Source organism: Legionella lansingensis, assembly GCF_900187355.1.
Classification (GTDB): Bacteria; Pseudomonadota; Gammaproteobacteria; order Legionellales; family Legionellaceae; genus Tatlockia; species Tatlockia lansingensis.
The window spans coordinates 57,672-115,342 of the sequence record NZ_LT906451.1 but is presented as its reverse complement, the minus strand read 5'-3'; the positions used below and the strand labels follow the sequence as shown (position 1 = coordinate 115,342).

The following is a 57,671-nucleotide window of genomic DNA, read 5'->3' as shown; positions in this document are numbered from 1 at the left end:
TCAGCTTTATGATCCTTCCCCCTATCCAACACAAATCGCCGGCGAAATTAAAAACCTTTCTATGGCTCATTTGCCAGAATTTGCCAACTCAAAACGCTATCCTCGAGTCGCTCAATACGCGCTTTTCTGTGCTCATCATGCGATTGAACGATCCGGTTTAACGCCTGCGGAATTGAATAAGGCCGGCACGTACATTGGTACGAGTTTGGGTGGAACACCCGAGTTGGAAGGAGCTTATCAACTCTTTTTTACTCAAAGTTGGAAAAAAGTTCCTCCATTAAGTGTCATTCGCGGCATGCCAAACTCGGTGGCAAATCACATTGCTATCGCTTTTGGCCTTGGAGGACCCAATTCAACCATTTCTAATGCTTGTGTATCTTCGGCAGAAGCCATAGGCTATGCCTATCAACAAATTGCCCATGGTCAATTGCCTATCGCTTTGTGTGGGGGAACAGAATCCCTACTTTGGGAAACAATCATGGCTGCTTGGTGTAGGTTACGCGTCATGTCCACACAAAACGAAAATCCTCGCCTAGCTTGCCGCCCTTTTGATAAAAACCGCGACGGCTTGGTGATGGCAGATGGTGCTGGTATTTTAATTCTGGAAGAATTGCAGCATGCAAAAGCACGGGGGGCTAAAATTTACGCGGAGATTATCGGGTTTGGCGCCAGCTGCGACGCTTATCATGTCACCGCGCCTAACATGAAAGGTCAAGTCCGCGCTATTCATCATGCATTAGACGACGCCAAGCTTACTATTGGCGATGTTCAATACATTAATGCTCACGGTACAGGCACTCAATTAAATGACGTTACAGAAACGGAAACCATCAAAGCAGTCTTTGGTAAACGTGCTTATGAAATCCCTATTACGGCACAAAAAGCAATGACAGGCCATGCCATTGGTGCAGCAGGGGCAATGGAAATTATTGCCACTGCATTAAGTTTACAACACGATACATTGTTACCCACCATCAATTTACACGAACCTGATCCCGCTTGCGATTTGGATTATGTAGCCAATCATGCTCGCAAACAACCGATTAATATCGCTTTATCGAATCATTTTGCTTTTGGCGGTGCAAACGCCGCGATACTGTTACGAAGGATATAAAAAGCGTTGAAAAGTGCGACTTATTATAAAAATTCCGTTCGGGCTGAGGAGGCGTTTACGCCGTCTCGAAGCCTATCCTGAGGTCCTCGAAGGGCCTTTAGATGATGCAAAAGCCTTCTAGACGCCACTATCATGGCTCCTCAGGCCGAAAAACCGCCGTTTTAATCGCACCCAGTAAAAGATAAAGATTCGCAACTAAAGCAGCATCGAGTTATAATCGCGATATTTTGCACGATTATAAGGTACTTTAATGAATGTTTCGTTGTATGAGATAGCCGCTTTAGTTAATGGTACGGTGATTGGTGATGAAAAAATTAATATTTCTTCCTTAGCCCCGATTGATAATATTGTTGCTGGTTCCTTGGTTTTTGTGGATGGAGATGAGAATTTGCAATTAGCAGAGCATTCAGATGCCACAGCGATCCTAGTTAGCAGTACCATCACCAGCGAAATAAAACCTGTGATTCAAGTTGCTCATCCCTTTAAAGCCTTTATTCAATTATTGAATCATTTTTATCCATCCCCCAAACCCCGTCCCCATATCCACTCCACAGCCATCATCGCTGAAGATGCCATTTTGGGTAACAATGTAAATATCGGCGCTTATGTTGTCATTGGGTCAGGGGTAACCATTGGTGACGATTGCATCATTAAAAGTCACGTCCACATCGGTGAAAATGTGGTTATCGGTTCCGGCACCACTATTCATCCTCACGTAACCATTTACGATCAATGTCAAATCGGTTCTCGTGTTTCTATTCATGCATCAACAGTGATTGGATCGGATGGATTTGGCTATACTTTTGTAGATAATCACCATTTAAAGGTCCCTCATGTAGGACATGTAGTGATTGAAGATGATGTGGAAATAGGTGCCAACACGGTGATTGATAGAGCCACCTTGGGTGCCACAGTCATTAGTACAGGTACCAAAATTGATAATTTAGTGCAAGTTGCTCATGGAGTAAAACTCGGAAAACATAATATTCTCTGTGCGTTTACTGGCATTGCAGGGAGTACCACCAGTGGTGACAATGTCATTTTTGCCGCCAATGTTGGCGTAAGTGATCACGTACATATTGACGATGGCGTAATCTTAGGCGCTCGCGCCGGTGTTCCACCAAGAAAACATCTAAAACAAGGAAATGTGTATCTGGGTAATCCTGCTCGCCCCAAAGATAAAGCAATCGAACAGGAATTATCTCTCTCACGCATCCCTTTGATGCGTAAAAATTTAAAGAATTTAAGCGAAAAAGTTGACCAGCTTAGTCAGCGTTTAGCACAACAAGAGACAGATTGAATGACGGCACCTTTGATTCTTATTGACGGATCTTCTTATTTTTTTCGTGCCTTTCATGCACTACCTCCGCTGACCACCTCCAAAGGCCAGCCTACAGGAGCGATCTATGGTGTCGCTAATATGGTCAAGCGCCTATTAAAGGATTACAAACCAGAGAAAATCGCTGTCATATTTGATGCAAAAGGAAAAACATTCAGAGATGATTGGTATCCGGAATACAAGGCTCACCGTGCACCAATGCCTGATGATTTAAGCTGTCAATTTCAACCCTTGCTAACACTGCTGGATGCCATGGGCTTACCTATTTTAATGATTGAGGGTGTAGAAGCTGATGATGTTATTGGTACCATAGCCCATTGGGCCACAGCACAAGGTCAATCAGTCTTGATCTCTACTAGTGATAAGGATATGACCCAGCTGGTTAATGAGCATGTGACTTTAGTTAATACGATGACAAATCAGGTCTTAAACGTTGACAATGTCAAAACCAAGTTTGGGGTTAGTCCTGAACAAATCATTGATTATCTCACCTTAATTGGTGATAGCGTCGATAATATTCCCGGCGTGCCTAAATGCGGTCCAAAGACAGCCGCCAAGTGGCTGCAAGAATACCAATCTCTAGATCATTTAGTAGCTAACGCCGATAAAATCAGTGGCAAGATTGGTGAATATTTACGCGCAAGTTTAGAGTACTTACCATTATCAAAAAGACTGGTTACTATTAAGACTGACGTGGATTTACCGCTTATTTTAGCGGATTTAACGATCAAAAAAGCCAATCGCGAACGTCTTATCTCCTTAACTCGTGAGATGGAGTTTAAAGGTTGGCTAAAAGAATTATTAGATGAAGAAGAAGTGGAAGCTGCAAGTAATGGACTAGTCCCACCATTGCAAATCAGCGTTTCAGTAATCAATACGGAAAACCAATTTGCAGAACTTATTAGCAAATTGAACGCCTCTAGTGAATTTTTCATAAACACGCAAACCAACAATATCAATGCTCTAGATGCTGAAATCGTTGGCATTGGCTTGGCTGCTAAAGACCTGCAACCGGTCTATATCCCTCTGGCGCATAAAGACGGCAGCCTGCAATTGTCGCGAGAAATGGTATTAAATACCCTGAAATCCATTTTAGAGGCTCCCGCCATAAGAAAAATCGGGCAAAATCTGAAATATGACTACAATGTTCTGAAGAAATATGGCATTACACTTAAGGGAATTACCTTTGATGTCATGCTTGAATCCTATGTATTGAATAGCAGTGCCAGTAAACATGATCGTGATTCTTTGGCTCTAAAATATCTAGGACAAAAAACCATCAGTTATGAAGATGTTGTCGGTAAAGGAGTAAAACAGTTAGCGTTTGACACCATTCCTGTGGAGCAAGCAGCTCCCTATGCAGCAGGTGCAGCAGAGGTCAGCTTAAGATTGCACCACAAGCTTTATCCAATGTTGGATGCACCATTAGAAACCGTACTCAAAGAAATCGAAATACCATTGCTAACTGTACTTGCTGACATGGAGTTTAGAGGGGTTTTAATTGATGAGAAAACATTAACAAAACATGGTGAACGCTTAAAATTACGCATGCTTGCTCTTGAACAAGAAGCCATTGAGTTGGCTGGAAAACCATTTAACTTAAATTCACCAAAACAACTGCAAGAAATTCTTTTCGATAAACTTAAGTTGCCTGTTGTTGAAAAAACACCTACGGGACAACCTTCGACTGCCGAATCGGTGCTGCAGGAACTTGCTTTTGATTATCGTCTACCAGCTGTGATCCTTGAATATCGCAGCTTAAGTAAATTAGTAAGTACCTATATCGATGCTCTACCTAAATGCATTAATCCCATCACGCATCGTGTCCATACCTGCTATAACCAAGCTATTGCTGCCACAGGACGATTATCTTCTAGTGAGCCTAATTTGCAGAATATCCCCATTCGTAATGAAGAGGGACGCTTGATTCGTAAAGCATTTATCGCCCCACCGGATCATGTCTTGCTTGCGGCAGATTATTCGCAAATTGAATTGCGTATTATGGCTCATCTCTCTCAAGATGAAAATTTAATTAAGGCCTTTACCATGGGTTGGGATATTCACGCAGCGACCGCTAGTGAAATTTTTCAAATTCCATTAGATAAAGTCAGTCATGAGCAACGCCGACGCTCAAAAGCCATCAATTTTGGCTTAATCTATGGTATGTCAGCTTTTGGGTTGTCTAAGCAACTAGGGATCGAACGTCAGGATGCCCAAAACTATATGGACTCCTATTTTAAACGCTATCCTGGGGTGCTTAAATATATGGAACGTACCCGACAGTTGGCGCATGAACAAGGCTATGTTGAGACACTGTTTGGTCGTCGTCTGCACTTGCCTGAAATTAATACGCGTAACATGGTACGCCAAAAAGCGGCTGAACGTATGGCCATTAACGCACCAATGCAGGGCACAGCCGCTGACATTATTAAGAAAGCCATGATAGCCATTGCTAAATGGCAAAGCACACAGGCAAATCCTCATTCTTGCATGATCATGCAAGTTCATGATGAACTCATCTTCGAAGTACATAAAGACCATGTCGAATCAACCACGCAAACAATTCGGGAATTAATGGAGCACGCTGCACAGCTGTTTGTTCCTTTACAGGTAGCAATTGGTATAGGTCACGATTGGGATGAAGCACATTAGAGTCCCTGGTTAAATTTTAAGTCAAGCAGGAGCTATGATGTCACTAAAAGAGGGTTTGATTTCTCACAGATCAGTCGCAACAAATCTGCAAGACACCATTTCTGCAATCAGCGAAAGAATCAAAGAATGCGGTGATAAAGAACATGTCACTGTGGCAGAGCAACTTAACATTCTTCATGAATTAAGCGAATTTGAATTCGGCCAATTTTTATTACAAAACCAGGGAGTTAATGGCTACTGGACACACTATATGCTTACGCATCCGTGGTTTGGGCGCAAAACAGGAAAAAATAATCGTGGTATGCCTTTTACCGTTTTAGAGCGATTCATTTTGGATCGGGGTCCGATTATGTTAGCCACCCAGCAGCGTTTTGCCATCTTTCTTAGAGAAAATCAAAAAGCAGTTCATAATGGCGCTAAGCTTGCATCTATTCCTTGTGGTTTAATGGGCGAGCTGTTGTATTTGAATTTTAAAAATATAGACCAGATTGAGTTAGTTGGGTTGGATTACGATCCACAAACACTAGAAGATGCACAAGACTTGGCTAAAAAACAACGTGTGTCGCAATTTGCAACATTCATACAGAAAGATGCCTGGCATATTAACCTACACAATGAATTTGATTTAATCTCAAGTAATGGTTTGAATATCTACGAACCTGACAAGGACAGGGTGGTTAATTTATATCGCCAATTCCATACAGCATTAAAACCAGGTGGCAAGCTCGTAACAAGCTTTTTGAGTTACCCACCTCATGCTCACCACAATAGCGAATGGTTACTCGAAAAAATTAACCCGAAGGATCTGTTACTAGAACGGATTATTTTTGCTGATATCATCCATGCTAAATTCCAATGCTTTAGCTCCACTCAAGAAACAGAAGAGCAATTGCAATTGGCGGGGTTTAAGAGGATCAGATTTTATTTTGATGAATGTCATATTTTTCCGACAGTAGTGGCAGAGAAATAAAATTCATTTGTTGTTCCTATTGCTTATGGATCCCCCGCTGGGCTTCACAGCCCAGCCTACGCTTGCTTCATGATCCTCCTTTAGAGACGGAGATGAGAGCTTGAGAGAACCTCTCATTTTTTTTTACGCTTTCGGAGCCTCCTGTTTGGGATTGGATTTCAAGACGTTGCGCGGAAATCGCCACCCCAAAAAACGAAAAAAAATAAAACATATACGCAAAGAATCAAGCAAAGGATTGAAATGGGAGCCTTTGTTATTATCAATATAAATCGTTTCAATGGGCGTCTGTTTAATTTGAAAATGATGCTTTCTAGCAATAAACAACATTTCAAGCTCGAATTCATAACGATTGGTAGAACGTTCAACTAAATGTCTAACTAAACCAAGAGGGATACATCGCAAACCTGTTTGCGTGTCGCGAATTCGACTGTTAGTTATCAAATTAAAAAGAAATTTTGTTAATGCATTACCAATTTTACTGCGTAAAGGCACATCTCCTTGAGTGATTTGGCGGACACCAAGGTGCAACTTTTCGGGTTCTTGTTGGAATTGTTTACTTAAAGTAACGATGTCTTTAATACCATGCTGGCCATCAGCATCTGCAGTAATCATTCCAGGACTGAGAATAGAAAAAACCTTAAGGTAGTATTTCATGGCTGTTTTAAGTGCAGCCCCTTTCCCCATATTTTGTGGATGATGTAAAACAATATAGCTCGCTCGCTCTAATTCTGTAAAAATCGGCATCGACTTTTTATTAGAGCCATCATTTACAATGATACATTCCTGTTCCCAACCTAATTGTTTATGCTCTTGTAATAATTCGATGAGCCTTTGATCGGGGTTATAGGCAGGGATAACCAAGACAGGATAAGTTTTAGACAGCATAATGGGTATTTCCTGATTTGTAGCGTACAACTAAATAGACACCCAAATTAAATTAGGATTTGTTGACAATTCATATATTTAATTTTACGAAAATCCCTACGTACCGCGGCTTGTCCGCGGTACCCACAAGCTCTCTGGATGACGCGGACAAGCCGCGTCACGTAGGCCTTGTGGAACAATTGTCAACAAACCCTAATTATCTTAATGAAAATTTAAGCTCGTAAGCTAACAAATTACATGCAATAGTTCAATTACAGTTGATGAGAGGATTTCTCAGTACGATGCATAGTCCCTGTTAAAGAAAAACAATGGAAAAATAGAACAAAATCGTTCAAAATCGAGTATCGGTTTGGTTCTTGATTTTATAACATTTAGGTTCACTTATTATGCAGACAACTCAACTCCTTTATCATCGATTTCGTGACTCACTATCGCTAAATACATGCATAATTGTTTTGTTAGTTGCCTTGTTTTTTTTCATCCCAGTGAGCCTATCTCTCAGAGCGATTTGTTTCACTGGATTGCTCGTGCCACTGTTCATGAATTCCTCGGCACAGAATACATTTCGCGCGATATGGTCTGAACCCTGGTGTAAAGCACTTATCCTATTTCTTTTGTTTATCTTAATCAGCTGTCTTTGGAGCCCAGCTTCAAGCAAAGAACAATACGTTATACTGAGGAAAAATCTAAAATACTTATCCTTGCCTGTATTAGTTGCCGCATTTCATCTTACCAGGGCTCAATATCCAGCACTATTTGCGCTATTATCAGGGCTGCTTCTCGTTTGTCTACTCTCTATTGCACAATATTTCGGGTTTTATTCAAATGCCCTTCATGACCCTGGCGCTGTGTTTTTTAATCATATTTTCACTGGCTTCATGATGGTTTACGGGGCGTATCTCTGCGCCTGGTTGTTCCTTGAGAAAAAAAATGGTCATCGTTTACTTTGGGCCTTATTTCTTTCTCTCTTTCTGTTCCAAATCGTATATGCTAATACCAGCAGAACGGCTTATGTTCTGATGCCTCTATTAATGTTGTTCTTGGCTCTTCAGTATTGTAATCGCAAACAATTTGCACTGGGCTTAGTATGCTGCACCTTGTTTTTACCCGTTGCCTTTTATACTAGTCCGACATTGCAAGAAGGCGTTCGCGCGGTTAAAGATGATCTAAAAAAATATAAAAAAAATGAAAAAGATACTAACGTGGGATTCCGTCTTCAACTTCATCAATATGCTGAATCCCTTATTAAGAAACGACCCTTGATTGGAAATGGAGCAGGCAGTTTCTCCTTTCGTTTCTATCAGGATAATCCTCTTCCGAACTTGCATGCCAATGTTGTTCATCCTCACGGTGATTATTGGCTTATCACGACTGAACAAGGTTTTATCGGTCTGGGTCTTTTTTTAATGCTTCTCACTATACTGTTTTTCCGCAGTTGGTATTTGCCTACTTTGCGCATTCCAGCGCTAGGTATTTTAGCCCTGATGCTGATTGGTAACTTTTCGGATTCCCTGATGTTCAATAGCGCGACTGGATATTTCATTTTGAGTGTCCTTGGTTTATGTTTATCAGAGGAACTTTAACGTGCATTCCCATCCATATCCAATTGATGCAGTCATCACCTGGGTAGATGGGCATGACCCAGCTCATCAAGCTCGATTAGATACCTATCTAAAATCAATTGGCGTGGCATCCAAGCCTAATGAAGTTTCCCCTGAACGTTTGATGCCTTGTCGAGAAATTGAATATTGTATTCGCTCCATCTTGCGCTTTGCGCCTTGGATTAGGACTCTATTCATCGTAACCGATCAACAAACCCCATCTATTGTTAATACATTAAAAGATTACTTAGAACCCAATAAAATTCGAATCATTGACCATCAAGCGATATTTCCAAATCCACAACACACACTCCCGTCTTTTAATAGTCTTGCGATTGAGTCTGTCTTATGGCGCATCCCTGAATTATCAGAGACCTTTATCTATTTCAATGATGATGTCATCCTACTGCGACCAACTAAAGTACAGGATTTTTTTATTCAGGAACAACCCGTGCTGCGCGGTCATTGGAAAATTCAATCAGATACAAAAGTATTTCAAATGATTCAACGTCTTATTCATTTGGGAAAACCAAAGCGCCCCTCCCTCCATCGCCGAGTCCAACAAAATAGTGCTAAATTGGCAGGATTTCGTAAGTTATTTTTTAATTTAACGCATGTCCCCTTCTCGTTAAAAAAATCCCTATTTGAACAATTCTTTTCGATGCACCCCGACCTATTGCATGAGAATGCAAAGCATCGTATTAGAAATGGGGACCAATATTCTCCCATTTCTTTGATTCATCATCTTGCTTTGCTGGAAAAAATTTCCCCTATCGATAGGAAAAAATGTTCGTTGGGTATTGATGCAAGTCACCATTCGCTGAAAAAAATTCAACAAAAATTTAACCGAGCTAAACAAAAGCCTCGATATTTTTGTTTGAACATCCAAAACCTGGATCAAGCCGAACCCACAAAAAAAGATCTGATCTTTAACTGGCTTAACCAAATGATCGGTAAACCTTAAGCACTCTAAACAAACATTCCCTAATAAACTTAATTTCAATTCCGCAGTCTCCAAGTTTTTATTGCTTGACTATTTTAGAACCGCGAATTACCGTGGCTTGACCACGGTAATTCGCGGTCGATAGTCAATTTGAATATTTACGATATCCCTAAGGAAGCAGTATGCTACTACTTGTTTGCCTCTCATTTTGCTGTGTAATCATCGGTTGGGGATTTGTATTTAGTCAATTATTAAAAAGTAATTTTTCTGAGGGACTGTTCAACACGATGTCATTTTTAGGACTCGTTATGTTTTGCAGTTTCCTATTTGCTATACCTAAGCTCATCGCCCTTATTCTTCTTGCAACCGGTGGAGTTTTTTTTCTCATTTTTATTTACTCATCCATCCAAAATAAACCTCTTTCGCTTAAGCAAGATATAATCACCATCTGCTTTTTTTTAGGATTATCTATAGTAGATTTGGTCGTTGTATATGGTCTTAAATTTAGAAGCATTGATGACTATTCTTTTTGGGGCACCATTAGTAAATATTTATTTGTTTTTAATCAATTCCCGATTAATGCTGATTACATTCACCCGAATTTTCTGAGTTATATTCCCGGGATGGCGAGTGTTCATTATTTACTTTATACACTGGCCAATAAATATTCCCAAACACTGGGTTATTTTGCTCAAGGACTTGTTCTAATTTCGGCTTTCATGGTGCTCTTTGATCCCAAGAATGTCTCTCGCTCAATCATTTATTTGAGTTTTTGTTTTGTCTTATTTACTTTCGCCTATGGCACCGTTTTTGCGCGCATGGAAGTTGATGCTTATGTCGCTGCTTATTTATTTGCTATCACTTGGTTAATCTATAAGAAAGGGGATGTACCACAGTTGCTTATTCTTCCTATTCTCTTTCTCTCCCTTATCAAAGAGATTGGTCTCCTATTTTCTATCGCTGCAATTGTTTTGCTTATTACTTTAGAGAAAACAAATCGCAAAGCTCTTATCTATGGAATATGGGCAGGATTAGCCGCTTTGGCAATTAAACTATCGTGGAAAATCCATGTGGCTAATCATGGCTTTAATAGTTTTTCTAAGGCTGTGTCTGTCCAATCAGCTGGTGCTGCGTTTAACCCCTTCAATACCTATTATCATGAAGCGCAAATTCTCTATTTTAAAGCGGTCTTATTTTCAAGCTTTGATTATCTTATTAGAACACCTTATATTTTGATGTACAGCTTAATCGCTGGCCTATGGTATTGGTTGGTTAAAACATTCCCCATGGATAAGGTGCGGATTAATCGACTAATGACAATTTTTATTATTGTTGCCATGTTATATTTGGTTATGCTTTACAGTTTGCAAGCTATTGTCTTTGATGTTGGTCATACGAATCGAAAAATTTTGGATTTTCATCGCTATTACAACATGCTTTTCCTTCCCTGGGTTTGCATTAGCGCCTTTATAGCTTTGGATAACCTTAAACCGCAAGCTCTTAATTCTTTGCTCAGTCGAACATCTCTGGCCATCATTTCTCTAACATTGATATTCTTGTTTGCAGGTAAAATTGAGCGCGAAAAAAAGTTTTATGAACCCAATCAACTTTATCAGATTTATACACTGCTTAGTAAGAGTACAGCGCAATTAACAGGCAACAACTGGTCGATTTGTCTGTTGAATCCCCCTAAGCCTGAGTATACAGTAACAATGCCTTTAACTTATTTTTTTATGCCGCATCGAATATTTTATCCAGCGACAAAAAAACAACTTGCTTCCTGTGACTTAAGCTTGGAATGGACAGAAGATAAGGCAAACCCTTTAAAGCTTCATTACCTGGTTGCCTAGTCTATAGGTACTCTTATCGTCCTATTGATAATTCATTTGTAACTCAATGGGCATAAGATGCTGTAGCCTTTCATAAAGGGCAAGTATCTCTGTACAAAAGACTTGCAATTGCTGGCGGTTTTCCCAGAGCTCGTAATCTAATCCTTTACGAAAAGCTTGTTGTCTTGCTAGATTTTTAAGCAATTTTCTATCCTGATTAGACAGACCTAGCTCACTATTCATTTCGACCAATTCCATCAGCCTTTTTGGGGGCGTTAGTTTTTTATGATCATGTAACAAATAAGCTTTTAGCGTTAATTCAAAAGCCGTATACATCAGCGATGTGATAGGCGCTAAAGCATCACTCTTCTCATAACCTATTCCTGTTACTTTACTATCATTGTGTAACAAATGTTGCGCACAGTAGGCATGTTCAGTCGCGATTCTTATTAGCTCTAGTGGGGAAAGATTTCTTTTATCCATCATCATGATTAACTCACTTAATTAATGTAATGCGCGAATACTAGGGTCTGTTGACACTCGTTAACTAACCGATTTATCCGTCATTTCAGGTTAACAAAAAAATGAGTGTCAAGACTATTTTTTTAAAATTTATTTGGTTATGATCTCTGACCAGGCACTTCTTTTTCTTGCAAGATAGCCTGTGGATATTTTTTATCCCCCTCCATTCTTTCTTATACGTATCATTTCTCTAAGCTCCTTAATTGGCGAGGCTTAAAGCCTATTTTTGACCATCTGGTTCTTTTATTTTTATCCACAAAATCTGTGGATAAAAATGTGTATAGACTGTCAACGTCAAAGACCCATTTCTGATTCAACTGCATTTGCAAACACCTCAACCAATGCTGCGCCCCCCATCCACAGCAAGTGTTTGTCCGGTAACAAAGGGATTTTCCAAGAGTGCAAGAACAGCCTGACCAATAAATTCGGGACTTCCGTGACATTTTAATGGTGTCTTGGCAATAATTTTTTGCTTTTCTTGCTGACTTAAAGCATTCTCCTTCTCTGGCCAACTTATAGCACCAGGAGCCACAGCATTAACACGCACTTTAGGCGCAAACTCACAAGCCAAGACTTTTGTTTGCATAGCTAAGGCAGCCTTGGTTTGGCAATAGACAGCATACTCCTTTAATGGTTTCTCCGCCCGAATATCCGTAATATTAATGATTGCCCCTTGCGTTTTGCTCAAGTATTTATGAGCAGCAAGGCTTAAGGAAAAGGGAAGTTTGACGTTAATATTGAACAAAGCATCCCAATCTGCGGAATTGACAGCAGACAAATCACTGCGAACAAACATAGAGGCATTATTGACTAGTACATCCAAACGCTGTGCCCAATTTACTGTAGCAGCAATTAATTTCTCAGCAGCATCCGGCACATGTAAATCCTGCTGAACAACATAAGCACTCTCTTCCCTATTGTGGTTGAGTTTTTGCGCCAGGGTCTCTGCTTCCTCTAAAGATTGATAACAATGGATAACTACTCTAAAGTTAGCTTCATGTAATTTGCAAGCAATAGCAGCCCCGATTCGTCTGGCGGCACCGGTGATTAAGGCCACTTTTGCCGCTTGTTTATTGACTGGATTCAAGGTATGGTTCCTCATTTTTTATAACATTTACACCGCCATGACGCTATTTTCTCTCATTAGCAAACAAATTCAACAAGAGGGAGCGATACCCTTTGTTGATTTTATGCAACAAGCCCTATATGCGCCTCGTTATGGCTATTATAGTGCTGGATTGCAGAAATTCGGAGCCGAAGGCGATTTTATCACCGCGCCAGAATTGACCCCTTTATATGGTCAAACACTTGCTAATCAATGCCAACAAATCTTGGCATGCTTGCCAGAGCCTGTTCTATTTGAATTTGGCGCAGGCTCAGGCCAACTGTGTGTTGATATTTTAAAGCATCTTGAACACCTAACTTGCCTACCACAAGCTTATTTGATCTTAGAAGTTAGTGGCAACTTACGTCATCGACAGGAAGAGCTTATTAAAGAACACATTCCGCACCTCTTTGAGCGCGTGCAATGGTTAACACATTGGCCAGAAAAACCATTTAGCGGAGTAGTCATAGCCAATGAGGTGCTTGATGCCATGCCCGTTCATCGTTTCTTACAAACAGAAGAAGGCTTGCTGGAGAGCTATATTCGTTTAAATTCTCAACATCAATTGCAGGAAATTTTTAGACCCTGCACCAATACCCGTTTGCTTAACCATGTGCAAAGCATTTTGCCTAAAGAACTTGTTCCCTATCAGTCAGAAGCAAACTTGTTTATTGATGGCTGGATTGAGCAATGCTACAACATGCTTACTCAAGGTGTTGTGTTATTGATCGATTATGGTTTCCCGCAGCGTGAGTATTATCATCCGGATCGCAACATGGGCACGTTAATGTGTCATTACCGCCATCATGCCCACATCAATCCCTTGATTCATCTTGGCGAACAGGATATCACTGCTCATGTTGACTTCACTCATGTGGCAAAGGCTTCGCAACAGGCAGGTTTTCATGTGGCAGGCTATACCAATCAAGCCTCTTTTTTGCTGGCTAATGGTTTGTTAAGCTTGCTAGAGCAACAAGCCGTAGGGACTCATCGCATTCAAGCACAACAAGCGGTCAAACAGTTGCTGCAACCGAGTGAGATGGGCGAATTATTCAAAGTACTTGCCTTGGCAAAAAACATAGAGTTACCTTTGCTTGGTTTTCAATTGCAGGATAAACGAGCGAGTTTATGATGAAAAAATACTTAACGACAGTAGAACTGCAAAAAGAATCCATGAAATTTTCAGCTGGCCATACGACTATTTTTTCCGCCACTGAACGAGAACCTCTTCATGGCCATATGTATGGTGTATATTTGGCATTAACCACATGGGTGGAAGAAAATGGCATGACGTTTGATTATCGGTATTATAAAGAACGCATTCATAAGTTATGTCGCTCCTTAAACCAAACGTTCTTAATGCCGAAATTTTCCCCTTTTCTGCAATTGATAGAAGACGAGGATTACTATTACTTTACCTTCAATCAAAAAAAAATTCCTTTCCTGAAAGAAGACGTTACATTGATGCCTTTGACAAACATCACCGTTGAAGAATTATCGCGCTGGTTTGTTCAAGAATTAATTAAAGATACAAAAGAGCTTGATAAACACCGAATTGAAAAAGTTGTTGTGAAAGTCTATTCAGCCCCCGGTCAATCGGCAAGTCACGAATGGCAACGTCAACAGTGAATTTAATCATGTTCTTAATCCATGGATAAGCAAGCAGAGCAAATCTATCAAATTTGCATCCCTCATACATATCGTGATTATTTTGACTACCATGTGAATGGTCCTCTTTCTCCTGGCATAGGTATACGCGTTTGGGTACCTTTTCGCAATCAAACGCGCTTGGGACTGGTTATCGGGAAACATACCCAGAGCCCACATACTGAACTTAAATCAGTGAGTTCTATTATCGATACTGAACCTCTATTGACCCAAAATATGCTGAATTTCTTTAAATGGGTAGCCAGTTATTATCAAAGCCCCTTGTCTGAAATTATTCCTTTGGCAATACCTAAGAACTATCGTCTCGGAAATAAAAGTGAATTACCATTGCGCTGCTACTATCGGCTGATGTTAGATGTTGAACGTGCTCATTCACTTATACCCTCTAGAGCACACAAACAACATGCGCTCATTAATTTTTTAGCTGACACTGGAGCAACGGATAAAAAAACGCTTTTGCAAAAAGGCTTTACTCATGCGCAGTTAGATCATCTAATCAAGCTTAATATTCTTGCTATAAAAAATGAAGTTAGCATCCCCCAGTCAAATAGCACGCTGAGCCCCCCATTAATCTTGAATGCAGAACAAGATGTGGCGGTGCAAACGATCTGTAGACAGCTGCACCATTACCATTGTTTTCTGTTACAAGGCATCACCGGCAGCGGTAAAACAGAAGTCTATCTTCAGGTTATCGCCCAAGTTCTGGCCCAAGGTAAGCAGGTTCTGGTTCTTGTTCCCGAAATTGGTCTAACTCCACAATTACTAAGCCGTTTTACCGCTCGCTTTGCTGAGCCGATGGCCGTCATTCATTCGAATCTTAACGAACGTGAGAGACAATCCACATGGCAACTTGCCAAAGACAATTTGGTTAAATTGGTCATCGGTACGCGTACCGCCATTTTCACACCCATGCCAGAACTTGGATTAATCGTTATTGATGAAGAACATGATCCTTCGCTCAAACAAATGGAAGGCGTTCGTTATTCCGCCCGTGATACAGCGTTGATGCGCGCGCATATGGAAGGCATTCCAATTATTCTAGGTTCCGCTACCCCAAGCCTCGAAAGTCTTTATAATTGCATGCAAGCGAAATACAGCTTATTGCGGTTGAATCAAAGAGCGCTCAGCAAATCACCACTCCATTATCAAATCATCGATATTCGCAATACACCTTTGCAGCATGGGTTGGCTGCAAAAACATTAAATACGATTGCTGAGCATTTACAACAAAATAATCAAGTGATGGTATTCATCAATCGCCGTGGATTTGCACCCGTATTACTCTGTCATCACTGCGGCTGGATGGCTGATTGCCCAGCTTGTGATAGCCACCTAACCCTTCATCGTCAAATGGGCCGACTGGTTTGTCATCACTGTGGGCTAACCACCATCATTCCTGGGCATTGCCGGACCTGTCACAGTCAAGAATTATTGCCTATTGGCGCAGGAACCCAACGCATCCACGAGTATTTAAGCAATCATTTTCCCAATATCAATCTATTACGTGTTGATCGCGATGAGGTGAGGAAAAAAAACGCACTCGATAATCATCTCGAACGGATACATCGTGGTGAGGCACAATTAATCGTGGGTACGCAAATGTTGGCCAAAGGCCATCATTTCCCACGTCTTACTTTAGTTGTCGTGGTTGATACAGATGCCGGTTTTTATAATCAGGATTTTCGTGCCCTGGAGCGTTTAGGCCAGTTATTAACGCAAGTTTCCGGTCGTGCTGGCCGTGCTGAACGCCCTGGTCAGGTGCTCATTCAATCACATTTACCCCATCACCCTCTTTTGAATTTACTGATTCAACAAGGTTATGATTCTTTTGCACAAGCTTTATTAACGTTAAGACAACAGGCCGATCTACCGCCTTACCGTTTTTTAGCGCTGATTCGCGCGCAAGACAAATCAGCCAAAAAAGTATTGGATTTTCTTCATTTGCTTAAAGAACAATTAGTGCTGCATGAGGTGACAACCCTAGGCCCTGCTCCTGCTCCCTTGGCACGCAGGGCTAATCAACATCGCATGCAGCTGCTCATTAAGGCTTCCTCGCGCAAAATACTACAAACCAGATTGACGCAACTTAGGCAGTGGTTGACAATGAATAAACTAACAAACCATGTTCGCTGGAATGTGGACATTGATCCAATGGACCTATCATGACTGATCAAAGAATTGCTGTGCACAAGAAAATTTTTTCCATTGAATGGGGCGATATGGATGCTCTAGGACATGTGAACAATGGGCGTTATTTCGATTACTTTCAACAAGCACGCATCGAATGGTTAGAAAATCTGCACCTGGATATGAAACAGCAAATCGGGCCTGTGGTGATTCACGTGGCCTGTACTTTCCTTAAACCCATTGTCTATCCAGCCACCCTGACATTGGTAAGCAGTGTGCATAGCTTAGGCCGCTCGAGCCTCATGATGGACCATGAAATCTACCAAGATGAGGTCTTAATGACCCAAGGAACAAGCAAAATTGTCTGGGTGGATTATCGAGCGAATAAGTCCATTACTATTCCAGAAACCATTCGTAAACTCTTTGACTAAGAATAGAGAACGTCCCTAATTAACGCTCATCACAAACGGTAAAATAACCGTGACGATAAGGATTGCTTCGGGCTCTGAAGATGTAATCACGACAACGTTGACCTTGATCATCAACATAACGTTTATCTAAACGAAAAGCAAAATCCTTAAAATCCATATCTTGTTGCCATTCACGTTCTTGACGTGCCTTATCTTCTGCTTCCATCTTATTTAAAAATTTACTAATCTTGCTAGCATAGCCTACAGACAAAAACATGACAGCGATAAGCAAGAGAACAATTTTTTTCATATTTCGATCCAAAAAAGAACATGAAGGCGAATATTAAACCATTTGATAAAAAAATTACAACGCTTTTGTGGGGTGTGATTAAAACTGCGATTTCCCTATACCGACGCCCCGCAGCTTGACCGCGGGGTCCATGACATGTTCAACGATCGCTGTGGATCCCGCGGTCAAGCCGCGGGACGTCGGCATAAGGAAAAACAAGACAGTTAATAAAAAACCCGCTTTTGTGTTAAAAATTGTCTCTTTATTTAAATCCATGCAAACCTTAATAAGGACACTTATATGACAGGAAGACGCTCAACGTTGACCCTTGCTCTTTTCTTTGTGAGCTCGATTGTTTATCTCGGACTCTTGCCTTTTATTCATTATCCTATTAACAGTTTAATCAAGCCTATTCCTATCGCTCTCTTGCTGGTTTTGACCTGGCAATCTTTTGCGAGCAAAGAAACGAAAACCTTGCTTTCCGTGGCATTAGTCTTTTCTTTATTAGGAGATATTATCCTAACCGTCCCGGCTGATCTCGCTCTAAAGGCTGGTATTCTTTCCTTTATATTGGCTCATTGTGCCTACATTGCCCTTTATTTGAGAGATACTCAGCTCCAGATAAAACGTTGGCTGTATTTTCTGCCTGTACTGGTATTTATTGCTATTAATTATATTTACATGTATCCGTACCTAGGAAAAATGACCATCCCTGCTACGGTTTATTTAAGTTTTTTAAGTATAATGGTTTTAACCGCCTTTCAAGTTAAGCAGCACCCACGTTTAATCATCAGTGGTGCGTGTCTATTTTTACTATCTGATTTCCTATTGGCTCTTAATCAGTTCGTTCTTGTTGATAATAAGATGATCAATTTTTTAATCATGCTCACCTATTATCTTGCTCAGTTACTATTGGTCTATGGTTTAAGCCAACGACAACATCAAACGAACTTAGCAATCGCTACACTTAGAAGCGATTCAACCCGGAAAAGTAGCTTTATTTGATCATGCTAGGAACGTCCCTATTACAAATCCATCGTTACCTTCCCCTTTTTCGGCAACAGCTAATTTGCGGCATTCGAATTTTTTCCCATCCTTAATAGTCGCTTAATATTAATCAGTTATATTATTAATTATTAAATTTGATCATTAAACAGTCATAGTGATTTGGTAAATGACGTCATGAAAATTACCAAACAGCAGGAGTTTTATGAATAAAAATCAACTACAAGGCAAAGTTGCACAAGCCCTCAATGCAATAGAACTTTTAGAAAAAGCCTGTTCAAACCCGGATATGAGCTCATGGGATAGAACAGCAATTCATGTCGAAGAATTAAGTCGAATCAAAAGAGAGTTAGTTGATAAATATAGCCCTCTCATCGAAGCATTACCTCCTGAGAAACCAAATCCTGATACTCAACTATCTCAAGAGGAAAAAGCCGCGCTCAATTCATACAAGAGATGTGAAGCCCAAATTGAAATCTTCGAAGCCTTTATCGCTAGAAAAACACATTACCACGAAAATATTGGTAAGACTGGATTTCTTATTCCCGAGCTCGAAAGAGAAATTTCCTCTGATCTTCCATATAGCCCGAAATATAGGCAAGAGGATAAGTCATTTGCTGTCGCTATAACTAAATTTGAACAACATAAAAATAGTTATCCAAACCTTAGAAATATGCTTGGGAAAACCCAAGATCCCCAGCTAATCCGCGCACTGTTAGAAGAATTTATTAAAACTTATCGCACCCTGAGACTTGCTGTTGAAACAGAACGAGGTCGTATACAGGCAGAAGCAGCTAAAAAAGAAACCCTGTGGAAAAAGCTTAATGACATCTCTACTCCTCTAGTCAAACAGCACGGCATTGATTTGCAAAACACTGAACCTTATAAAACTCTTGGTGAACAGGCAGCGCAGCTATATGCTCAAGTTGGTAATGAAGAGCGCAACCGTACTTTACAAGACATTATCGAAAAGTTAGAAAAGCAGGTTAAACAGCTTGATCAAGAAAGAGAAACCAAACTGGATCAATTAAACAAGCAATTAGAGCAACAATTAGCAAGCTTTAACCATCTATACGAGAATATCGCGAAACAATTAGAAAAAGCCGGTATTGATGATAGTATCATTTCAGAAGCAAAAGAACGATTTGATGCAGCATATCAACGACAAGACAGTGAAGCCGATGAAGTCCAATTTAAGACAGAAAAACTGGCCACTTTAAAAAAGCTCATAGAAGAATTTAACGCTACAATCATTTCTGAACAACAATACATTAGTTCTGGTTTAATTAGTGCAATTGATAAAATAGCTGACAAGTTTGCTCAGCATCTTCATGCATTAGAAAAACAACTCGAAGGGAGAGACATAAAGTTCGCGGATGAAGACCAAATGCTCATTGAGAAAACAAAAAAGGATTTCGCAATTGATCGTACCTATCAAGGGTTAATGACCCCTAACATCTTAGAAGGCAAACTTGATGACATTACCAAGAAAGAAAAAGAATTTGATGGTGCATGGTCAAAGGTTGTAGCAGCGGTAAAACGTGGTTTCCAAGCAAGAGTGGAAGAGCTTAAGAATAGTGTCATTCCACAACAAAATGAAACATTTAAGTATTTTTATCAGGATAATCAAAACAAGCTGGTCGCTTATGGCTTATGGGAGGAAAATAAAAATTTATTTACCCCTATAGAGCAAGCATTTGCGGAGCAATACGAAGACGTTTTTCCTAATGATGGTTACACCCATGAAGTTGATTTTTATCAGGCCAAACAAAAAGCCCTTAGTTCTCTTATTGAAGAATTACAAAACGAAATCATTAACATGCAAGGAGCGATTTGTACGGCAATCATCGAGAAAGTCGATGCAATCGCAGTTGGTGTTGAGCAAGCACAGCGTGATATTAGAAAGCAATTTCAAGATCAAGGCTTTGAATTTACTGAAGAAGAAAACCAACTCATTGAGCAAATGAATGCTCTTACTGTTCAACGAGCGCCCGAAACTTACAGTGAACAAACAACGGGACTACTTGAGCCTATCCTGCAAGCAGCTGAAAAGAAGGAAAAAGAGCTTAACGAAGAATTGCTGCCCGGCATAAGAACAGCAATAAAACGCTGCAGGCAAATAAAAATCGAAAAATTAAAAGAGACTATTGACCAACAACAGCAGACTTTCAAAAATATTTTTGATAAAGCCTATGCGAGCTTGGGCAAGTATGAATTGGATCAAGAGGCCGTTTCTGCAATCAACCGAGAATTTGATGAGACATATGCGGCGCTCAATAAAGCCAATGTGGATGACATTGTTTTTTATCAGAGCAAACAAAAAACACTAAGTTCTCTTATAGAAAAATTAAATGCAGAAGTCATTAACAGTCAAAGAGCAATTTGTACGGCAATCATTAAGAAAGTCAATGCAATAGCCGTTAGTGTTGAGCAAGAAAAGCTTGATATTAGACAGCAATTTCAAGATCAAGGCTTTGAATTTACTGAAGAAGAAAACCAACTCATTGAGCAAATGAATGCTCTTACTGTTCAACGAGTACCTGAGTCCGGCAAAGGTGAAGAGACACCGGAACGGCTTGAGCTCATCCTCCAAGCAGCTGAAATGGAGGAAAAAAAGCTTAAAGAAGAATTGCTGCCTGGCATAAAAGTAGCAATAAAACGCTGCAGACAAATAAAAATCGAAACATTGCAAGAGACTATTGCCCAACAACAACAGGCTTTTAAAAATGTTTTTGAAAAAGTCCATGCTAACCTAGGTAAGTATGCATTGGATCAAGGGACAGTTTCTGCAATTAATCAAGAATTTGATGAGAAATATGCGGCACTCAATGAAGGTAATGTAGATGGCATTGTTTTTCATCAGGGTAAATTAATCGCTTTACAAACTATTGCGCAGAAATTAAGGTTAGCAGTAGTTCAAGCAGAAAAAAACATTGCTGCTGAACTAATTAAAAGAATTAATACTGTTGCGGATGACATTCATCAAAATCGTCAGAACAGTGTAAGCAAAATTAAGGAAACGTATCAACTTCTAGAAGATGAAACACGATTTGTTACAGAACTTAAAACACCATTGGTAAGAGACTACCAACAGTGGGTAGAGCAAGCAAAACTAGAAGAACATCTGCAAACATTGCAAGCTACAAAAGATGGTCTTGCTGTTGAATCAGAAAAAATTGACAAAATCGTAGAGCGCCATGAATTAGCTTCCAATAAAGAAGACTATACTGCATTCTTTAAAAGAATGAATGGTGCTGACGAAGCTGAAGCAGAGGCTCTTCTTGTCACAGTTGGTAAATATCTAACCGATCCACAGAAACTGCGGGAAGTAGTCAATGCAAATTTACACTTTATCAATGCAGCACCAGCATTAAAAGTCATTGAAAATCTTGTGAAAAATGATGTAGATGATACTTTGGGTATCAACGATAAAATCGCTTTTATTAAACGATTGTCTGCCAAAAACATTGTGGTTCAAGAAGCATTTCTCAACAAAGGCAGTAATCAAATGGCAGTGGTCAAACTGCTGAATGAAAAAGGATTAGATCGCTTTATCACTGGAGAACTCTTGGGAAATGAGGACTTATGCAAAGCACTTCTTTTAATAGAAAAGTACAAAGCGGCTGAGATTAGCGAAGATTTAATGTCTAACAATAGTATCGAGCTAAATAAGATGGCCATCATCATCACTAAACTTGATGATTTTGTTAATAACTATCAAGGGGAAGAGTCAGCTAAGCAAGAATTACGCAATTTCCGTAAAGAAGCTCTCCCAGTGTTATTAACTACGCAAGATATTGAAACGAAAAGGAAAGAATCAATAAACTTGGCGCGTACGCATTTTCAGCATAGGCACTTTTATCCACGTCTTTTAGCTGATGTGCTACAATTTATCACTGGTGCGTTTTTAGTGATTATGCCAATTAAATACTTGGCTTTTGGTCAGCATCCTCTCTTTAGCCTTGAGGCAACAAATCGGGAAACTCAGGTACAAACAATTCTATCGACGGACATGGACGATGATGCTAAAAAGGATGAACCCCCGGTTGAGCCAGAGACTCAGCTTAAACAGCAATAGGCGCCTTAATCGGGGGATGCGCCTGATAATTCAAAAATTCAAAATCACTAAATTCATACTCAAAAAGAGATGGCGGCTTATGTGTAATTTTGAGTTGTGGTAATGGCAAGGGAGTGCGCTGCAATTGTGTACGTGCCTGCTCAAGATGGTTTAAATAAAGGTGGCAATCCCCGCCAGTCCAGATAAAATCACCGACATCTAAATCACATTGCTGTGCCACCATATGTGTCAACAATGAATAGGAAGCAATGTTAAAAGGAACACCCAAAAAGACATCCGCTGAACGTTGATACAATTGGCATGAGAGTTGTTTATCGGCAATATAAAATTGAAACAAAGCATGACAAGGCATCAAAGCCATTTTGTCCAATTCCCCCACATTCCAAGCGCTCACTATCAGGCGACGAGAATCAGGATTGGTTTTGATTTGCTGCAATACGTCAGAAAGCTGATCGATTTCACGACCATCGGGTGTTGGCCAAGACCGCCACTGTCGCCCATAAACGGGTCCTAAATTGCCTTGACTGTCCGCCCACTCATCCCAAATCGTTACACCATTTTCATTGAGATAAGCGATGTTGGTATCGCCACGAAGGAACCATAGTAATTCGTGAATGATGCTACGAGTATGTAGCTTTTTTGTGGTCAGTAAAGGAAAACCTTCATTCAATTTAAAACGCATTTGATAACCAAAAACAGAACGCGTTCCCGTTCCGGTTCTATCTGTTTTCTGAACACCATGTTCTAGAATATGCTCCAACAGCTTTAAATAGGTTTTCATCGTTTAGCCCACCATAGCCATAATCCAGCCAACAGCATAGGAATAGATAATAATTGTCCCATAGTCAACCAATCGAAAGCAATAAATCCTCGTTGGACGTCTGGTTGTCGAAAGCATTCAGCAAGGAGACGACAAAGCGCGTAACCCATTAAAAATACCGCAGAAACACAGCCAACAGCGCGGGGCTTAGCAGCGTACCACCAAACAAGGACAAACAAAAAGATCCCTTCTAGACCTAATTCATATAATTGCGAGGGGTGCCGCGGTTGTCCATCTGAGTTAGGGAACACCATTGCCCAAGGCACATCAGTTACCCGCCCCCACAATTCACCATTAATAAAATTTCCTGCACGTCCGGCAGCAAGCCCCAAGGGGACAAGAGGAGCGATAAAATCGCCCACTTCTAAAAAAGGTTTTTTGACTTTATGGGCAAACAACCATACAGCCACAGCTACACCCAATAAGCCACCATGGAAAGACATCCCACCCTCCCATAATTTAAACACTATCCAAGGTTGGCTAAACAATTGCTCGGTGTTATAAAAAAGCATATACCCCATCCTGCCACCGATGATTACACCTAGCGCTGCGTAAAAAATTAAATCGCCTATTTGTTGCGATGTCCAATCCAAATGATAATGTTTCGCACGCCAATGAGCCAAGGCCCAGGCACTGATGAAACCAAACAAATACATCAAGCCATACCAATGGACTTGCAAAGGACCTATGGAAAAGGCAACAGGGTCTATATTCGGAAATGTCAACATTCAATAGCCTCTTAGCTAAAATAGCAACTCCATTGCTACAATAAAGAGTAGTAAAACAAAAGCATACTGCAATTGCCTAACTGAAATTCTGTAAGTTATTTTCGCTCCTAACGGTGCAAAAACACTACTAAGCAATGCCAGACAGAAGACCGCTGGCCAATAAATATAACCCGTGCTATACAAAGGCAAGCTATTCTCTTTCAAGCCCATGATGATAAAAATAAATGTCCCTAGCAAGGCCACAATGACGGTTACCAGTGCCGAGATAGCCACTGCCTTTCGCATCTCTACACCACAATAATTTAGATAAGGGATAACCAAGCTACCCCCCCCCACTCCAAGTAAACCTGAAGTAAAACCAATTAAAAAACTGATAACAGTATTTATCAACGGCTTACCAAGACATGAAGAGGGTGTATGCACTGAAGGTTTGGCAAGTAGCAATCTTATGCCAACGACTATTAAAAATATGGCGAATAAAATCTTTAACAAATCGGTGGATAAATAGCTCGCAGTCAACGCCCCACAAACGATACCTGATGCAAGGCCTGGAAGGAGACGTTTAAATACATCCCATAAAATTCCATTTAATTGATGATGAGCACGTACCGAGGCTTGAGCGGTAAAAAACATAACAGCCAAAGAAGTCCCCACCGCCATGTGCATAATAAGATGAGGCGGGAATGCCGAATTGTGCTGAAAAATAAAAAGCAACGCAGGAATGATAACAATACCACCACCGATACCCAGGGTGCCGGCTATTAAGCCTGCGACACTTCCTGTTAAGGCATAGATCCCACCATAAATCGCAAGCGTAGATGATATCATGATTTCCCAGCCCTAATGAGACCACCTAAGCCTTCTTGCTCCAGCGCTTTTTGCAAATAGAATCTGATTTCAGCAGGATGCTCTAATTCCAATACATCAGCTAAGACCTTACGAGCATGAGCTAAAGAAATATTACGGATAACCCATTTGATGCGCGGCAAACTTGTTGAGTTCATACTTAAGGTGTCAAAACCCATGGCTAACAAAAGAATGACTGCTAAAGGATCGCTTGCCATCTCACCACAGATGCTCACTTCTACACCAGCCGCATGCCCTCCCTCCACCACCTTCATTAAAGTCCGTAACATCGCGGGATGAAAAGCGTCATAAAGACCGGCAACACGAGAGTTATTTCGATCGACTGCCAATAAATATTGGGTTAGATCGTTACTGCCGACGGAAATAAATTCAACGCGTTTAGCCAACTCTCGGGCTAAGTAAACGGCTGCAGGAACTTCTATCATCACACCCAACTTTGGTTTTTCAATATGACAACCTTCTTCCAGCAATTCCTTAAACGCCTGATCAATCAGAAAAGCAGCTTCCTCAACTTCACTTAAAGTAGTCACCATAGGCAACATGATGCGCAGATTATTTACTTCTTCGCTGGCACGCATCATAGCGCGCACCTGCATTAAGAACACGTCTGGATGATCCAAGGTAACGCGGATCCCACGCCAACCCAAATAAGGATTGTCTTCTTCTACAGGGAAATAAGGTAGGATTTTATCTCCACCAATGTCTAAGGTACGCATGGTGACCAAACGAGGAGCAAAGGCCTTCAATATTTGGCGATAAATAATATATTGCTCATCTTCGGAGGGAAATCTATCTCGACTCATAAAGGGCACTTCCGAGCGGTAGAGCCCAACGCCCTCAGCACCCACGCTCAAAGATAGCCCAGCATCCATAGCTAGACCGGTGTTAACTTGCAGCGATACACGGTGACTATCAAGCGTTTCAGCTGGTTTATCGCGCAAGCTAACCAAGCTTTGATTGAGCTCTTCTTCCTCTTGCGCCAACTTTTTAAATTCTGCTAAAACAGTTTTTGATGGGGATATATAGACATGACCATAATAACCATCCACAATCACCGCGCGACGTGATAGATGCTCGACTTTAAGCCCTCTGACCCCCATGACCGTTGGCACACCCAAAGCACGAGCCAGAATGGCAACATGAGAATTATTCGCGCCTTTGGCTGATACTATGCCAGCCAATTGTCCCTCAGGAACCTCAGCTAGCGCTGAAGCAGTAATTTCTTCCCCGATGAGAATAGTCCGGCGAGGATAAACAATTTCTTCACGTTGGGACAACTGCAATTCAGCTAATACTCTGCGACCCAAGTCACGAAAATCACTAGCTCGCTCTCGCAGGTATTCATCCTCTACATCTTCAAATTGCTGAACATGCTTCTTTATCACTGCTACCAGTGCAGCCTGTGCACTTAAGCATTCCTGGCGAATGACGTCTGCAACTTCCGCACCCAAACTGTCTTTGTCCAGAATACGAAGATAGACATCAAATAGCGCATGTTCATCTTCTGCAACCGTCTTTTTCATACGCCGACTTAAGCGAAACATATCATCGCGTGCGGTTTGCAAGGCTTCATGGAAGATCGTAATCTCTTCGTCGACATCCTCAACAGCATGCCTTGGCACTGCATCGATATCAGCCACTGGATAAACAACCACTGCAGTACCAATACCAACGCCTGGAACGCTGCCAACCCCGGTCAACGCTGTAGAGGTAGGCTCTACCTTAGCCACACCCAAAGGACGCGGCTGTGTTAGTAAAGCGAGTTCACCCGTTGCTTCAGCATGGGCAATGATACCGCCCATTTGTGCTGCAAGCGTGATTAGAAAGGCTTCTTCTGCGTCATCAAAACATCGTTCCTCAGCTTGTTGGGCTGTCAGAACACCATAAAGTTTACGATGTTGAATAATTGGAACACCTAAGAAACCCTTTAAGTGATCCTCACCTAATAAGGGATTCTCATGGAAACCTGGATGGGATGGAGCATCTTCAATATTGATCGGTTCTTCCCGCCGACCAACTAACCCAATCAAGCCGTGGTCGAGACTAACACGCACTCTGAATTCTGCTTGCTTGTTTAGACCGTCGGTAGCTATTAAAACATATTCAGCGTTCTTGTTATCAATGAGGTAAACGGAAACCGCTTCAGCATTAACAGCCTTGCGCACTCGCTGCACTAAAATTGCTAATGCCTCGTCCAAATGATTGGCAGTTGTGACATCTTGTACGATTCGCTTTAATATTTTTAACATTTATCGACTATGATTACCTCGCTTACGACGAGTCCCAAAAGGAGTACGACGCCTTTTTAGCAAGTGCTCCAATTCCTTCATGGCTTGAGAATAAACTTGTCTTTTAAAAAAAATAACCTGCTCTTGTGGCTCGTGGTAATCAATCCAACGCCAACTATCAAATTCAGGTGAATCACTTAAATCCAAGCGAATTTTTTGCTCAGAAGTAACCAGTTTTAATAGATACCATTTTTGCTTCTGTCCAATCACCAAAGGTTCGCTACCATGACGAAGATACTGTTTAGGCAAGCGATATTTTAACCAACGTTTGGTCGCCCCTAAAACTTCAATGTCTTCTCTATCTAAACCGATTTCCTCTTTAAGTTCTCGAAACATTGCCTCTAATGCCGTTTCACCGGTAGCAAGCCCACCTTGTGGAAATTGCCAGGCATCATGACCATGACGTTTCCCCCAAAAAACTCGACCAGATCCATTCACCAGAATAATGCCGACATTTAACCGGTATCCGGCGCGATCAATAACCATATTTATACTACTTAATATAAACCTATTAATAGCTTGATTTTTTCATAAATTGTGAGAGTTTGGCAAATAAAACCTAAATAATTCTCCCTCTCAACTTGACAGAGTTTGTGTATCTTCTTCTGTATTTCCAGAGGTTAGCAAACCTCTGGGTATAACATCTCCTCTTAATAAGGAGAGCAATTCAGCATACACAGATGTTTTCGATCCAAAAAATCCTTGAGCAGGTGCTTCTATGAGAGAAATATCTTTACATGCCGCCTCAATTCTTAAATTTGTTATCGATTCATTATTTATAGTATAAGCTCTTTTTAATAGCTCTTTTTTAAGGATAGGTAACTGCTCCGTTACCATACTTTGGAATTCATCTATCGGTTTTAACCAATCACTAAATTCTAAGTTAATTGTTAGCGTATTAGCGTAAGCGTTGGAACTGTATTTACCCCAAAAAATTTCGTTGGCGATATTCTTTAGCAAACTCTGCCATTCTTGATCAGCAAGCACCCATAATAGCTTCGACGTATTTGGAAATTTTTTATAGCCTTCCTGCAAGAGAAAAGCACCCCCTTTAAGCAGATCATTTAATGTCTCTTTCTCACGCTCAATCCTTTCTTGTAGGTCTAAGGTGAATTGTTGGATTTCTTGCACCAAACGGTTAAGGGCATGTTTAATTTGCTTGACCTTTTGCCACGAGACAAGAATAGAATCGGGATTTTCAGGTTTAGTCAACTCCTGTGCGAGATGCTTTGCTGCTTCCAGCTGAGTCTGGTGTGGTTCAGTGTCTAAGCAATAATGATCAGCAATCTGGTGATAGCCATCAAAAATACTCAGTGTTAAGCGATAGAGATTGAGCGCGTAAATGAATTGCTCCATAACCTTACTTTCTTTGAGGTTGGAAGGCCCTCCCTCGGTAAGTGCATAACCATTTTTATGACGAATAAGAGGTAAGCCAGATTCAAAAACATGAGTATCCAAAGCTGCGGCTAAACTTGGGGTAGAATCACGTGCGATTTTTTGTGCTATTTCTATTAAATTTTGCACATCTGGTAAACAATATTTTAATTGAGAGATCTGATCGGGATAAAACCCTTCACTGCCTACACGACTTTTCTGGGTCTCAGAGGAGACTATCGTGAAAAAATACTCTTCAATGAGCTTCCTAATTTTTGTGATAGCTTCCGCATAATGTTTTGCTTGTTTGGTTATCTGCTCCATTGATTTGTTAATTTTTTCCTGCAGAGCTTGTAATTCTTTATCGTCCATTTTGATCTCCTATCATTATGGACTTAATTTCTACAGTGCGATGCTATGGTTGTCAAGGAGTTATTCTTTAGGTTATCAATAACGATTAAGAGGCGTTATAATTTCTCAAAATCTCAACAGCACTATCATGAAAAAACACATCTTAATTCTCAACACAGGTGGCACGATTAGCAGTGTGCGCACAACAAAAGGCTATGAGCCTGCTCTTGGTTATGTGCAGAAAGCACTGGCACAAATTCCAGCTCTTAACCATCCGCAAATGCCTGATTACACCATCAAAGAATACGATCCTTTGCTAGACTCATCGAATATGACGCTCAACGATTGGAATCGTATTGCTGATGACATTGCTAATGAATATCAACGTTTTGATGGTTTTGTGATATTTCATGGCACAGATACAATGGCTTATACAGCCTCAGCGTTATCCTTTATGCTTGAGCATCTGGGTAAGCCCGTCATAGTAACGGGTTCGCAAATTCCCTTATCAGAGGTAAGAAATGATGCAATAGACAATGTCATCACATCACTATGGCTTTGTGCCCATCAACCGATTTATGAGGTTTGCATCTATTTTAATCAGCGACTATTAAGAGGCAATCGCACTCAAAAGATCAGTGCCCAACGCTTTGATGCGTTTGACTCACCGAATTATCCTCGTCTCGCATCAATTGGCATCAGCATAGAACTTCACCGTGAGCTTATGTTAGAAAGACCCAGCAAGCCATTCCATTTGCAGACACTGAGTTCGCAATTCATTGCCAACTTTCGTTTATTCCCAGGCTTTGCCACACAAGTTCTTGATGATATTTTACAACAACCCCTCAAAGGGTTAGTGTTAGAAACGTATGGAGCAGGGAATGCGCAAAATAATGATCCCCATTTTTTGAAGAGCTTAAAAGCTGCTTGTGACCGAGGGGTCGTCATCGTCAATTGCACGCAATGTCAGCAAGGCCGAGTGGAGATGAGTCAATACGCTACTGGCTATACACTAAAACAAGCAGGCCTCATCAGTGGTCATGATATGACACCGGAGGCTGCTCATTGCAAATTGCTTTATCTGTTTAGTAAGTATTTAAGTACCCAAAAAGTTAAAGAACTAATGCAAGCCAATTTATGTGGCGAATTAAACAGTCAACTCTAACGACTTATGTTCAGGATCGATGGCCTTCTTAGCTTTTATAATACACTCTTCTAAAAAACCACTTTCTGGATGCAGCGTGGGCAATTGAATGTTAATTGTGGAGAACAAGGCAAAGGTGATAGGCAGCGACAGCGTTGACCCATGCTTCTCACATAATTCCTTGTTAGCCCTTTCTAGTTTATCCAACCAATCCCACACGCGCGATTTTTTTGTAGTTGGATAATCCTCATGCTGGCTATCTAACGTCCCTAGATCCCTTTCACACTCCTCCAATGTTTTCATGATGAGCTGTTCCTTTTGCTCAGATAGCTCAGAAAAAGAAGTTAATTTGGGATTTTGTGCTATTTTTCCCAAACCACTAATTTTATAACCATCATCAATTTTTTGTGCATAATAAAGAGCAGCAAAGTAGCGGAAAAGATTCAAGGGTTCATCATCATTCGGGAAATCGAGTAGGTTGCTTTCATTAAATTTTCTATAAACTTTCTCTAGCTGCTGAATGACATTTCCCATCGCTGGACCAAAATGTCCCTCATCATTATATTTTTTCTCTTTGCTTTTTTTAGCAGCAGCTCCTTTACAGTCATTAAGCAACTCCATTAAGTGCTCAAACGTTTTTTCATCACTTTCTTTATCTTGTGCACTCTCAAGTTTAACCAATAATTGATCAGCCAAATCACGCTTCGCTTTCGACAATTCTTCATCGCGCCCCAAACTTACCCAACTTAGCAGGGTATTGGTCATGCAACGATCGGCTGCTACTGAATGGTCCCTGATTCGTTTAATTTTTTCTTTGAGGTATGGCTTAACAATATCAAGAAAGATGGTCATGGCACTACTCCTTTGCTCATAATTTTTTTATCATATCCACTAATTTAAAGATTCGCAACATAAACACAGACTGTTTAATTAGCTAACTTTCTTGTATAAGATGCGGCAGGCATAAAGGAATAAAAAAATCCATGTCATTACAAATTGTTATTTTAGCAGCCGGCCAAGGCAAACGGATGCTATCTAGAGTACCCAAGGTCCTGCATCCATTGGCAGGAAAACCAATGCTGACACGCGTTGTTGAAACCGCTCAGCAGTTAAACCCTGATGCTATCTATGTTGTTTATGGAAACGGTGGGGCGGAAATAAAAAATGCCTTAGCGGATTTGCCTGTTAACTGGGTACTGCAAGAACAGCAGCTAGGAACAGGGCATGCTGTACTGCAAGCCTTACCCGCCATCCCAGCGAGTTCACAAGTCTTGGTTCTGTCCGGTGATGTGCCTTTGATCCAAGCACAAACCTTAAGAGCGTTAATTGATTGTCAGCATCGGGGAAAACAAGCAGCTCTAAGCTTGTTACTTGCAACACTGGATGACCCCAAGGGACTTGGTCGCATTGTGCGCGATGCTCATGGGGAAGTCATTGCGATTGTTGAGGAAAAAGACGCTACGGAAAAGCAAAAACAAATCAAGGAAATATACAGCGGTATCTGTTGTGCGCAAGCCAACGATTTAGCTCGGTGGCTGCCGAACCTGAAAAATAATAATGCGCAAGGAGAATATTATTTAACTGAAATTATTGCCTTAGCAGTATCTGAGCATTTACCCATTGCTTCCATGCAGGCGACAAACAGCTTGGAAATTAGAGGTGTAAACGATCGTTTACAATTGCAACAACTTGAGCGCGTATGGCAACAAAATTATGCCAGGGAACTTCTGTTATCAGGGGTTTCTATTGCAGATAGTCATCGCATTGATGTGCGCGGTGAACTTCGCTGTGCCGCAGATGTTTTTATTGATGTGAATACGGTCTTTAGTGGCACTGTTATTATTGGTTCTGGTTCTCAGATTGGTCCAAATTGCGTTTTAAATAACGTAACGCTCGGAGAAAATTGTGAAATTTTGGCTAATTCCGTTCTCGATAATTGTGTCATTGGCAACGATTGTCACATTGGCCCCTTTGCACGTTTAAGACCCGGGACTAAGCTTGCGGACAAATGCAAAATTGGCAATTTTGTTGAGACTAAAAATGCAATATTTGCAACTGCCTCCAAAGCCAGCCATCTCAGTTATTTAGGCGATGTAAACATCGGTAAAGACGTCAATATTGGTGCTGGCACCATTACCTGCAATTATGATGGTGTGAATAAATATGAAACGATTATTGAAGAAGGGGCTTTTATCGGTTCCGACACACAATTAGTCGCCCCCGTCACGATTGGAGCTTACGCCACGATAGGTGCTGGCAGCACCATCCGCAAAGATGTGCCTGCCGGAGAACTCACATTAACTGAGAATAGACAAAAAACCATCTTTGGTTGGAAGAGGCCGGTGAAAAAAGAACCGTAGTAAAAACTACTCCATTGGGTCGCCTGATTTTGACAGGGAAAGGCTTCTTTTTAATCGTGCCCTCATAGAGGATCCCTAGCCTCAGGATAGGAGCCCTCCTTCCGCACCACCCTTCGATTAAGATCGTTAGCTGTCAATTAGGCTGGCAATGAAAATACATTCATCGCTCATGCAAGCACTAATCCAGCTGGAAGAGAATTCCGCGTGAGAACCGGATTATTCGAAAGTGTTTACCCAATTGCGTCATCCTCGCGTAAGCGGGGATCCATCTTGTTGAAAGCCATTGTGCCATCCCAGAATGGATTCCCGCCTACGCGGGAATGACCCAGTTTAACGAACAGTCTCGATTGTTAAATTCTAGCGCTATTTATGGCAAATTTATACCCAAACAGACAAAATTATTGTATAATTATTTATTATTTATTTATTTTGATCAAAATGAGTAGTTATTTGAGCAAATATAAGGGCTTATCTTTTTTTTCTTATGAAGCTCCTGAACCTAATGTAAAAGGCCAAACTGTTTCGGATTGGAATAGACAGATGGAAGCCAAAGAATTAGGCGCTTATTATATAAATGGCAAATCATTATATGAATTAAGAGTAGAAGAAAAAGGAACTGACGATCTGCAAGCTTTAAGATTTAAAGATCAGGAAGATTTAAAGCAATTTTTTAAATCTTATTTATTTTCTAATTATGAATCTGAAGAAGTTCAAAAGTCATTAGCGGAGAAAGCTATATGGCATTTTCATCAGAAGGGTTTGCAACATGCAACTGACGGTTGTCTTAATAGCAGAGAAGATCTTAAGGTTAGTGAAGCCAAAAAACGAATTGATTTTGATACTGAGACTTCAAAAGATGGTTTACTAATTACCGAACAAAATACTTATCAAGGAAATATAGCTGATCCCAAAGCAGGGAAGATTTTGGTTAAACAGATAGCAAATCCAGGTCCTGATGACTATCATGCACAAACGACAACAAAGTATCTAGTTACCCCCACGGGATTTTCACTCTTAGACTTAGACGTTGACTGTCCAAATAGAGAAGCTGCCGATATTTTTGATAAACGCAGCCTACTAGAAAAACTTGTTGTCATAGTGAAAAAATTGATTGAAGATCTTGGTATTGGTAGTAAAGATAAAGTCGAGCAAAAAGAGGATGCTCCTTCCATGACGCAACCTATCGTTTTTCAGTGGGAAGACGTCGAACAAGCATCTAAAACGCATACGCCATCCAACCCCAACCTTTAAATTTCTGGACTTAATCTTCTCTGGAATAAGAAGATTAAGTCGTTTGAGGAATTTGTCCGTATAAGGAATTATATAACCACAATACGATGGGCAAGCCTATCAAGGTGGCACCTAATTTAAAAGCCCAGCTACTCATGGTCAGATTCAGAATTTGATCAGATGGATAAATTCCGCCAAATAATAAGCTGTAATTCACCAGGCAAAGTAATGTGATAGCAACTGCATTGGCTATTAAAACGCGCCAAATACGATTACTGCCGAACTGTATTTTCTTTAAATATTCAAGCAACATGGCATTACTGACCATCGTAATAAATAAACCTGAAGTCGCTGCTGGAATACGTCGTGGCACAATAAAAGAATAGAAGGGATTGAGGTTAAAAAATTCCGGCGATGGCAATGCAACAGCACCGTTTAGTAATAAATCAAAGGTCAACTCGGCTACAATCAGCATTACCGTCAAGCGTAGGTTTGCTTTGTAACCATATAACTCACCAATGAGGTTACTGATCATCATCACGAATGGGAACAAAAGATTGCAGGCAGGTAAAGTCCAACCGTTGGTGAAAGACACCAGGCGATATTCACAAGCGATGCAAATTAACATAAAAATCACTGCCAAACCTACAAGATAATGGTAAAGCGTATATGACAAATAGATTGGAGATGGCCTTTCAGCACGCCAATGGTTCTGCCTGGTAAATAGAAGGAAGCTTAGATAGATAATCCCAGCCGAAAAAAGAATTCCGGCAACGATCATCAAAGAATCCGTATAAATTTGATCAAAACTGTGCGCATGGGGATCGGAGAACAGCAAAAAAAAGTCCAGAGTAAAAAAGCAAAATCCCCCGAAGAGCGCCAAGAGAAGTTGTTTCTTTGGGGAAAGCAATACTTCCTTTTTTCTTGCACAACATAATAAATGAGGCAAATAAAAACCCAAGGCAAATGCCAACGTTGAGGCAAAGAATTTCTTAGGTATATCCTCAAAGACAATTTGATAGGCGGGGTTATCATGCATATATTCCGCCGCCGGTAAATTGACTAATAAATAAATGCCTATGGAGAATAAATAAAGAGCCATAAGTGACTGGTTTAATATATGTCGCTGCTGAATTACCGTGCATTCCCTTAAAATAAATAGATAAATAATAGCAACCACAGGACAAACCACACTGCTCGCGGTAAACAATAATCCTTGAATAACAATAATCTTAAATGAGATATTAATTAGTAAAATAAGGCAAGTAAGCATGCCCACGGTAAGAGCTAAATAGCTTCGTGTTTGATGGGTAGTGGAGAAAGTGATCATAAAAAGCAATACTCACATTGTCGCGAAGATTAAAACCTGCTTGCTTGGCCTCTAAAGTGTGCATTAATATAACATTTACAGCTTTATTTTTGCAAATTTTGATAACTACGTGTAATTATCTAGCATCTTTTTGATTACCCCTCACCCTGCCCTTGTATGTTAGAACCCTCGCAAAGATTACCTTGTCGGTGGTCTTTTGCAAGGGTTCTAACATACAAGGGAAAGGCCTATCTCCTTGTTATAAAAAGAGTAACACATCTAGGTGATCAAACTTACATTTGTGTCTGTTTGCACAATGACCTTACGAGGATCAAGTTTTCCAGTTTCTCCAAAAAAGCCCGCTGTTCCCACACCATTTGTATCTTTTCTACCTCTAATGACCAAACTGGGATCCAATTTTCTCTTACGCAATGTATCACTCGTCTTCTCGCTCTGTTTATTGTCTTTCGCTTCTTCTTCTGTAATCTCAACAATTTTTACCTTGTCAACGGGTTGCAATGATATTTGTGATACGGGAATCACCTGACGAGGATCCAGACTTTTGCCTTCAATTTGCAGGGGGGGACGAATTTCAGGTGTTTCTTGCTTCTGTCCACGTAGCAAAAATCCCTCTGTGGCAGGCAGGGATGGTGCTTCACCACTTTGCAGAGCAGGAAGTGTATGACGGATAGACTCCAATTGACGCATGAATTGTTCATTTTTCATCAGGTTTAATAACAGCTCAACAACAGACTTTGGCCAACCAAAAATAGACCTTACGACCTTCGCAGTCATACTACTAGGAGGCAGAAGTGCAACCTTGGTTAGCATATAGCCTTTGACTTCATTGATGTTGTCAAGAGCATGCATGGTCCTTCGTTGCAACGGAGGCCAAGGTATAACTGGATCATTTATAAACGCTTTGCGACTACGCAACATCCGGGGAACAAGAACAGGTTTCAAGACGTTTTCTGACACAGGATTTGACCAAATCACCTCAGCGTAACGGGATGCATCCTCCAAGGAGAGCAAAGGTGCTTTTTGTTCTCTCAACAAACGAGGGATTTGCACTTTCAAGCCCAAAAGAACCGTATCAACAATAAAACCAACCAGGCTGTTATACGCAGCCACAGGATCAGGTAAATTGCGCAGCGATTCACGAACAGGGGGTGGCAGTGTCATTTGTGTAGCCAGCGCAATTTGCCCAATTAAAAGAAACTGTTGCATTGTGGTCCCATAAAACACAGAAGGAATACCTGTATAATGTTCAATCATGGAGTTAATGTAGCAAGAAAGTACGTAGTGAGTTATACCATGAGACAATGCCAACTCAGGGTACTCTCGTAGGTATTGTTCCTGATGTCGACTGCATAATTCAGGCACTGCAAGCGTGATTACGTAACGCCCATCATGATAAATATTAAAAGCGGCGGCGAGACCTCCACCAACTCCCGGGATATAACCTATAAAAGAAATGGCAGCTTTCGTCGCCCAATACTCAATCAAATCACGGAAAGAGCCTTTCAGAAAACGCAGCGTCGTGCATTTTTCTTGCTCGCATAACGTCATCGGAGGGTTTGGTTTGACGCTGTTCAATATGCCGCCTGCTTCAAGAGCAAGGACTGTAGTTCTTACTGTAATTTGGGTTTTCTTACGGATAGAGTATGCCCCATTTGCCAGCCATAGTAGCCACAAACCCAATTGTAAAACGGTCTGAGCACTTAACCATGCTTCATTCGGATGATCATGCAAGTAGTCTTTTCCTTGTTCTTGCAGCAGCTGATGGCTGTAGCTGATGACCACCAGAGGCAGTACATCCTCGACAGCAATACGTCCTATCCCATAAGCAATTTTCCTTACTTTTGGATTGACAACACTACGTGCCACTCGAGGAACAGCTGGAAGCTGCTCCAACAATCGACCTGCGGTATTGTACGAAAAGTTAAAGAGACCATTTACTCCATCAGCCAGTGTAGCGTTATTCCAAATTTTCGAACCTAATTCTTTGGCATTTTCCGTAAACACTATGATTTCAGTATTCTGAGTAACTTTCTCAAGTTTCGGATTAACAACACGACGTGCTTTTTGCGGCACAGCAAGAGCTTCTTTGATCAATCTGTCTGCTGTATCAGTGACAGAGACATTCCAAATCCCATTACCCCATCCTTTGACAGTTTCCTTAACTGCGTTCCATTTATCCCACCACCCCATAAATGCTCTCCTGCAATTGTAGGAAATTCCATTCTATGAGTAATGTTAAAAAATTACCAGAGTAGCCGAATTTTTGCATTGAGAACTCGATCTGCAAGTTTTTATTTGCTTGATCTTGTAGAACATCGAATTACCGTGGTCAAGCCACGGTAATTCGATTTTAAATCATGACGTTTTCGGAGGCTGTAAATTTTTGTCCTTAAATTCACAAAGATCACAAATAAGGCACTGATAGCAACGAGGCTTGCGAGCTATGCAAATATAGCGACCATGAAGAACCAACCAATGATGCGCATCGTGTAAAAATGCCTTGTCCACATTTTGCAGAAGTTCTTTCTCCACTGCTAGCGGTGTTTTACCTTTAGCAATGCCTGTTCGGTTGGCAACGCGAAAAATGTGAGTATCTACGGCGATAGTAGGTTGGCCGAATGCCGTATTGAGTATTACATTGGCCGTTTTTCGTCCGACCCCAGGTAACTCCTCAAGCGCCTCTCGACTATCCGGAACCTCGCCTGCATGCTTTGTCACCAATATCTGGCATGTGTTAATGATGTTTTTTGCTTTGCTGTTATACAACCCTATTGATCTTATGTATTCCTTGAGTTTCTCCTCTCCTAAAGCAAGTAAAGCCAGCGGTGTATTGGCAACAGGAAATAATTTCGCAGTAGCCTTGTTAACACTAATATCTGTGGTATGTGCAGAAAGAATCACTGCAATGAGCAATTCGAACGTCGAACTGTAACGCAATTCTGTCGTTGGATGAGGATTTTGAGCCCGAAAGCGCTCAAAAATAGCGCGCCTTTTTTCTTTATTCATGATTCTTTTTTCGCTTGCACTCGGGCAAGTGCTTGTAAGATATAATCTTGTTTGGCTTTGATGTCCTGCAAGTGATTGCTGCTTTCTGCAGCCAACTTGCGCTTCTCACGATAAGCTTGCTGTTTTTCCTGCTCTTCTCGTAAAAACCGCGCTTGCCGCGCATGATAACGCTGCCGCGCTTGCTCTTTATCATAAGCAGTTTCAAGGAGCGGTAACATTTCAATACAATCCACAGGGCAAGGGTCGACACAAAGCCCGCAGCCTGTACATTCATGCGCAATAACGGTGTGCATGAGTTTGCCACTACCAATGATGGCATCCACAGGACAAGCTTGGATGCATTTAGTACAACCAATGCATTCTGCTTCACGAATGAAAGCTCGTGATGGAGGACGCTGAGTTGCCTGCGCTTCGGCTAAATAAGGTGTGGCATCAATGCCTAACAATTCTCCTAGCGCTTTGACTGTGGAGGCGCCACCTGGAGGACAACGGTTGATTGGTGCTATACCCTGTGCCAGAGCTTCAGCATAAGGCAAGCAACCCGCATATCCACAATCACCGCATTGTGTTTGTGGTAGAAGAGCATCGATGGCTTTAACAGCGACCATTATTTTACCTGCATTCCTGGTAGAGCACCTTGATCAGGTTGCAATAGAAAAATACCCTTTCCATCCCCAGCTGCCAAAACCATGCCTTCAGACACGCCAAAACGCATCGTACGGGGCTCCAAGTTGGCTACCACAATCGTTAGCCTACCAATTAACTCAGCAGGAGCATAGGCGGATTTGATACCGGCAAAAACTTGTTTCTGTCCTTCACCCAGATCCAATTGCAGTCGCAGTAATTTATCTGCCCCCTCCACTTCTTCAGCGGCAATGATACGCGCTACCCGCAGGTCCACCTTGCTAAATTCTTCGATACTAATCGTGCTTGATTGCAAACGTGTCTCCTCTGTCTTCTTTTTCTGTTCTGTTACCGAAGTACCCTTGGCAGACTTAAGCATAGCCTCAACGTTTTCTCTTTCCACACGCACCATCAGCGGGCTAAAGGTATTAATGCGATGGCGCAACAAAGGTTTTTCGCTATTTTCCCAATTCAATGGCTCGCAGTTTAGAAATGATTCAGCCTCTTTGGCCATCTGTGGTAACACCGGTTTCAAATAGGTCATTAACAAGCGAAAGAGATTTAACCCCATGGTGCAAATTGCTTGTACTTCTGAGAGACGTGCCTCTTCTTTTGCTAATACCCAGGGTTTATTGGCGTCAATATATTGATTCACACGATCGGCACATTCCATGATTTGACGAATCGCTTTTGCATAATCACGCTGCACAAAGGCATCAATAATCTCTTGACGCAAGGCAAGAAGATCTTGAAATAACTCAGGCGCATGCAATTCATCGCTAAGCTGATTATCAAAACGCTTATTGATAAAACCAGCACAGCGACTAGCAATATTGACAATTTTGCCAACCAGGTCGGCATTAACACGGTTGATAAAATCGTCGAAATTTAAATCCAGATCATCAACCCTGCCGTTTGATTTGGCTGCGAAATAATAGCGCAAATATTCAGGATGCAAATGCGCAAGGTAAGTACGTGCTTCGATAAACGTGCCTCGCGATTTAGACATCTTCTGACCTTCAATGGTCAAAAAGCCATGTGCAAAGACAGCAGTGGGTAAACGATGACCACTGCCAGCCAGAATGGCAGGCCAAAACAAAGCATGGAAATACACGATGTCTTTGCCAACAAAATGGTACAATTCCGTGCTCGAATCTTTATCCCAATACTGTGCGAAAGAAAGTCCCTGCTGCTCACAATATTTCTTGAAACTAGCCATGTAGCCGATGGGGGCGTCGAGCCAGACATAAAAATATTTATCCGCCGTTTTGGGGATTTTAAAACCAAAATAAGGCGCATCGCGGGAAATGTCCCATTGCTTAAGCCCTGCGGCAAACCATTCATCTAATTTATTGACCACTTCCGTTTGTAGATGCCCTTTACGTGTCCAATCCCTTAATAATTTTTCGTAGCGTGGCAAATCGAAAAAATAGTGTTCAGAATCTTTCTCAATCGGTTTTGCGCCTGAAATAGCAGAAACAGCATCAATGAGCTCTGTTGGTGAATAGGTAGCACCACAAGATTCACAATTATCACCGTATTGATCAGGCGTGTGGCATTTCGGGCAGGTTCCTTTGACGTAGCGATCGGGCAAAAACATCTTTTTGATAGGGTCATAAGCCTGACGAATGGTTTTCTTCACAATATCCCCAGAGGCAGTCAATCGCTCATAAATGAGCTCAGCCAGTTGCTGATTATCTGGGGAATGGGTGGTGTGATAATAATCATAATGTATGGCAAAGGCTTTAAAGTCACTCTCGTGGCTTGCTTGCATTTCTGCAGTCAATTGCTCTGGCGTGATACCCAACTGCTCCGCTTTGAGCATGATGGGAGTACCATGGGCATCGTCACCACAAACACTAATGCATTCATGACCAAGCATTTTGTGCGTACGCACCCAGATGTCTGTCTGAATGTGTTCCACCAAATGCCCCAAATGCAAGTGCCCATTGGCATAAGGCAGAGCACTGGTTACCAACATTTTACGAACAGTTGTCATAAGATTATATCTTCAGCATGGAAATGGCGAATTATAGCGCATGGACGAGAATGCTGCATCTTTCATGGAGAATAGTTGTTACTTGATCTTTAAGTTTCAGCGAATTACCGTGGCTTGACCACGGTATCCATAGTTACTTGAAGATCGCTAGATACCGTGGTCAAGCCACGGTAATTCGGTTTGCCTTGTCAAATTAAAAACTTGAAGTTCAAATGTTTAATTATTATTGAGGAATGTATGAGAGGGAATAAAAAAAACGCGGCTAGAAGCCGCGTTTTAAAAGAATTATACTTGGTAAACAGTAGATTCAGGGTTAAATTCTTTAGAATCTTCTTTATCCTTTTTCTTATCATGCTTATCAGTGCTGATAGGTGATTTATGGTGTGTAGGATTCTCAGCTTTTTTAGAGCTTGGGCAACAGCTTGTTAAGCTTGCTACACAACCCATAAGACTACCCATAAGTGAAAAACTGCTACCCTTGGTATGTCTAGAAGTAGATTGAAGTTCAATACCTTCATCCAAAGCGCTGTATCTAGGCTGATATCTTGTAGCACGCTGAGCACTGCGATCAATCGCATTGTATATGCTAACAGCTGCATTAAACAATGTACTAACAGCCAAGCTCAGACCGAAAGCGATAGCACCAGCAGCAGCGGTAGCAGCGGTAGCACCCATAGTAGCTAAGAAAGCAAATGGGGTTACACCAAACATTGAGAAGGCAGCAATGGCTGGGAGAGCAGGTGGGAAGAAGACAATAGTGGTGATAACACCAGCTGCAGTCAGACCTGCTAAACCCAATGCTGAAGTTGCAGCCCAGTGCTTACGCATAAAATTTAACATTCTACGGAACATAGTTGTTTACTCCTTGGTTAAAAATCGTTGCGAATCATATCAAGCTGTTTAAAGAAAGTGAAACGAAAATGTGCAATATGTTGTAACATTTTCGTAAAGTATTTGTTTTTATTAGCTTATTTGTACCTACTCTCCCATTTATATTACCGACTTCCCGCGGTCAAGCCGCGGGAAGTCGGCGGTGAGCGAGTAATTACGTTTATTTCATTTATATTTCGTAGGATCAGGCCATTTTGCGGCTGCAAAACCTTGTTTACGGAATATGCAACTATCACATCGCCCACAAGCTTCCCCGGTTTCTGTTGCTTGATAACAAGAAACGGTCAAAGAATAATCCAAACCCAAGCTTGTTCCTTTGAGTATGGTTTCGGCTTTTGATAAGAATTGCAAAGGCGCATGCAATGTGAATAAATCACCGGCAACCCCCGCCTTAGTACCTAAATTTGCCACCTTTTGAAAAGCTTCAATGAATTCTGATCGGCAATCCGGATAACCGGAGTAATCAATGGCACTCACGCCGATAAAAATATCACGCGCATCAATCACTTCTGCAAAACCTACGGCAATAGCGAGAAAAATCGTGTTTCTGGCGGGCACATAGGTTACTGGGATAGTTTGTGCACCTGAGTAATTCGGCACAGCAATGCTTTTATCCGTCAGGGCTGAACCACCAAACTGTCCGATATCAAGATTCACAATTCGATGTTCAACTGCCTCTAAATGTTTGGCAACTCGACACGCTGCGGTAAGCTCCGCAGTATGACGTTGTCCGTAAGCGAAACTTAATGCATAGCAAGCAAAACCTTGTGTTTTGGCAATGGCCAAACAAGTGGCAGAATCCAACCCACCTGATAGTAAAACAACTGCTTTTTTCATTCAAATATTCCGCTATTTTGTAGGTTGGGCCTTGGCCCAACAATCTATGATGAATTTAGATTTTTGTTGGGTCTAAAGACCCGACCTACCTTGCTTAAGTTGTGTTAAGGAGAAAAAGGGTTATTATTAGAACATAAAATGGCATAAAAATCATTTTGGTTGTATTGCATAATCCCCAGCAAAGATTTCATTAAGATTAGATTGGATTATCGCTTACAGGGTATTCCTGATGGGAGTTATTTTTTTTATTAAGACATAAGAACCGCGTGTCCTCATACACGCGCTCTTTGGCATAGGCACTGAGCGCATGGCAACGAGGAAAAATGAGCCGCAACGGTATTATTTTATTTAAGATAATACCTGATTGCTATTTGAGCTCAATAACAAAGTCTTATGTGCTTCATCAGAAGAAAGGGACTTAGGCTTGTCAAATAGCCGATAAATACCATGCGTATCTGCTTGATTAGTTTCGGATACGCTTTTCTTATAAGCGCTATTGACCTGATAAACCACATAAGGTACGGTTATCAACAAGGCTATAGGCCATGAAAATGCGGCTGTTGTGATGATAAAAGCAGGTCCGGCAGTATTATAAGCCAACCTTTTCCAAAAATCGGAATAAGCCTGACTGGACTCTTTTGTCAGCTGGCTCATTAATTCAAGATGTGTATCATCATTTTCAATATGGCCATTATTCTTTTCACGCTGTATAGCGATCGTTGATTTTTTATAATTCTTGTATTCATCGGCTGTAGCATATAAAGCATTGCCAATCATACTTAAAACAGCCAACGATAACCCACCTGAAAAGAAGACTGTAGCACCAAAACCAATGGCGACAAGACTGGCAGCCATGATATTGATGGCATAGTAAGCACATTGTGCCTCCCATTCATCATTTAAAATATCGAGCTGTCTTTGAACAACAGCATACTGGGTTGGGTTTGACTCAGGGCTTAAAGACCTTTTTTGTTGCCCTAACTCCTGAACACGCTGTTTGTATTTGGTGGATTCGAACAGCCATTGCGCCATTAAAAGTGCTGCATCAAAAACTAAAAACACCACCGTGGCATTCGCTGCGGCAACATCCGATATATTGAATTGCTTGTTATAGTTAGTCAATAAATTTACTGTGCCCCATACGCCATCATTAAGCATGGAAAAACCACGTTTTTCCATTTCATCGGTAAAGACCTGATCACTCGATAACTTATCTTCAAGCTCAGCTTCAAGGATATGCCTCGTCATCGTAACAAGATTAATCATGAACCGTAGAGCGTAGATACCAACGCTTAGGACATATAAAGTCTGCTGAGGTTTTTCCAGCAATTTTAGAAAATCAGAAGCACTATAATCCAGCCCCATCTGGGTATTCAGTTGAGTTAAATAATCAGAAAATCCATTGGCTTCAAGAAAAGCAACCATCTCCTTGACAAGACCACGACAGTAAATCCAATAAATGCGATAGGAATTTAAAAGAGAGATATTACTTCTCAATTGAGCTGAGCTGCTGAATGAGCCACTTACTTCAGACAGACCACTGGCTAATTTACTTCTTAGGAATGATGGAACAGTGGTTGGCTTATTGTTGGCTTTATCCTTACTGGAATCAGCCTTCCTAAAAGCAGCTATTTCGTTTTTCTTCTTTTGAAGATCCTCTAATTTTGCTCGGACATAATTTAACTTATAATAGGAAATCATTAAGTCACATAATGTCTCCATATAGTATATGACGTCATTGTTGCGATCATTTTCCCATCTCTTTTTATTAGAAATAAATAATTGATATAGCGATGAAAACTCAGAATCAAGCTGATTTAAGTTAAAATCCTCGGCTTTAAAATTGAAATCACCCACGTTACGGCTTCCATTGAAGGCATTGTCTTTAATCTTTTTTACCTGAGAGACCATATCACTTACCTATTTGTATTAATAAAAGATATACTGCATATTACTTATACCAAGTATTTATTAAGAAAATATTAAAATTTGAACAAAAGATAGATATTTTTTCTATTTTGCAATAAACGTGGGATGTCTCAGCAATTAGGGTCTAAAAGAAGATCATAGGTCTGATTTGCATTATATATTGACTTTCGTGTCCATATCTTGGACCACGGACATTGACAACCATTACACCAGCCTCTTAAAAGTGTATAATTGCAAGATTTGTTGCGCAATTATTCTTCTCTTATGAATCTCGAAAAGCAGTATGATGTTATCGTGGTGGGTGGTGGTCATGCCGGCACTGAAGCAGCACTTGCTTCGGCCCGCTTGGGCGCGCAAACCTTGTTGCTGACTCATAATATGGATTTGCTTGGGCAAATGTCTTGCAATCCTGCCATTGGTGGCATTGGTAAAGGACATTTAGTCAAGGAAATCGACGCCCTTGATGGCGCAATGGCTTTAGCTGCCGACAAGGCCGGTATTCAATTTCGCATGCTCAATGCCTCTAAAGGTCCTGCTGTCAGAGCCACACGCGCACAAGCTGACCGCGTACTTTATCGGCAAGCCATACGACAACAATTACAAAGCCAAGCGAATTTAACTCTATTTCAACAGGCTGTTGAGGATATTCTGATTGAAGGCGAGCGCGTCACGGCTGTGGTCACGCAAATGGGTTTGGTATTGCGCGCGCGTGCTATTGTCTTAACAGTGGGTACATTTCTAGGCGGCAAGATTCACGTCGGTATGAGCCAATATGCCGGCGGGCGGGCGGGTGATCCACCTGCCATTGCTTTGGCCAATCGCCTAAGAGAATTGGATTTACCGGTGGGTCGATTAAAAACAGGAACACCTCCGCGTATTGATGGACGTTCACTTGACTATAGCCAAATGACCATTCAGCCGGGTGATGAGACCATCCCTGTGTTTTCTTATTTAGGACATGTGGGTTTACATCCGCAGCAGGTCCCTTGTTATATTACCCACACGACCAGCACCACTCATGAAATCATTCAAGCGAATTTGCATCAATCTCCGATGTATGCAGGCGTGATTGAAGGCATCGGTCCACGCTATTGCCCTTCTATCGAAGATAAAATAGTGCGCTTCGCTGACAAACCGTCGCACCAGATTTTTGTTGAACCCGAGGGGTTAACCACGGATGAAATTTATCCGAATGGTATTTCGACCAGTTTGCCATTTGAGGTTCAAGTTCAATTTGTGCGCACCATCAAAGGTTTCGAAAACGCTCATATCACTCGTCCAGGGTATGCCATCGAGTACGATTATTTTGACCCACGCGGCTTGAACGCGTTCTTGCAAACGAAACCCTTCGGCAATTTATTTTTTGCTGGTCAAATTAATGGCACAACGGGTTATGAAGAAGCGGCGGCCCAAGGGTTAATTGCGGGCATGAACGCCGCTTTGCAAACTCAGGATAAGGCGCTTTGGTCTCCTCGTCGTGATGAAGCCTATATGGGCGTTTTGATTGATGACTTGATAACCTGCGGCACGCAGGAACCTTATCGTATGTTTACTTCACGTGCTGAATACCGCTTGCTGTTACGTGAAGATAATGCCGATTTACGCTTAACTGAAAAAGGACGTGAACTAGGATTGGTTGGTGACCATCGCTGGCAAACCTTTTGCGAAAAAAGAGAAGCCATAGAACGTGCACAAACACAACTCAAAGCCACCATCGTGCGTGTCAGTCACAATGAACATCTGAATAGTGTTCTAGACAATCCATTGCAACAAGATTGTAGAGCGTCCGAATTGCTAAAACGTCCGGAAATAACGTATCAGCATTTGCAAGACATTACTGCTTTGGGTTTATCGAAGTTGACCACGGATGTGGCCGAGCAAGTTGAGATTCAAAGCAAATATGCAGGTTATATCGAGCGTCAGCTCCTCGATATTGAGCGCCTGCGCAAGCACGAAAACACCCAGCTGCCCAGTACGTTGGATTACAGTAAAGTGTCTGGTTTATCCACCGAGGTCGTGCAAAAATTAACGCGGATAAAACCAGCCACTCTGGGTCAAGCCGCTAGGGTTTCTGGCGTAACACCAGCCGCCTTATCATTGCTTTTAGTGCACCTAAAGAAACATCGGGAACCCGCATGAGCAAGGATCCGCGGATTACACACCTCTTAAGCGAAGGCTTCCTGCAGTTGGGCTTAAAAGCAGACATTGCTCCTTTTTTACAATACTTACTGTTATTAAATAAATGGAATCGCAGTTATAATTTAACCGCCATTCGTGACCTGGATACCATGGTCACACGTCATATTTTAGATAGCTTAGCCATCATTCCATGGCTAAAAGGTAGACGTGTTGTGGATGTCGGCACTGGAGCAGGTTTGCCAGGGATCCCGTTAGCCCTTTATAATCCGCAACTTCAGGTAGTATTACTCGATAGCAATGGCAAAAAAATTCGTTTTCTAGAAGAAGCAAAACGAGCTTTAGCCATTAATAATATCGAAATTGTGCAGTCACGCGCAGAAAACTACCACCCACACCAAGGTTTTGATACAGTAATTAGTCGGGCATTCAGTGACTTAGCGCAAATGATAAAATGGACTTCTCACCTCATTGGCAATGACGGTATCTGGCTTGCCATGAAGGGGCGCTATCCTGAAACTGAATTGGCGAGCATCCATCTACCTTACCAGGTCAAATCGTATTTAGTACCTGGCCTTGATGGGGAGCGTTGCTGTGTCATTATCAGTAACAGATCAACCAAGGAATCATCATGGCCAAAGTGATAGCCATTGCCAATCAAAAAGGAGGCGTTGGCAAAACAACAACAGCAATTAACTTGGCGGCCTCCATTGCAGCAAATCGCCATGCCGTTCTGCTTATTGATTTAGACCCTCAGGGTAATGCAACCATGGGCTCAGGGGTTGATAAGAACGCTTTGGTTCATACCACAAATGATGTATTGCTCCGTGATTGTTTGGCACAACAGGCCTGTCTAACAACAACGTGTGGCTTTGATCTCATTCCTGCCAACAGCGATTTAACTGTGGCAGAAGTTAGTTTGATGGAGAGGGATCATCGCGAAACCTTTCTATTTAAAGCGCTGCAATCCATTCAAAAAACCTATGATTTCATTTTGATTGATTGTCCTCCTGCTTTAAATACATTAACCATTAATGCCTTGGTGGCTGCTGACTCCGTGCTCGTTCCCATGCAATGCGAATATTTTGCACTAGAAGGCTTAGCAGCGTTGCTGAACACCATCGAGCAAGTAAAAACCAGTGTGAATCCACGCTTGCATATCGAAGGGGTGTTACGCACCATGTACGATGCTCGCAACCGCTTATGCTCAGAAGTGTCGAAGCAACTTCTCGAGCATTTTAATAACAAAGTTTATCGTACTGTAATACCACGCAATATCCGCCTGGCTGAAGCGCCCAGTCATGGCGTGCCCGCTTTACAATATGATAAAACCTCTCCTGGTGCCGCAGCTTATATGGTCTTAGCTGCAGAGGTGATTAGTAAGCAACCCTTAGTCGTTTAATTGAGGTAAATTATGACAGTGAAAAGCAGAGGGTTAGGACGTAACTTATCCGCCTTATTAGGTAATACCAACACGACGCTACTTGTTGATAAACCAACAAGTGAACCCCTCAAACTAGCTATTCATTGTTTACAACCAGGAAAGTATCAACCTCGGGGTGAGATTGAAGAACAAACACTCGCCGAGCTCGCGGCATCCATTCAACAACAGGGCATCTTACAACCCTTAATTGTGCGCGAAATCGCTGAAGGACGTTATGAAATCATCGCAGGTGAACGCCGTTGGCGGGCTTCACAATTGGCAGGTTTAAACGAAGTACCAGTGATCCTGCGTCAAGTCGATGATGAAACAGCCATGGCGATGGCTTTGGTTGAAAATTTACAGCGAGAAGATTTAAATCCGATGGATCAAGCCCGTGCCATGTATCGTCTTACCAGTGAGTTTGGTTTAACGCACCAGCAAGTAGCTGACGTGTTGTCAAAATCACGCACTGCTGTAAGTAATTATTTACGTTTATTAAGTTTAAATCCTGGGGTTAGACGATTGTTAGAACATGGCGACTTGGACATGGGACATGCCCGTGCATTGCTCATGCTGAGTGATGATCAACAACTTGCAGCGGCTGAGCTTATTGTTGCCAAGAACCTGTCCGTGCGTGAAACCGAAAAGCTTGTTGCTCGCATCAAAGCTGGGAAATCAGAGCCTGTCCCAAAAACTGAAGTTTCCCAACTTGTACAAGAACAACTACAAATACTTTCCAAACAGCTAAACACCAAAATTCGACTAAAGCCAGGCAAAACCGGAAAGGGGACCTTAGTTATTCACTATGATAACCTGCAGCGCTTGCATGCCGTTATTAAGGAATTGCTAGGATAGTGCCTAAAGTTGAGAATGTTTACCCTCTCCCCCTGTGGAGAGGGATATTTCAAGACTTGTTAAGGATTTTGTCCTGGTGATGCAAGTCCGTTATGGTCAAACTTAATGGTGCATGCATAACGGCATGGAGCATAGGGCGGAACCTTTTTCCCTTTTTTAGTAATATCAGCGTTTGTATAACGACAAAGGATACTGGTGCCTATTCTATAGAGATGACCAGCCGTTCCATCCTCTTGCACCTTAGGGCCTGTCAATGAATTATACAGAAGTTTTGCTTGCGTGCCTTTGATCCACATTTGCTGGCCTGCAGCCTGAGCACTAAAGGCAGAAAACAATGCAACAATCAATAAAGATAGTGGCAGATAGGATTTCATACTTTGCCTCCCTGCACCTAAGTATTTATTGAGTTATAGCATATTGCAATAAATACAGCCAATCTGTGCAAATTGCAGGGTGTGATTAAAACTGCGGTTTCCTTACGCCGACCGCGGTCAAGATGCGGGACGTCGGCACAAGGAAAAACAAGATAGTTAATAAAAAAACCACATTTTTTATCACACCCCAAATTACAAATTTAACATTTTGGCGATCTGCGCAAGTACAAGATGGCTAGATGGCCATTTCCCTAACTCACCAATATAACTCCCTCCCCACGGCGCTGTTCGAATGGGGTTAGTGGAACCAAAGATCCCGAGCACAGTAGCTCCCACAGCTGTTGCAATGTGCATAGGTCCACTATCATTTGACACGACTAGACTAGCTCGTTTCAACATGGCAGCAAGTTCGCTTAAATTTAGTCCAGCGACCAATTTCGTTTTGGGTAGTAACTGTTTGCAATACGCTTCCTCAAGCGGTCCAGGACACATGATGCTGGTCATCCCAAGTTGATTGATTTGCTCGGATAACTCGCGCCAATGAGGCCAAATTTTATAAGCACCCTGTTTTGCAGCACCCGTAGCAGAAGGGCAAAATATAATAAAAGGATCAGTGATGTTATCTCGTTTTAATCGTTCTTCTACCTTTAATTCGCTAATAGGATTTAAAGGGAGATGAATTGATTTTGGAATACTTGTTGGCCAAGAAGCGTCAGGTAGCCAAGTTAACGCTGCAAGTTTTGCGATTTTCCAAAAGTATTCGACTTCATGCAAATGCCTTTCTTTATCAATACTTCTATATAACAAGACATTGCGAATCGTATTTTTATAACTGACTGCTTTCTTTTTTGCCAAGTACGTGATCAATGCACTCGAAAAACTATTCGTAAATAATAATGTATTTGTTGCTAAATTTTTGCTAATTTCATTCCGCGCAAGACGGATTGATTTAGGAAGATAGAATAATTTGGCTGGCAAGCTTTGTAATAAATCAAAAATCCATTTTTGGCCATACAATTGCAAATCAAATCCAGCAGATTTTAATGCCTGTAAGGATGGTAATGTCATCACTACATCCCCCACCCAATTGGGCAGGCGAACAATCAGAGGTATGCTATGCATCGTTGGCGATTTTATGCTTTATAACCAATAAACAAAGATAAACAAGAATAACCAAACCACATCTACAAAGTGCCAATACCATGCTACGGCTTCAAAGGCAAAATGACGCTCTGGTGTAAAGTGACCACGGATGCAACGTATCAAGATAACAATAAGCATGATGGTCCCAATTGTCACATGTAAACCATGGAAACCTGTCAACATGAAAAAGGTCGTACCATAAATACCGGCATCCAATGTTAGGTTCATCTCTGTATAAGCCTCATGATACTCATTGGCTTGGCATACCAAGAAGAGTAGACCTAATGAAATAGTACAAATCATGGCAACAACGAGTTGTTTGCGCTTATTCAATTTTAAAGCCCAATGAGCCCAGGTGATGGTAACTCCGGACGTTAACAAAATAAGGGTGTTAACTGCAGCCAATCCCCAAGCTTGCATGCCTTCTTTTGCTCCAACGAAAATTTGATTGTTGGGGTTAATTAATAAAGGCCATCTCGCCTGGAAGTCATTCCACAAGGTAATATGAGTAATGGGATGAACTTCGCCTCCCAATACAGGAATCGACCAAAGTCGTGTGAAGAAAAGAGCACCAAAGAAAGCACCAAAAAAGCAAACCTCAGAGAAAATAAACCAGACCATTCCCCAGCGATAAGAACGATCAACCTGCAAGTTATGAAGTCCTTTTTGATTTTCATAAATAACTTGACCAAACCAGCCAAACATCATAAAGACGAGAATACACAAGCCTAAGGTAAAAATATAAGGCCCATACCAATCATGATGTAGCCAAGATGCAGCTCCCACTAACGTCGTGGTTAAACCAATAGAACCAACAAGTGGCCAGTGACTGGGTTTAGGTACATAATAAGTGCCATGTGCGCCCATCGTTTACAATTCTCCTGTTCTACTTTTTGTTATCACAATGTGGTTTTTGTGATTTTAATTCATTATTCTGTCGGTAACGTCAAAGAGTGTGTATGCCAAAGTAATTGTCTTGATATTGGCTGGTAAATCCGTATCAAGATGAAACAATAGCGGCATATTCATCGCCTCGTGCCCATTCAACGTTTGCTGGGTAAAGCAAAAACATTCGGTTTTTTTTAAATACTTCGCGGCTATTCCAGGAGTAACGCTAGGAATAGCTTGCACCGTCATGCGATGATTTGTTTTGTTCTCAGCATAAAATGCCAGCTTAGCTACTTCTCCTGGATGCACTTTTATCTTTGTTGTTTTGGGATAAAACGCCCAGGGCAAAGCACCATTGTTAGTTGCCACGAACTCTACAGTAACTATTCTATCTTTAGCAATTTTACTAGGGCTAGCATCGTAGGCCGTCACCGCCTGGCTTACTTTGCCATTGATCCCCAAAGCCTTGCAAAGGCTATTGTAAATAGGCACCAAGGCAAAACCAAAAGCAAACATCCCAATCACTATGGCAGCAAGTATGATAATTAATTTTGCATGACTTTTCTCTGCCATCGTACCTCTCTCTCTAAACTGCCGTTAAGCCATTAATGAATCTCTGGTGGGATAGTAAAACTATGATAGGGTGGCGGAGATGGTAAGGTCCATTCCAAGCCACGGGCCCCTTCCCAAACTTGAGCATCCACTTTTTTGCCCTTGCGGACCGTGGCTACCACATTGTAAAGGAATAACAGTTGAGCAAATCCAAAAGCAAAAGCCCCAATCGTTACCACCATGTTAAAATTAGTAAACTGCAGCGCATAATCCGGGATTCGTCGCGGCATACCCGCAAGCCCCAAGAAATGCATAGGAAAGAAAAGCACATTTACTGAAATGGCTGACAACCAGAAATGCCACTTACCCAAACGTTCATTATACATATGACCTGTCCACTTAGGCAGCCAGTAATATACACCGGCCATCAGCGCAAAAATCACACCTGGAACGAGCACATAATGGAAGTGGCCCACAACAAAATAAGTATCTTGATATTGGTAATCAGCAGGAACTAACGCCAACATCAATCCAGTAAATCCACCAATGGTAAAGAGAAGTACAAAAGCTACAGCAAAAAGCATAGGCGTCTCAAAGGTCATGGCTCCTTTAAACATTGTACTCACCCAATTGAACACTTTTACACCTGTTGGCACCGCAATTAACATGGTGGTGTACATAAAGAAAAGTTCAGCACCTAAAGGCATACCTGTGGTGAACATATGGTGTGCCCAGACGATAAAGGATAAGAAAGCAATAGCTGCTACCGCAAAAACCATTGAATGGTAGCCAAATAGTGGCTTGCGACTAAATGTCGGGATGACTTCTGAAATCACACCAAAGGCTGGTAGCACCAACACATAAACTTCAGGGTGACCAAAAAACCAGAAAACATGTTGAAATAGCACTGGATCGCCACCACCCGCTGCTGAAAAGAAACTAGTACCAAAATGCCTATCTGCAAGCATCATGGTTACAGTTCCCGCAAGAACTGGCATAATGGCCAGCAATAAGAAAGCGGTAATTAACCACGTCCATACGAACATTGGCATTTTCATGAGAGTCATGCCAGGAGCACGCATGTTGAGAATAGTGGCTATGATATTAATTGATCCCATGATAGATGAAATACCTGCCATGTGAATTGCAAAAATCATGAAATCTGTGCTGGGGGGGGCGAAGGAAGTTGATAAAGGCGCATACATTGTCCAGCCAAAGTTTGGACCACCGCCACTATGAAACATGGTTGACATTAATAAGCCAAAGGCAAAGGGTAAAATCCAAAAACTCCAGTTATTCAAGCGCGGTAAAGCCATATCTGGAGCACCAATCATCATTGGGATTTGCCAGTTAGCCATACCAGTAAAAGCAGGCATTACAACCCCAAATATCATGATTAATCCATGCATCGTCGTCATTTGATTAAAGAAATTAGGATCAACAAAACGATGTCCTGGCTGGAAAAGTTCGGCTCTGATGACTAACGCCATGATTCCGCCTATAAAAAAACTCACCAAGGCTAGCCATAAATATAATGTACCAATATCCTTATGGTTAGTCGTAAAGAGCCAGCGTTTTATAAAACCAATGGCACCCTTACTTTGTTCAGGACCATGCTCTTCATGTTCTAAATCATGAGTTATCACGTCACTCATCGCAAACCTCCAGCTTGAGCTTTATTCACCATTGTTGGTGGTTGATTATCACCCTGACGTACTTTGGCGACATCAGCCGGTTGTACCTCATCATCTGTATTATTTTCCCAGGCATTACGTTCGTAGGTAGCGACTGCAGCAATTTCTTTATCATTCAGTTGCTCTTTAAAGGCTTGCATAGCTGTGCCAGGAACACCATTTAGAATGATATCAATGTGTCGTTCTATAGGTCTTCCAACAGCAACTGAGCTTCCTTTAAGCGCTGGATAAACCGGTGGCATACCCTTACCATCAGCGCGATGACAAGCAGCACAGACTTGATCATATTTTTGTTTTCCTAGGCTGATGAGTTCTGCACGCGTCATTTTCACTTGTACTTCTGGCTTGACTTCTGCTGCAGCATATTGATCCCTGGCCTTGGCTTGCTTGGCCACCCATTGATCAAATTCCTCTTCACTAACCGCTTTCACGACAATAGGCATGAATGCATGATTCACTCCACATAGCTCAGCACACTGCCCTCTGTAAACACCAGGCTTTTCTATTCTTGCCCAAGCCTCATGCATGAATCCTGGCATAGCGTCACGCTTTATACCCAACTCTGGTACCCACCAAGAATGAATAACATCATTTGAGGTAACCAAAAATCGAACTTTTTTATGGATGGGGACAACGAGAGGATTATCAACTTCCAACAAATACCACTGGCCTTTAGGTTCTTGATTTTCAATTTGTGCGAAGGGGGTCGATAAATTACTGAAAAAACTAATCCCTTGATCGAGGTATTGGTACTGCCATTTCCATTGATACCCTACAACCTTAATTGTTACATCTGAGTCACTGGCATCTTCCAAGTTTATCAAAACCTTGGTTGCGGGAATAGCAAGGCCTACGAGAATTAAGAAAGGAATAATAGACCACACAATTTCCAGGCGTGTGTTATCGTGAAAGCTAGCTGCGGTATAACCTTTTGATTTGCGATGGTGTATAAGTGAATAGATCATGACACCAAAGACCACGACTCCAATGATGGCACAAATAACGATGGCTATCATGTGTAGGTCATACATGTCCTTGCTTAAAGGAGTAACTCCTTTATACATGTTCATCTGCCACTTATCTGCCGCAGCCATTACCGTCTGGTTCATTCCCAGTCCAATGATGGCAGCAAGCACTCCGCTTAGCTTTAACCCGTTTCGCATCCCCATATCACCTCTTCAAGTAGCCAGGCCTTAAACGTCTTACACATAGCATATCTGCTATGGTCTGCTGACATTTCTAATTTACAACCATGACTGATCATCAAATTTAATCCAAGTTTCAAAATTCGATTACCATAAGGAGTAATTTCCTTCGGTTTTTGATTGGCTCACCATATACTTGATGGCCTCGAGCACTTCACCTGTTGTGCAGTGCTTACAGCCACCATTTTTGGGGTGATACTCCCCTTTTATGGTGTTTTCGACCAAGACATCAATATTTTGGTCAATAATTGGCTCCCATACAGCCTTATCACCTATCTTAGGTGCTCCCTGCTTGCCCTCATTGTGACACATGCTGCAGTTCTCATTATAAATTTCCTTACCGTTCGCTGGATATTTAGCCGCACCACCTGTAGCCAGGTCCTCCCATTGAGAACGAGATAAAGAAGCATTTAATAAGTAATCCACAGCAGCCATGAGGTCGTTATCAGAACAAGTAACACAAGCACCTTTCACGGGCATCTGGTTATAGCCATGAATAGCATGGCGATAAAGCCCAGTTAGACCGTGCATTTTTAAACGCATGTACCAATTAGCACCATCACCGATAAGTGGTGCTCCCATTTCTCCCCTTTGATGACAGATAATGCAAGCGTTAATATAAACTTGCTTTCCTCGTTTCAGAGTCGGTTGGCTTTCTGACGGCGGAACGCCTAAGGGTTCTTCACTAACGACAGTCTTTAAATACGTTGCGATAGCAAGCCTGTCTTCTTCGGTTAAATAACTCAAGCTATTGTGATTGACTTCTGCCATAGGTCCGACCACAGGTCCAGCCTTATTAATCAGTTGCCCTTGTGCAAACACATCAGCTACTTCGTAACGGCTAGCTGAACGTAATCCATATTTGGTGATATTAGGTGCCCAATAGCCATCAATGAATGCACCTGTCAAATAAAAACGATCTTTTGGGGCCCCAAAAACATTTAGAGGGGTATGACACATACTGCAGTGGCCAAGGGTATCAACAATATATTTACCGCGATTCCAAAGTGGCGAATGCTCAGGGTCATAAACCACCGCATTATCATCCGGGAAGAAAAATAATAGGTTCCATCCCCATAGAGCAGAACGCGCACCAGGAATGTTAAAGGGGAAGGGCAGCGATTTATTTTTTTGCTTCACGGGTGGAATACTCATGAAGTAAGCATAAAGCGCCCGCGCATCATCATCGGTCATTTTAGCAAAATAAACATAAGGAAAAACCGGGAAATAATTTCTGCCTTCTGGATCTCTACCCTCTTTCATAGCGCGGATAAAATCTTTCTCAGTCCAGTTACCAATCCCTGTTTCTTTATCAGGTGTAATATTTGGGCTATAGAAGGTACCAAAAGGGGTATTAATGGGTAACCCGCCAGCAAAAGCTGGTGTCCCGCCTTTAACGTTAGTATGACAGGCAATGCAATCGCCCATTTTTGCCAAATACTCTCCTCGCTTTACTAATTCTGGCGACATCCCTTTTGCTGGCGTAACTGGAGGATAAGGTGGATAAAATCCATCGATAAGTGGCTCAACCGGTTTATTTTTGTCATCAAGAGCCTTTAACATTCCTTGTGACGGAGTTCCACTTGTCGTCACAGTTGACTGAGTCGTTGCTGTACTGGAGGCAGCACTAGAAGTGGCAGTGCCAGGAGTAGTCACAGCCTTGTCGGATGTCGCTGAGGCCCCCTTATCAACATTTGTCTCAGTCGCTGGACTTTTGTTTTCAGGCGTTGTGGTTGTCGTGCTAGCTTTGTTGTTCTTAGGTGACGAAGCCGTCTTTGCATTTTTTATGACCTTGGATTTGGACGTGGAATCTGCACTGTTTGCTGCAAATACAAAAACAGATAGCAAACTAGAGATCACTAAAAAAGACAAAAGAACTGCATTTTTTTTCAACAAAGAGCCCACGCTCCCTCCTTTAAACTGATTACCTCACGGCAACTACTGGCAGGAAAATTTTATTCGGCATTTTATACCCCTCCTTACACAACTTGCAACGATGATAAGAGGGTTTCGTTAAAATCCTGCTATAGGATTGGCCAATAGCCTTGTCATTCGGGGTATAGCGAAGAATTTCCTGAGTCTCGAGGGAGATCTTGCCTACGCTAAAAAGCGTTTAGCACCATCACCAACCTTTTTTATAAATTGTTGATATTGCTTTGCAGGTAATGACCAATAGTGCCAATACAAAGGCATCAACCAACGTTTATCGGGACAGATTTCCTGTAAGTCTCCAGCCGCTAATTCATCCGTAAGATCTAAACTGGGTATCCAACCGTAACCATAACCTTGCAAGGCAAATTGCTTGTAGGCTTGCACGGAAGGTACCATATGATAACGGCGTAGGGTCAATGGTTTATCAAAGAAATGATTAAAGAAATGCTCGGGTAAGCGATCGCGATTATCAAAAATGATGGCAGGAACACTCATTAAATTGTCTTCCAACGTTTTTTTATTGCGGAAATGACGCTTGATAAAATGAGGGGCAGCAACCAGCAAATAGGTCATATGCCCCAGAAAAAGACACTCGCAACCAGGCAAAGCTTGATTATAGGTGGTTACACAAGCGGAGACAGAACCTTGACGGAAATAGTCAATCGTAACATCTTGATCATCCGTAATGATATCGATATTAATTTTTTCAAGTAAACTCAAATCACGCAATAAGCGCGAAAACCACATCTCCAGACTATCTCGATTTAAAGCAACTGATAGCCGTGCCGGTAAATCTTTGTGAATCTCTTGTAGCAAATGCTCTTCTAATAAACGTGTACGACGCAATAAACTTAATAATTTTTCACCTAAGGGTGTCGCGCGGTAAGGAAGGGTGCGAATCAGTAAAGGTTGGCCAAATTGTATTTCTAATTGCTTGATGCGCTGTGTAACTGCCGGTTGGGTAATAAATAGTTGTTTTGCTGCCGCCGCAAAACTTTGAGTCTGAATGACAGCATCCAACGCCTGCAGACCACGCTGCTCTATTCTCATAAGTGATATTTATCAATCATAAAAATTATTAATTTTAATTATAATCAAAAATACTTAATAATTGCCATTCCCATAACCAATTAGCAAATCATGATGGTATACCT

General features: G+C 41.5%; 48 protein-coding genes (2 of these 48 cut by a window edge). 21 read left to right on the top strand and 27 right to left on the bottom strand.

Going from position 1 to position 57,671, the window contains the following annotated elements:
- From CKV79_RS00500 to CKV79_RS00485, 4 genes are all read left to right on the top strand, one after another.
- Nucleotides 1-1,114, top strand: partial view of a beta-ketoacyl-[acyl-carrier-protein] synthase family protein gene (locus CKV79_RS00500; RefSeq protein WP_028372349.1) — the 3' portion only. The gene continues 110 nt to the left of window position 1, outside the view; the window shows 1,114 of its 1,224 coding nt (coding positions 111-1,224); its start codon lies off the left edge, out of view; it ends in the stop codon at nt 1,112-1,114.
- 250 nt (nt 1,115-1,364) lie between these two features.
- Nucleotides 1,365-2,414: a UDP-3-O-(3-hydroxymyristoyl)glucosamine N-acyltransferase gene (gene lpxD / locus CKV79_RS00495; protein WP_028372350.1), complete on the top strand. Its 1,050-nt coding sequence runs from the start codon at nt 1,365-1,367 to the stop codon at nt 2,412-2,414.
- Nucleotides 2,415-5,105, top strand: coding sequence for a DNA polymerase I (polA, locus tag CKV79_RS00490; protein WP_028372351.1), 2,691 nt, complete (start codon nt 2,415-2,417; stop codon nt 5,103-5,105).
- A 34-nt stretch (nt 5,106-5,139) separates the two neighbouring features.
- Nucleotides 5,140-6,075 carry an SAM-dependent methyltransferase gene (locus CKV79_RS00485; RefSeq protein ID WP_231950154.1) on the top strand — a complete coding sequence of 312 codons (936 nt, stop codon included), beginning with the start codon at nt 5,140-5,142 and terminating at the stop codon, nt 6,073-6,075.
- Between the two features lie 123 nt (nt 6,076-6,198).
- On the opposite strand, the gene CKV79_RS00480 is transcribed toward CKV79_RS00485, so the two are convergent.
- Nucleotides 6,199-6,960: a glycosyltransferase family 2 protein gene (locus CKV79_RS00480; protein WP_051546060.1), complete on the bottom strand. Its 762-nt coding sequence runs from the start codon at nt 6,958-6,960 to the stop codon at nt 6,199-6,201.
- A 386-nt stretch (nt 6,961-7,346) separates the two neighbouring features.
- Here CKV79_RS00480 and CKV79_RS00475 point away from each other — a divergent pair, with 386 nt between their 5' ends.
- The 3 genes from CKV79_RS00475 to CKV79_RS00465 all read left to right on the top strand — a co-directional run bounded on the left by CKV79_RS00475 (nt 7,347) and on the right by CKV79_RS00465 (nt 11,354).
- On the top strand, nt 7,347-8,543 hold the full coding sequence (locus tag CKV79_RS00475) for an O-antigen ligase family protein (protein ID WP_081778022.1): 1,197 nt from the start codon (nt 7,347-7,349) through the stop codon (nt 8,541-8,543).
- Between the two features lies 1 nt (nt 8,544).
- Entirely contained in the window at nt 8,545-9,525 is a 981-nt protein-coding gene (locus CKV79_RS00470; RefSeq protein WP_028372354.1) for a Stealth CR1 domain-containing protein, read from the top strand.
- A 287-nt stretch (nt 9,526-9,812) separates the two neighbouring features.
- Nucleotides 9,813-11,354, top strand: a complete 1,542-nt coding sequence (locus CKV79_RS00465) for a hypothetical protein (protein ID WP_131796045.1) — start codon at nt 9,813-9,815, stop codon at nt 11,352-11,354.
- Between the two features lie 21 nt (nt 11,355-11,375).
- On the opposite strand, the gene CKV79_RS00460 is transcribed toward CKV79_RS00465, so the two are convergent.
- A complete protein-coding gene (locus tag CKV79_RS00460; protein ID WP_028372356.1) occupies nt 11,376-11,816 on the bottom strand; it encodes a hypothetical protein in 441 nt (146 codons plus the stop codon).
- 373 nt (nt 11,817-12,189) lie between these two features.
- Complete coding sequence (locus tag CKV79_RS00455) at nt 12,190-12,957, bottom strand: pteridine reductase (protein ID WP_035914881.1); 768 nt, start codon at nt 12,955-12,957, stop codon at nt 12,190-12,192.
- Between the two features lie 22 nt (nt 12,958-12,979).
- On the opposite strand from CKV79_RS00455, the gene CKV79_RS00450 reads away from it, so the two are divergent.
- The 4 genes from CKV79_RS00450 to CKV79_RS00435 are packed head-to-tail and all read left to right on the top strand — an operon-like array spanning nt 12,980 to nt 17,186.
- Nucleotides 12,980-14,092 (top strand): class I SAM-dependent methyltransferase, encoded by a 1,113-nt coding sequence (locus CKV79_RS00450; protein ID WP_028372358.1) that lies wholly within the window; start codon nt 12,980-12,982, stop codon nt 14,090-14,092.
- Entirely contained in the window at nt 14,092-14,589 is a 498-nt protein-coding gene (locus CKV79_RS00445; protein WP_028372359.1) for a 6-pyruvoyl trahydropterin synthase family protein, read from the top strand. Before CKV79_RS00450 ends, CKV79_RS00445 begins: the two co-directional genes overlap by 1 nt.
- A gap of 21 nt (nt 14,590-14,610) precedes the next feature.
- Nucleotides 14,611-16,794, top strand: a complete 2,184-nt coding sequence (locus CKV79_RS00440) for a primosomal protein N' (protein ID WP_051546061.1) — start codon at nt 14,611-14,613, stop codon at nt 16,792-16,794.
- Nucleotides 16,791-17,186, top strand: coding sequence for an acyl-CoA thioesterase (locus CKV79_RS00435; RefSeq protein ID WP_028372361.1), 396 nt, complete (start codon nt 16,791-16,793; stop codon nt 17,184-17,186). The genes CKV79_RS00440 and CKV79_RS00435 overlap by 4 nt, the downstream gene beginning before the upstream one ends.
- Before the next feature lie 19 nt (nt 17,187-17,205).
- Here CKV79_RS00435 and CKV79_RS00430 read toward each other — a convergent pair whose 3' ends face one another.
- Nucleotides 17,206-17,475, bottom strand: coding sequence for a hypothetical protein (locus CKV79_RS00430; protein ID WP_028372362.1), 270 nt, complete (start codon nt 17,473-17,475; stop codon nt 17,206-17,208).
- 279 nt (nt 17,476-17,754) lie between these two features.
- Here CKV79_RS00430 and CKV79_RS00425 point away from each other — a divergent pair, with 279 nt between their 5' ends.
- The gene (locus tag CKV79_RS00425) at nt 17,755-18,459 is read left to right on the top strand and encodes a lysoplasmalogenase (protein ID WP_051546062.1); all 705 of its coding nucleotides are present in this window, start codon (nt 17,755-17,757) and stop codon (nt 18,457-18,459) included.
- A gap of 205 nt (nt 18,460-18,664) precedes the next feature.
- Nucleotides 18,665-22,537 (top strand): hypothetical protein, encoded by a 3,873-nt coding sequence (locus CKV79_RS00420; RefSeq protein ID WP_028372363.1) that lies wholly within the window; start codon nt 18,665-18,667, stop codon nt 22,535-22,537.
- Here the strand turns inward: CKV79_RS00420 and thyA are convergent.
- The 6 genes from thyA to CKV79_RS00390 form a co-directional block, all read right to left on the bottom strand.
- On the bottom strand, nt 22,524-23,318 hold the full coding sequence (gene thyA, locus CKV79_RS00415; protein ID WP_028372364.1) for a thymidylate synthase: 795 nt from the start codon (nt 23,316-23,318) through the stop codon (nt 22,524-22,526). The two genes, CKV79_RS00420 and thyA, sit on opposite strands and share 14 nt — an antisense overlap.
- Complete coding sequence (lgt, locus tag CKV79_RS00410; protein ID WP_028372365.1) at nt 23,315-24,085, bottom strand: prolipoprotein diacylglyceryl transferase; 771 nt, start codon at nt 24,083-24,085, stop codon at nt 23,315-23,317. The genes thyA and lgt overlap by 4 nt, the downstream gene beginning before the upstream one ends.
- Before the next feature lie 15 nt (nt 24,086-24,100).
- Complete coding sequence (locus tag CKV79_RS00405; RefSeq protein WP_028372366.1) at nt 24,101-24,913, bottom strand: sulfite exporter TauE/SafE family protein; 813 nt, start codon at nt 24,911-24,913, stop codon at nt 24,101-24,103.
- Nucleotides 24,910-27,201 carry a phosphoenolpyruvate--protein phosphotransferase gene (gene ptsP / locus CKV79_RS00400; RefSeq protein ID WP_028372367.1) on the bottom strand — a complete coding sequence of 764 codons (2,292 nt, stop codon included), beginning with the start codon at nt 27,199-27,201 and terminating at the stop codon, nt 24,910-24,912. Before ptsP ends, CKV79_RS00405 begins: the two co-directional genes overlap by 4 nt.
- Entirely contained in the window at nt 27,202-27,726 is a 525-nt protein-coding gene (locus CKV79_RS00395; RefSeq protein ID WP_028372368.1) for an RNA pyrophosphohydrolase, read from the bottom strand. It abuts the gene before it with no gap.
- 90 nt (nt 27,727-27,816) lie between these two features.
- A complete protein-coding gene (locus CKV79_RS00390) occupies nt 27,817-28,986 on the bottom strand; it encodes a hypothetical protein (protein WP_028372369.1) in 1,170 nt (389 codons plus the stop codon).
- A gap of 127 nt (nt 28,987-29,113) precedes the next feature.
- On the opposite strand from CKV79_RS00390, the gene ansA reads away from it, so the two are divergent.
- The gene (ansA, locus tag CKV79_RS00385) at nt 29,114-30,130 is read left to right on the top strand and encodes an asparaginase (RefSeq protein ID WP_028372370.1); all 1,017 of its coding nucleotides are present in this window, start codon (nt 29,114-29,116) and stop codon (nt 30,128-30,130) included.
- Here ansA and CKV79_RS00380 read toward each other — a convergent pair.
- On the bottom strand, nt 30,113-30,961 hold the full coding sequence (locus tag CKV79_RS00380) for a hypothetical protein (RefSeq protein WP_028372371.1): 849 nt from the start codon (nt 30,959-30,961) through the stop codon (nt 30,113-30,115). The two genes, ansA and CKV79_RS00380, sit on opposite strands and share 18 nt — an antisense overlap.
- A 131-nt stretch (nt 30,962-31,092) precedes the next feature.
- Between CKV79_RS00380 and glmU the strand changes: the two genes are divergently transcribed.
- Nucleotides 31,093-32,469: a bifunctional UDP-N-acetylglucosamine diphosphorylase/glucosamine-1-phosphate N-acetyltransferase GlmU gene (gene glmU / locus CKV79_RS00375; RefSeq protein WP_028372372.1), complete on the top strand. Its 1,377-nt coding sequence runs from the start codon at nt 31,093-31,095 to the stop codon at nt 32,467-32,469.
- A gap of 369 nt (nt 32,470-32,838) precedes the next feature.
- Nucleotides 32,839-33,720 (top strand): hypothetical protein, encoded by an 882-nt coding sequence (locus CKV79_RS00370; RefSeq protein WP_028372373.1) that lies wholly within the window; start codon nt 32,839-32,841, stop codon nt 33,718-33,720.
- 34 nt (nt 33,721-33,754) lie between these two features.
- Here CKV79_RS00370 and CKV79_RS00365 read toward each other — a convergent pair whose 3' ends face one another.
- The 8 genes from CKV79_RS00365 to CKV79_RS00325 form a co-directional block, all read right to left on the bottom strand.
- Entirely contained in the window at nt 33,755-35,029 is a 1,275-nt protein-coding gene (locus CKV79_RS00365) for a VUT family protein (RefSeq protein WP_028372374.1), read from the bottom strand.
- 258 nt (nt 35,030-35,287) lie between these two features.
- A complete protein-coding gene (locus tag CKV79_RS00360; protein ID WP_028372375.1) occupies nt 35,288-37,219 on the bottom strand; it encodes a hypothetical protein in 1,932 nt (643 codons plus the stop codon).
- A gap of 165 nt (nt 37,220-37,384) precedes the next feature.
- Nucleotides 37,385-38,035 carry an endonuclease III gene (gene nth / locus CKV79_RS00355; RefSeq protein ID WP_028372376.1) on the bottom strand — a complete coding sequence of 217 codons (651 nt, stop codon included), beginning with the start codon at nt 38,033-38,035 and terminating at the stop codon, nt 37,385-37,387.
- Nucleotides 38,032-38,643 (bottom strand): RnfABCDGE type electron transport complex subunit B, encoded by a 612-nt coding sequence (locus CKV79_RS00350; protein WP_028372377.1) that lies wholly within the window; start codon nt 38,641-38,643, stop codon nt 38,032-38,034. The genes nth and CKV79_RS00350 overlap by 4 nt, the downstream gene beginning before the upstream one ends.
- Nucleotides 38,643-40,658 (bottom strand): methionine--tRNA ligase, encoded by a 2,016-nt coding sequence (gene metG, locus CKV79_RS00345; RefSeq protein ID WP_028372378.1) that lies wholly within the window; start codon nt 40,656-40,658, stop codon nt 38,643-38,645. The genes CKV79_RS00350 and metG overlap by 1 nt, the downstream gene beginning before the upstream one ends.
- Nucleotides 40,659-40,943: 285 nt before the next feature.
- The gene (locus CKV79_RS00335; RefSeq protein ID WP_131796044.1) at nt 40,944-41,510 is read right to left on the bottom strand and encodes a hypothetical protein; all 567 of its coding nucleotides are present in this window, start codon (nt 41,508-41,510) and stop codon (nt 40,944-40,946) included.
- A gap of 204 nt (nt 41,511-41,714) precedes the next feature.
- Nucleotides 41,715-42,386 carry a 7-cyano-7-deazaguanine synthase QueC gene (gene queC, locus CKV79_RS00330; RefSeq protein WP_028372380.1) on the bottom strand — a complete coding sequence of 224 codons (672 nt, stop codon included), beginning with the start codon at nt 42,384-42,386 and terminating at the stop codon, nt 41,715-41,717.
- Between the two features lie 348 nt (nt 42,387-42,734).
- A complete protein-coding gene (locus CKV79_RS00325; RefSeq protein WP_157737120.1) occupies nt 42,735-44,243 on the bottom strand; it encodes a hypothetical protein in 1,509 nt (502 codons plus the stop codon).
- Nucleotides 44,244-44,579: 336 nt separating this feature from the next.
- Here CKV79_RS00325 and mnmG point away from each other — a divergent pair, with 336 nt between their 5' ends.
- Genes mnmG through CKV79_RS00305 form a run of 4 tightly spaced genes read left to right on the top strand, consistent with a single transcriptional unit; the run spans nt 44,580 to nt 48,729 of the window.
- The gene (gene mnmG / locus CKV79_RS00320) at nt 44,580-46,454 is read left to right on the top strand and encodes a tRNA uridine-5-carboxymethylaminomethyl(34) synthesis enzyme MnmG (RefSeq protein WP_028372381.1); all 1,875 of its coding nucleotides are present in this window, start codon (nt 44,580-44,582) and stop codon (nt 46,452-46,454) included.
- The gene (rsmG, locus tag CKV79_RS00315) at nt 46,451-47,095 is read left to right on the top strand and encodes a 16S rRNA (guanine(527)-N(7))-methyltransferase RsmG (RefSeq protein WP_028372382.1); all 645 of its coding nucleotides are present in this window, start codon (nt 46,451-46,453) and stop codon (nt 47,093-47,095) included. Before mnmG ends, rsmG begins: the two co-directional genes overlap by 4 nt.
- Nucleotides 47,083-47,853 carry a ParA family protein gene (locus tag CKV79_RS00310; protein ID WP_028372383.1) on the top strand — a complete coding sequence of 257 codons (771 nt, stop codon included), beginning with the start codon at nt 47,083-47,085 and terminating at the stop codon, nt 47,851-47,853. Before rsmG ends, CKV79_RS00310 begins: the two co-directional genes overlap by 13 nt.
- 12 nt (nt 47,854-47,865) lie before the next feature.
- Nucleotides 47,866-48,729, top strand: coding sequence for a ParB/RepB/Spo0J family partition protein (locus CKV79_RS00305; protein WP_028372384.1), 864 nt, complete (start codon nt 47,866-47,868; stop codon nt 48,727-48,729).
- 59 nt (nt 48,730-48,788) lie between these two features.
- Here the strand turns inward: CKV79_RS00305 and CKV79_RS00300 are convergent, their stop codons facing one another.
- From CKV79_RS00300 to CKV79_RS00265, 8 genes are all read right to left on the bottom strand, one after another.
- Nucleotides 48,789-49,103, bottom strand: a complete 315-nt coding sequence (locus CKV79_RS00300) for a hypothetical protein (protein WP_028372385.1) — start codon at nt 49,101-49,103, stop codon at nt 48,789-48,791.
- A 192-nt stretch (nt 49,104-49,295) separates the two neighbouring features.
- A complete protein-coding gene (locus tag CKV79_RS00295; protein WP_051546064.1) occupies nt 49,296-50,171 on the bottom strand; it encodes a glycosyltransferase family 9 protein in 876 nt (291 codons plus the stop codon).
- Nucleotides 50,172-50,243: 72 nt separating this feature from the next.
- The gene (locus CKV79_RS00290; protein ID WP_028372387.1) at nt 50,244-51,113 is read right to left on the bottom strand and encodes a cytochrome c oxidase subunit 3; all 870 of its coding nucleotides are present in this window, start codon (nt 51,111-51,113) and stop codon (nt 50,244-50,246) included.
- Nucleotides 51,114-51,167: 54 nt separating this feature from the next.
- A complete protein-coding gene (locus CKV79_RS00285) occupies nt 51,168-51,707 on the bottom strand; it encodes a cytochrome c oxidase assembly protein (protein WP_028372388.1) in 540 nt (179 codons plus the stop codon).
- A 32-nt stretch (nt 51,708-51,739) separates the two neighbouring features.
- Nucleotides 51,740-53,341: a cytochrome c oxidase subunit I gene (ctaD, locus tag CKV79_RS00280; RefSeq protein ID WP_028372389.1), complete on the bottom strand. Its 1,602-nt coding sequence runs from the start codon at nt 53,339-53,341 to the stop codon at nt 51,740-51,742.
- The gene (coxB, locus tag CKV79_RS00275; RefSeq protein WP_028372390.1) at nt 53,338-54,543 is read right to left on the bottom strand and encodes a cytochrome c oxidase subunit II; all 1,206 of its coding nucleotides are present in this window, start codon (nt 54,541-54,543) and stop codon (nt 53,338-53,340) included. The genes ctaD and coxB overlap by 4 nt, the downstream gene beginning before the upstream one ends.
- Before the next feature lie 129 nt (nt 54,544-54,672).
- Entirely contained in the window at nt 54,673-56,148 is a 1,476-nt protein-coding gene (locus tag CKV79_RS00270; RefSeq protein WP_035914944.1) for a c-type cytochrome, read from the bottom strand.
- 534 nt (nt 56,149-56,682) lie between these two features.
- Nucleotides 56,683-57,567, bottom strand: coding sequence for an ArgP/LysG family DNA-binding transcriptional regulator (locus CKV79_RS00265; RefSeq protein WP_051546065.1), 885 nt, complete (start codon nt 57,565-57,567; stop codon nt 56,683-56,685).
- Nucleotides 57,568-57,657: 90 nt separating this feature from the next.
- On the opposite strand from CKV79_RS00265, the gene CKV79_RS00260 reads away from it, so the two are divergent.
- Nucleotides 57,658-57,671 carry the beginning of a LysE/ArgO family amino acid transporter gene (locus tag CKV79_RS00260; RefSeq protein WP_028372392.1) on the top strand. Its footprint extends 592 nt past the window's final position, so 14 of the gene's 606 nt are visible here — the first part of the coding sequence; it begins with the start codon at nt 57,658-57,660; its stop codon lies off the right edge, out of view.

Excerpts from the sequence above, each read along its gene's own strand:
- lpxD (WP_028372350.1), top strand. The coding sequence starts at position 1,365 with ATGAATGTTTCGTTGTATGAGATAGCCGCTTTAGTTAATGGTACGGTG.
- polA (WP_028372351.1), top strand. The coding sequence starts at position 2,415 with ATGACGGCACCTTTGATTCTTATTGACGGATCTTCTTATTTTTTTCGT.
- CKV79_RS00485 (WP_231950154.1), top strand. The coding sequence starts at position 5,140 with ATGATGTCACTAAAAGAGGGTTTGATTTCTCACAGATCAGTCGCAACA.
- CKV79_RS00480 (WP_051546060.1), bottom strand. The coding sequence starts at position 6,960 with ATGCTGTCTAAAACTTATCCTGTCTTGGTTATCCCTGCCTATAACCCC.
- CKV79_RS00475 (WP_081778022.1), top strand. The coding sequence starts at position 7,347 with ATGCAGACAACTCAACTCCTTTATCATCGATTTCGTGACTCACTATCG.
- CKV79_RS00465 (WP_131796045.1), top strand. The coding sequence starts at position 9,813 with ATGTTTTGCAGTTTCCTATTTGCTATACCTAAGCTCATCGCCCTTATT.
- CKV79_RS00460 (WP_028372356.1), bottom strand. The coding sequence starts at position 11,816 with ATGGATAAAAGAAATCTTTCCCCACTAGAGCTAATAAGAATCGCGACT.
- CKV79_RS00455 (WP_035914881.1), bottom strand. The coding sequence starts at position 12,957 with ATGAGGAACCATACCTTGAATCCAGTCAATAAACAAGCGGCAAAAGTG.
- CKV79_RS00450 (WP_028372358.1), top strand. The coding sequence starts at position 12,980 with ATGACGCTATTTTCTCTCATTAGCAAACAAATTCAACAAGAGGGAGCG.
- CKV79_RS00445 (WP_028372359.1), top strand. The coding sequence starts at position 14,092 with ATGAAAAAATACTTAACGACAGTAGAACTGCAAAAAGAATCCATGAAA.
- CKV79_RS00440 (WP_051546061.1), top strand. The coding sequence starts at position 14,611 with ATGGATAAGCAAGCAGAGCAAATCTATCAAATTTGCATCCCTCATACA.
- CKV79_RS00435 (WP_028372361.1), top strand. The coding sequence starts at position 16,791 with ATGACTGATCAAAGAATTGCTGTGCACAAGAAAATTTTTTCCATTGAA.
- CKV79_RS00430 (WP_028372362.1), bottom strand. The coding sequence starts at position 17,475 with ATGAAAAAAATTGTTCTCTTGCTTATCGCTGTCATGTTTTTGTCTGTA.
- CKV79_RS00425 (WP_051546062.1), top strand. The coding sequence starts at position 17,755 with ATGACAGGAAGACGCTCAACGTTGACCCTTGCTCTTTTCTTTGTGAGC.
- CKV79_RS00420 (WP_028372363.1), top strand. The coding sequence starts at position 18,665 with ATGAATAAAAATCAACTACAAGGCAAAGTTGCACAAGCCCTCAATGCA.
- thyA (WP_028372364.1), bottom strand. The coding sequence starts at position 23,318 with ATGAAAACCTATTTAAAGCTGTTGGAGCATATTCTAGAACATGGTGTT.
- lgt (WP_028372365.1), bottom strand. The coding sequence starts at position 24,085 with ATGTTGACATTTCCGAATATAGACCCTGTTGCCTTTTCCATAGGTCCT.
- CKV79_RS00405 (WP_028372366.1), bottom strand. The coding sequence starts at position 24,913 with ATGATATCATCTACGCTTGCGATTTATGGTGGGATCTATGCCTTAACA.
- ptsP (WP_028372367.1), bottom strand. The coding sequence starts at position 27,201 with ATGTTAAAAATATTAAAGCGAATCGTACAAGATGTCACAACTGCCAAT.
- CKV79_RS00395 (WP_028372368.1), bottom strand. The coding sequence starts at position 27,726 with ATGGTTATTGATCGCGCCGGATACCGGTTAAATGTCGGCATTATTCTG.
- CKV79_RS00390 (WP_028372369.1), bottom strand. The coding sequence starts at position 28,986 with ATGGACGATAAAGAATTACAAGCTCTGCAGGAAAAAATTAACAAATCA.
- ansA (WP_028372370.1), top strand. The coding sequence starts at position 29,114 with ATGAAAAAACACATCTTAATTCTCAACACAGGTGGCACGATTAGCAGT.
- CKV79_RS00380 (WP_028372371.1), bottom strand. The coding sequence starts at position 30,961 with ATGACCATCTTTCTTGATATTGTTAAGCCATACCTCAAAGAAAAAATT.
- glmU (WP_028372372.1), top strand. The coding sequence starts at position 31,093 with ATGTCATTACAAATTGTTATTTTAGCAGCCGGCCAAGGCAAACGGATG.
- CKV79_RS00370 (WP_028372373.1), top strand. The coding sequence starts at position 32,839 with ATGGCAAATTTATACCCAAACAGACAAAATTATTGTATAATTATTTAT.
- CKV79_RS00365 (WP_028372374.1), bottom strand. The coding sequence starts at position 35,029 with ATGATCACTTTCTCCACTACCCATCAAACACGAAGCTATTTAGCTCTT.
- CKV79_RS00360 (WP_028372375.1), bottom strand. The coding sequence starts at position 37,219 with ATGGGGTGGTGGGATAAATGGAACGCAGTTAAGGAAACTGTCAAAGGA.
- nth (WP_028372376.1), bottom strand. The coding sequence starts at position 38,035 with ATGAATAAAGAAAAAAGGCGCGCTATTTTTGAGCGCTTTCGGGCTCAA.
- CKV79_RS00350 (WP_028372377.1), bottom strand. The coding sequence starts at position 38,643 with ATGGTCGCTGTTAAAGCCATCGATGCTCTTCTACCACAAACACAATGC.
- metG (WP_028372378.1), bottom strand. The coding sequence starts at position 40,658 with ATGACAACTGTTCGTAAAATGTTGGTAACCAGTGCTCTGCCTTATGCC.
- CKV79_RS00335 (WP_131796044.1), bottom strand. The coding sequence starts at position 41,510 with ATGTTCCGTAGAATGTTAAATTTTATGCGTAAGCACTGGGCTGCAACT.
- queC (WP_028372380.1), bottom strand. The coding sequence starts at position 42,386 with ATGAAAAAAGCAGTTGTTTTACTATCAGGTGGGTTGGATTCTGCCACT.
- mnmG (WP_028372381.1), top strand. The coding sequence starts at position 44,580 with ATGAATCTCGAAAAGCAGTATGATGTTATCGTGGTGGGTGGTGGTCAT.
- rsmG (WP_028372382.1), top strand. The coding sequence starts at position 46,451 with ATGAGCAAGGATCCGCGGATTACACACCTCTTAAGCGAAGGCTTCCTG.
- CKV79_RS00310 (WP_028372383.1), top strand. The coding sequence starts at position 47,083 with ATGGCCAAAGTGATAGCCATTGCCAATCAAAAAGGAGGCGTTGGCAAA.
- CKV79_RS00305 (WP_028372384.1), top strand. The coding sequence starts at position 47,866 with ATGACAGTGAAAAGCAGAGGGTTAGGACGTAACTTATCCGCCTTATTA.
- CKV79_RS00300 (WP_028372385.1), bottom strand. The coding sequence starts at position 49,103 with ATGAAATCCTATCTGCCACTATCTTTATTGATTGTTGCATTGTTTTCT.
- CKV79_RS00295 (WP_051546064.1), bottom strand. The coding sequence starts at position 50,171 with ATGACATTACCATCCTTACAGGCATTAAAATCTGCTGGATTTGATTTG.
- CKV79_RS00290 (WP_028372387.1), bottom strand. The coding sequence starts at position 51,113 with ATGGGCGCACATGGCACTTATTATGTACCTAAACCCAGTCACTGGCCA.
- CKV79_RS00285 (WP_028372388.1), bottom strand. The coding sequence starts at position 51,707 with ATGGCAGAGAAAAGTCATGCAAAATTAATTATCATACTTGCTGCCATA.
- ctaD (WP_028372389.1), bottom strand. The coding sequence starts at position 53,341 with ATGAGTGACGTGATAACTCATGATTTAGAACATGAAGAGCATGGTCCT.
- coxB (WP_028372390.1), bottom strand. The coding sequence starts at position 54,543 with ATGCGAAACGGGTTAAAGCTAAGCGGAGTGCTTGCTGCCATCATTGGA.
- CKV79_RS00270 (WP_035914944.1), bottom strand. The coding sequence starts at position 56,148 with ATGTTAAAGGCTCTTGATGACAAAAATAAACCGGTTGAGCCACTTATC.
- CKV79_RS00265 (WP_051546065.1), bottom strand. The coding sequence starts at position 57,567 with ATGAGAATAGAGCAGCGTGGTCTGCAGGCGTTGGATGCTGTCATTCAG.